The organism is Thermolongibacillus altinsuensis (assembly GCF_004341205.1).
Lineage (GTDB): Bacteria > Bacillota > Bacilli > Bacillales > Anoxybacillaceae > Thermolongibacillus > Thermolongibacillus altinsuensis.
In genome coordinates this window covers 173,015-230,685 of the sequence record NZ_SLUL01000002.1, presented here as the reverse complement: position 1 = coordinate 230,685, position 57,671 = coordinate 173,015, and the positions used below count along the sequence as shown (strand labels likewise).

At 43.3% G+C, this 57,671-nt stretch carries 54 protein-coding genes (2 of these 54 running past the window's edge); 12 read left to right on the top strand and 42 right to left on the bottom strand.

Going from position 1 to position 57,671, the window contains the following annotated elements; genetic code table 11:
- On the bottom strand, window positions 1-177 hold the 5' end (the start) of the coding sequence (locus EDD69_RS02750) for an S-layer homology domain-containing protein (RefSeq protein ID WP_132947418.1). It extends 2,859 nt beyond the left edge of the window; 177 of the gene's 3,036 nt are visible here — the first part of the coding sequence; its start codon is at window positions 175-177; its stop codon lies off the left edge, out of view.
- 371 nt (window positions 178-548) lie between these two features.
- Between EDD69_RS02750 and EDD69_RS02745 the strand changes: the two genes are divergently transcribed.
- On the top strand, window positions 549-1,523 hold the full coding sequence (locus EDD69_RS02745; RefSeq protein WP_132947417.1) for a C40 family peptidase: 975 nt from the start codon (window positions 549-551) through the stop codon (window positions 1,521-1,523).
- A gap of 22 nt (window positions 1,524-1,545) precedes the next feature.
- On the opposite strand, the gene EDD69_RS02740 is transcribed toward EDD69_RS02745, so the two are convergent.
- Both EDD69_RS02740 and EDD69_RS02735 read right to left on the bottom strand, forming a co-directional pair.
- Window positions 1,546-3,213 (bottom strand): S-layer homology domain-containing protein, encoded by a 1,668-nt coding sequence (locus EDD69_RS02740; RefSeq protein ID WP_132947416.1) that lies wholly within the window; start codon window positions 3,211-3,213, stop codon window positions 1,546-1,548.
- Window positions 3,214-3,336: 123 nt separating this feature from the next.
- The gene (locus tag EDD69_RS02735; protein WP_132947415.1) at window positions 3,337-6,777 is read right to left on the bottom strand and encodes a S8 family serine peptidase; all 3,441 of its coding nucleotides are present in this window, start codon (window positions 6,775-6,777) and stop codon (window positions 3,337-3,339) included.
- 246 nt (window positions 6,778-7,023) lie between these two features.
- On the opposite strand from EDD69_RS02735, the gene secA2 reads away from it, so the two are divergent.
- Together secA2 and EDD69_RS02725 are read left to right on the top strand one after the other, a co-directional pair.
- Window positions 7,024-9,363 carry an accessory Sec system translocase SecA2 gene (secA2, locus tag EDD69_RS02730; RefSeq protein ID WP_132947414.1) on the top strand — a complete coding sequence of 780 codons (2,340 nt, stop codon included), beginning with the start codon at window positions 7,024-7,026 and terminating at the stop codon, window positions 9,361-9,363.
- Between the two features lie 18 nt (window positions 9,364-9,381).
- Window positions 9,382-10,260, top strand: a complete 879-nt coding sequence (locus EDD69_RS02725) for an accessory Sec system S-layer assembly protein (RefSeq protein ID WP_132947413.1) — start codon at window positions 9,382-9,384, stop codon at window positions 10,258-10,260.
- Window positions 10,261-10,583: 323 nt separating this feature from the next.
- Here the strand turns inward: EDD69_RS02725 and EDD69_RS02720 are convergent, their stop codons facing one another.
- From EDD69_RS02720 to EDD69_RS02710, 3 genes are all read right to left on the bottom strand, one after another.
- Window positions 10,584-11,921: a UDP-glucose dehydrogenase family protein gene (locus EDD69_RS02720; RefSeq protein ID WP_132947412.1), complete on the bottom strand. Its 1,338-nt coding sequence runs from the start codon at window positions 11,919-11,921 to the stop codon at window positions 10,584-10,586.
- 14 nt (window positions 11,922-11,935) lie between these two features.
- A complete protein-coding gene (galU, locus tag EDD69_RS02715; protein WP_132947411.1) occupies window positions 11,936-12,820 on the bottom strand; it encodes a UTP--glucose-1-phosphate uridylyltransferase GalU in 885 nt (294 codons plus the stop codon).
- A 111-nt stretch (window positions 12,821-12,931) separates the two neighbouring features.
- Window positions 12,932-13,393, bottom strand: a complete 462-nt coding sequence (locus tag EDD69_RS02710; protein WP_132947410.1) for a hypothetical protein — start codon at window positions 13,391-13,393, stop codon at window positions 12,932-12,934.
- 205 nt (window positions 13,394-13,598) lie between these two features.
- On the opposite strand from EDD69_RS02710, the gene EDD69_RS02705 reads away from it, so the two are divergent.
- Entirely contained in the window at window positions 13,599-14,009 is a 411-nt protein-coding gene (locus tag EDD69_RS02705; RefSeq protein WP_132947409.1) for a helix-turn-helix domain-containing protein, read from the top strand.
- A 376-nt stretch (window positions 14,010-14,385) separates the two neighbouring features.
- On the top strand, window positions 14,386-14,802 hold the full coding sequence (locus EDD69_RS02700) for a YwpF-like family protein (RefSeq protein ID WP_132947408.1): 417 nt from the start codon (window positions 14,386-14,388) through the stop codon (window positions 14,800-14,802).
- Window positions 14,803-14,806: 4 nt separating this feature from the next.
- On the opposite strand, the gene EDD69_RS02695 is transcribed toward EDD69_RS02700, so the two are convergent.
- From EDD69_RS02695 to EDD69_RS02645, 11 genes are all read right to left on the bottom strand, one after another.
- Window positions 14,807-15,334, bottom strand: coding sequence for a class D sortase (locus EDD69_RS02695; RefSeq protein ID WP_132947475.1), 528 nt, complete (start codon window positions 15,332-15,334; stop codon window positions 14,807-14,809).
- 15 nt (window positions 15,335-15,349) lie between these two features.
- Window positions 15,350-16,297 carry a processed acidic surface protein gene (locus EDD69_RS02690; RefSeq protein WP_132947407.1) on the bottom strand — a complete coding sequence of 316 codons (948 nt, stop codon included), beginning with the start codon at window positions 16,295-16,297 and terminating at the stop codon, window positions 15,350-15,352.
- A 106-nt stretch (window positions 16,298-16,403) separates the two neighbouring features.
- The gene (locus EDD69_RS02685) at window positions 16,404-17,750 is read right to left on the bottom strand and encodes an aspartate kinase (protein ID WP_132947406.1); all 1,347 of its coding nucleotides are present in this window, start codon (window positions 17,748-17,750) and stop codon (window positions 16,404-16,406) included.
- Window positions 17,751-17,801: 51 nt separating this feature from the next.
- On the bottom strand, window positions 17,802-18,230 hold the full coding sequence (locus EDD69_RS02680) for a DUF1284 domain-containing protein (RefSeq protein WP_132947405.1): 429 nt from the start codon (window positions 18,228-18,230) through the stop codon (window positions 17,802-17,804).
- Between the two features lie 95 nt (window positions 18,231-18,325).
- Window positions 18,326-18,796: a competence protein ComK gene (locus EDD69_RS02675; RefSeq protein ID WP_243643022.1), complete on the bottom strand. Its 471-nt coding sequence runs from the start codon at window positions 18,794-18,796 to the stop codon at window positions 18,326-18,328.
- A 102-nt stretch (window positions 18,797-18,898) separates the two neighbouring features.
- The gene (locus tag EDD69_RS02670) at window positions 18,899-21,007 is read right to left on the bottom strand and encodes a methyl-accepting chemotaxis protein (protein WP_132947404.1); all 2,109 of its coding nucleotides are present in this window, start codon (window positions 21,005-21,007) and stop codon (window positions 18,899-18,901) included.
- Between the two features lie 110 nt (window positions 21,008-21,117).
- A complete protein-coding gene (gene csaB, locus EDD69_RS02665) occupies window positions 21,118-22,194 on the bottom strand; it encodes a polysaccharide pyruvyl transferase CsaB (protein ID WP_132947473.1) in 1,077 nt (358 codons plus the stop codon).
- Window positions 22,194-24,065: a DUF5693 family protein gene (locus tag EDD69_RS02660; protein WP_243643021.1), complete on the bottom strand. Its 1,872-nt coding sequence runs from the start codon at window positions 24,063-24,065 to the stop codon at window positions 22,194-22,196. Before EDD69_RS02660 ends, csaB begins: the two co-directional genes overlap by 1 nt.
- Window positions 24,066-24,082: 17 nt before the next feature.
- Complete coding sequence (locus tag EDD69_RS02655; protein ID WP_132947402.1) at window positions 24,083-25,624, bottom strand: putative polysaccharide biosynthesis protein; 1,542 nt, start codon at window positions 25,622-25,624, stop codon at window positions 24,083-24,085.
- Window positions 25,621-26,358 carry a WecB/TagA/CpsF family glycosyltransferase gene (locus EDD69_RS02650; protein WP_132947401.1) on the bottom strand — a complete coding sequence of 246 codons (738 nt, stop codon included), beginning with the start codon at window positions 26,356-26,358 and terminating at the stop codon, window positions 25,621-25,623. The genes EDD69_RS02655 and EDD69_RS02650 overlap by 4 nt, the downstream gene beginning before the upstream one ends.
- 187 nt (window positions 26,359-26,545) lie before the next feature.
- Entirely contained in the window at window positions 26,546-27,505 is a 960-nt protein-coding gene (locus EDD69_RS02645; protein ID WP_165871707.1) for a polysaccharide deacetylase family protein, read from the bottom strand.
- Between the two features lie 188 nt (window positions 27,506-27,693).
- Here EDD69_RS02645 and EDD69_RS02640 point away from each other — a divergent pair, with 188 nt between their 5' ends.
- Entirely contained in the window at window positions 27,694-28,263 is a 570-nt protein-coding gene (locus tag EDD69_RS02640; protein ID WP_132947399.1) for a hypothetical protein, read from the top strand.
- Between the two features lie 155 nt (window positions 28,264-28,418).
- Here EDD69_RS02640 and EDD69_RS02635 read toward each other — a convergent pair whose 3' ends face one another.
- Together EDD69_RS02635 and EDD69_RS15645 are read right to left on the bottom strand one after the other, a co-directional pair.
- A complete protein-coding gene (locus tag EDD69_RS02635; RefSeq protein WP_132947398.1) occupies window positions 28,419-29,294 on the bottom strand; it encodes an ROK family protein in 876 nt (291 codons plus the stop codon).
- A gap of 197 nt (window positions 29,295-29,491) precedes the next feature.
- Window positions 29,492-29,620, bottom strand: coding sequence for a hypothetical protein (locus EDD69_RS15645; protein ID WP_279388125.1), 129 nt, complete (start codon window positions 29,618-29,620; stop codon window positions 29,492-29,494).
- 82 nt (window positions 29,621-29,702) lie between these two features.
- Between EDD69_RS15645 and EDD69_RS02630 the strand changes: the two genes are divergently transcribed.
- The 3 genes from EDD69_RS02630 to EDD69_RS02620 all read left to right on the top strand — a co-directional run bounded on the left by EDD69_RS02630 (window position 29,703) and on the right by EDD69_RS02620 (window position 31,834).
- Window positions 29,703-29,945, top strand: coding sequence for a hypothetical protein (locus EDD69_RS02630; RefSeq protein WP_132947397.1), 243 nt, complete (start codon window positions 29,703-29,705; stop codon window positions 29,943-29,945).
- A gap of 125 nt (window positions 29,946-30,070) precedes the next feature.
- Window positions 30,071-30,811 carry a plasmid pRiA4b ORF-3 family protein gene (locus EDD69_RS02625; RefSeq protein ID WP_243643019.1) on the top strand — a complete coding sequence of 247 codons (741 nt, stop codon included), beginning with the start codon at window positions 30,071-30,073 and terminating at the stop codon, window positions 30,809-30,811.
- A gap of 39 nt (window positions 30,812-30,850) precedes the next feature.
- Complete coding sequence (locus tag EDD69_RS02620) at window positions 30,851-31,834, top strand: Gfo/Idh/MocA family protein (protein WP_132947396.1); 984 nt, start codon at window positions 30,851-30,853, stop codon at window positions 31,832-31,834.
- Window positions 31,835-31,883: 49 nt separating this feature from the next.
- On the opposite strand, the gene EDD69_RS02615 is transcribed toward EDD69_RS02620, so the two are convergent.
- The 19 genes from EDD69_RS02615 to EDD69_RS02530 all read right to left on the bottom strand — a co-directional run bounded on the left by EDD69_RS02615 (window position 31,884) and on the right by EDD69_RS02530 (window position 48,885).
- On the bottom strand, window positions 31,884-32,324 hold the full coding sequence (locus tag EDD69_RS02615) for a VanZ family protein (RefSeq protein ID WP_132947395.1): 441 nt from the start codon (window positions 32,322-32,324) through the stop codon (window positions 31,884-31,886).
- A 164-nt stretch (window positions 32,325-32,488) separates the two neighbouring features.
- Window positions 32,489-33,103, bottom strand: coding sequence for a sterol desaturase family protein (locus EDD69_RS02610; protein WP_132947394.1), 615 nt, complete (start codon window positions 33,101-33,103; stop codon window positions 32,489-32,491).
- Between the two features lie 347 nt (window positions 33,104-33,450).
- Window positions 33,451-33,927: a macro domain-containing protein gene (locus EDD69_RS02605; protein WP_132947393.1), complete on the bottom strand. Its 477-nt coding sequence runs from the start codon at window positions 33,925-33,927 to the stop codon at window positions 33,451-33,453.
- A 13-nt stretch (window positions 33,928-33,940) separates the two neighbouring features.
- Complete coding sequence (locus EDD69_RS15490) at window positions 33,941-34,210, bottom strand: hypothetical protein (protein WP_243643018.1); 270 nt, start codon at window positions 34,208-34,210, stop codon at window positions 33,941-33,943.
- 11 nt (window positions 34,211-34,221) lie between these two features.
- Entirely contained in the window at window positions 34,222-34,422 is a 201-nt protein-coding gene (locus tag EDD69_RS15485; RefSeq protein ID WP_243643017.1) for an Rpn family recombination-promoting nuclease/putative transposase, read from the bottom strand.
- Window positions 34,423-34,508: 86 nt separating this feature from the next.
- Entirely contained in the window at window positions 34,509-35,450 is a 942-nt protein-coding gene (rbsB, locus tag EDD69_RS02595; protein ID WP_132947392.1) for a ribose ABC transporter substrate-binding protein RbsB, read from the bottom strand.
- Window positions 35,451-35,480: 30 nt separating this feature from the next.
- On the bottom strand, window positions 35,481-36,449 hold the full coding sequence (gene rbsC, locus EDD69_RS02590) for a ribose ABC transporter permease (protein WP_132947391.1): 969 nt from the start codon (window positions 36,447-36,449) through the stop codon (window positions 35,481-35,483).
- Window positions 36,449-37,924, bottom strand: coding sequence for a sugar ABC transporter ATP-binding protein (locus EDD69_RS02585; RefSeq protein WP_132947471.1), 1,476 nt, complete (start codon window positions 37,922-37,924; stop codon window positions 36,449-36,451). The genes rbsC and EDD69_RS02585 overlap by 1 nt, the downstream gene beginning before the upstream one ends.
- Window positions 37,925-37,980: 56 nt before the next feature.
- On the bottom strand, window positions 37,981-38,379 hold the full coding sequence (gene rbsD, locus EDD69_RS02580; RefSeq protein ID WP_132947390.1) for a D-ribose pyranase: 399 nt from the start codon (window positions 38,377-38,379) through the stop codon (window positions 37,981-37,983).
- Window positions 38,376-39,272: a ribokinase gene (gene rbsK / locus EDD69_RS02575; RefSeq protein ID WP_132947389.1), complete on the bottom strand. Its 897-nt coding sequence runs from the start codon at window positions 39,270-39,272 to the stop codon at window positions 38,376-38,378. Before rbsK ends, rbsD begins: the two co-directional genes overlap by 4 nt.
- A complete protein-coding gene (locus EDD69_RS02570) occupies window positions 39,269-40,258 on the bottom strand; it encodes a LacI family DNA-binding transcriptional regulator (protein WP_132947388.1) in 990 nt (329 codons plus the stop codon). Before EDD69_RS02570 ends, rbsK begins: the two co-directional genes overlap by 4 nt.
- 164 nt (window positions 40,259-40,422) lie before the next feature.
- On the bottom strand, window positions 40,423-41,028 hold the full coding sequence (locus EDD69_RS02565) for a 4Fe-4S single cluster domain-containing protein (RefSeq protein ID WP_132947387.1): 606 nt from the start codon (window positions 41,026-41,028) through the stop codon (window positions 40,423-40,425).
- On the bottom strand, window positions 41,028-41,753 hold the full coding sequence (locus EDD69_RS02560; protein ID WP_132947386.1) for a ComEA family DNA-binding protein: 726 nt from the start codon (window positions 41,751-41,753) through the stop codon (window positions 41,028-41,030). The genes EDD69_RS02565 and EDD69_RS02560 overlap by 1 nt, the downstream gene beginning before the upstream one ends.
- Before the next feature lie 33 nt (window positions 41,754-41,786).
- Entirely contained in the window at window positions 41,787-42,515 is a 729-nt protein-coding gene (locus EDD69_RS02555) for a hypothetical protein (RefSeq protein ID WP_132947385.1), read from the bottom strand.
- Between the two features lie 4 nt (window positions 42,516-42,519).
- Window positions 42,520-42,750: a DUF2997 domain-containing protein gene (locus EDD69_RS02550; RefSeq protein WP_132947384.1), complete on the bottom strand. Its 231-nt coding sequence runs from the start codon at window positions 42,748-42,750 to the stop codon at window positions 42,520-42,522.
- A 19-nt stretch (window positions 42,751-42,769) separates the two neighbouring features.
- A complete protein-coding gene (locus tag EDD69_RS02545; RefSeq protein WP_132947383.1) occupies window positions 42,770-44,437 on the bottom strand; it encodes an AAA family ATPase in 1,668 nt (555 codons plus the stop codon).
- A 509-nt stretch (window positions 44,438-44,946) separates the two neighbouring features.
- Entirely contained in the window at window positions 44,947-46,695 is a 1,749-nt protein-coding gene (locus tag EDD69_RS02540; protein ID WP_132947470.1) for a phospho-sugar mutase, read from the bottom strand.
- Between the two features lie 25 nt (window positions 46,696-46,720).
- Complete coding sequence (manA, locus tag EDD69_RS02535) at window positions 46,721-47,668, bottom strand: mannose-6-phosphate isomerase, class I (protein ID WP_132947382.1); 948 nt, start codon at window positions 47,666-47,668, stop codon at window positions 46,721-46,723.
- A gap of 275 nt (window positions 47,669-47,943) precedes the next feature.
- Complete coding sequence (locus EDD69_RS02530; RefSeq protein WP_132947381.1) at window positions 47,944-48,885, bottom strand: MTP-1 family protein; 942 nt, start codon at window positions 48,883-48,885, stop codon at window positions 47,944-47,946.
- Between the two features lie 330 nt (window positions 48,886-49,215).
- On the opposite strand from EDD69_RS02530, the gene EDD69_RS15190 reads away from it, so the two are divergent.
- Window positions 49,216-49,359, top strand: a complete 144-nt coding sequence (locus EDD69_RS15190; protein ID WP_165871706.1) for a hypothetical protein — start codon at window positions 49,216-49,218, stop codon at window positions 49,357-49,359.
- A gap of 196 nt (window positions 49,360-49,555) precedes the next feature.
- Here EDD69_RS15190 and EDD69_RS02520 read toward each other — a convergent pair whose 3' ends face one another.
- The 3 genes from EDD69_RS02520 to EDD69_RS02510 form a co-directional block, all read right to left on the bottom strand.
- The gene (locus tag EDD69_RS02520) at window positions 49,556-50,566 is read right to left on the bottom strand and encodes a zinc-dependent alcohol dehydrogenase family protein (RefSeq protein WP_132947380.1); all 1,011 of its coding nucleotides are present in this window, start codon (window positions 50,564-50,566) and stop codon (window positions 49,556-49,558) included.
- A 45-nt stretch (window positions 50,567-50,611) separates the two neighbouring features.
- Window positions 50,612-53,119 (bottom strand): beta-mannosidase, encoded by a 2,508-nt coding sequence (locus EDD69_RS02515; RefSeq protein WP_132947379.1) that lies wholly within the window; start codon window positions 53,117-53,119, stop codon window positions 50,612-50,614.
- Window positions 53,120-53,246: 127 nt separating this feature from the next.
- Window positions 53,247-54,320 carry a BtaManbiosPhlase gene (locus tag EDD69_RS02510; RefSeq protein WP_132947378.1) on the bottom strand — a complete coding sequence of 358 codons (1,074 nt, stop codon included), beginning with the start codon at window positions 54,318-54,320 and terminating at the stop codon, window positions 53,247-53,249.
- A gap of 414 nt (window positions 54,321-54,734) precedes the next feature.
- On the opposite strand from EDD69_RS02510, the gene EDD69_RS02505 reads away from it, so the two are divergent.
- Both EDD69_RS02505 and EDD69_RS02500 read left to right on the top strand, forming a co-directional pair.
- Window positions 54,735-55,754: a substrate-binding domain-containing protein gene (locus EDD69_RS02505; protein WP_132947377.1), complete on the top strand. Its 1,020-nt coding sequence runs from the start codon at window positions 54,735-54,737 to the stop codon at window positions 55,752-55,754.
- Between the two features lie 225 nt (window positions 55,755-55,979).
- Window positions 55,980-56,846 (top strand): CvfB family protein, encoded by an 867-nt coding sequence (locus EDD69_RS02500; protein WP_132947376.1) that lies wholly within the window; start codon window positions 55,980-55,982, stop codon window positions 56,844-56,846.
- A 28-nt stretch (window positions 56,847-56,874) separates the two neighbouring features.
- Here EDD69_RS02500 and EDD69_RS02495 read toward each other — a convergent pair whose 3' ends face one another.
- Window positions 56,875-57,671, bottom strand: partial view of a DMT family transporter gene (locus tag EDD69_RS02495; RefSeq protein WP_132947375.1) — the 3' portion only. Its footprint extends 124 nt past the window's final position; the window shows 797 of its 921 coding nt (coding positions 125-921); its start codon lies off the right edge, out of view; the stop codon is at window positions 56,875-56,877.

Below are 57,671 nucleotides of genomic sequence, written 5' to 3'. Positions count from 1 at the left end.
TGGATAACCTTTGATGTAACCTTTTTCAACAAGTGTGTTGATGTCATCAGCATGAACGTTGTCTGCTGGCACGTCTTTGAAAGACGCTGCTGCTACTGGTGCAACCGCTGAGGCAACAACTGCCGCAGAGACTGTACCAGCTAAAAATTTGCGATAAGACTTCGGTTGGTAAGCCATCGACTATTTTCCTCCCTTGATTTAATTCTATTTAACTAAACTAAATTTAAGAGAGTATGTAATCTATCAATCTCTTAAACTTAGCGGGTGAACGACTACAAGGAACATTATAATTTTTTCCAAAGATAAAGTCAACCATTTTTAGAATGGTTTATCTCCATTGGTCTTTACGACCTATTTAGATGTAGTCTTCCACCTATCCCTCATTTTACTTAATTCCCCACTAATTTCAATATCCAATTGCATAATTTTTGTCAAAACTTTTGTTACATAACTGTAAAGTTATTTTTCTACATTCTATGGTACACTTTAAACCATATAGCAATCAATTGAATAATTTGAAAATTGCATAAAAAGTGAGGGAACCGTCTATGAAACGAATGTTGCTTATCACTTCCTTTCTTCTTTCTCTCCCCACCTTTGCCTTTGCGTCGGAACAAAATTACAACAAATTGTTACCGCTTACAAAAAAGTACATCGGCGTGCCGTATCAGTTTGGCGGCAGTTCGGAGAAAGGTTTTGATTGCTCTGGATTTACGCGTTATGTGATGAAAGAGCTCGATGTGGAGTTGGCGCGGTCGACAGCCGGGCAGTACAAACAAGGAAAAACGGTGAAAAAGAGCGAGCTGCGCGTGGGGGATCTCGTTTTCTTTGAAACATATAAAAAAGGCCCCTCGCATACGGGCATTTACATCGGCAACGATCGCTTTATCCACGCCGATTCATCCAAAGGGGTTTTGATCTCAAACTTGAACGATCCATATTACTGGGGACCGCGATACATAGGAGCCAGACGCGTATTGGCATATGAAAAGAAGCTTGGCGAGTTTCACGATGTGTCTGATCAATTTTGGGCAGAGAAAGAAATCGAAGCACTAGCAAAAGAAGAAAGAATGCTAGGCTATGAAAAAAGTTATTTCAAGCCGGATGAAGCGATGACGCGCGCAGAAGCAGCGGGAATGTTAGCGGAATATTTAAACTTAAAAATGAACGATCGGAAGCAGACGTTTAAAGACGTCCCAAGCGATCATTGGGCGGTCGGAGCGATCAATGCGCTTGTCAAAGAAGGAATCATTTCCGCTAATGATGATGCGTATCGACCAGATGAAGCATTGACGCGTGAAGAAGTAGCCGTTTTATTCACACGCGCTTTCCAACTTAAGCGCGGCGAAAGGGAAATCACCTTCACCGATATCGATCCGCAATATTGGGCGTATGATTTCATTCACCGATTGGCGGATGCGGGGATTGCTGAAGGAGATGAAAACGGCCATTTCCGTCCGAAAGAAACAGTGACGCGTGCACAGTTTGCCGTCTTCTTCTATCGAGCGATGAACGTAAAATAGCCACGAGGGACAACCCTCGTGGCTATTGTTTTTTCTCCACCGTCCGTTTTAAAAATAAAGCAAATTGGCCGCGTGTGACGATGTCGTTTGGATGGAACGGATCGTTGATCGTGATGCCGTTATGGGCGAGGATGTTGATGGCCCCATACGCCCAAAAGGATGGCGAAACGTCGACAAATGAGCGATTCGTCGTCGGCTGTTCGTAGACATTTGCATACGCGCGGGTCAGAATCGCTGCCATCTGCGCGCGCGTGATATATTCGTTCGGACGCAGTTTTCCGTCATATCCCGCCAGCAATCCATGCGCTTCGGCGATAGCCATTTCCTTATACCACGGATCGCTCGGTTTCACATCCGTTGCTTTCATCTGATAGCCGTTTGGAAGCGTGAGTCCCAATTCGCGAATCAGCATAAGTGCCGCATGACGGCGGAGCAGTTTGTCGTTTGGACGAAACGTCCCATCTGGGTATCCGGCAACAATGCCGCGTTCATATAAAAATTGTGCCGCCTTCTGCAATTCCGCATCGGTGATGTCAGGGAAAAGCGGACGCTGCCCTTCTTCATCCGCGTTGTTTTCTTCATCCGTATTGTCAGGTAAAGGCGGAGGAGTGCTGACGCTCGCTGCAATGTTGCGATAGTCGATTTTTAATGTCGTTGAACCGCGGTTAAAGCCTTTTGACATCGGCTGGACCGCGCGGAATAATACACTTTCAACAAAATCTTTGCGAAACAGCCAAGAAACGCTGCTACTTAATTTAGAAGGGTCGTACCATTTTTCGTTCAAGCCGATCGAAAAGGTATCGACATAAACGGATGCATAGCGGCCCGCTCCGTCTTGCGCGTTCAAATAGGCGCTTGCTTGCGGGCTGTAGAAATAAAAACGCAAATTATAATAAGAAGCGTTCAATGGATTCAGCGCGTAGTTTGTCAACAAAAGCGAAAGCGGCTTTTTCTCGGCGTATTCGCTTCCAAGCCGCTTGCCCCAATAGGCTTGCAAGGCTGGCAATTCAAACGGCGTCGGCAATTCAACATTCATTTGCATATGCCCTTTTAACGCATTCGGCGAACCGAACAGCTGGACGTAATCTTCCGCCAAAATTTCTGGCATGTACCATTCATACGCCCCGCTTCCGTCCGCATGAACCGATGGATAGCGAAACAATTCGCGCGCGCTCGCGTATTGTGAACGAAGCCAATCGGTTGGGCGCAACTGTTCCTTATTTAATAAGTAGTAATACGTAAAATGATGTCCGTATTCATGCGACAGCGTCGTTGCCATCGCTGCTGGGGTCGTAAAATCATTTCCGCCATATAAATGAATGTAGCGATTAGGCAAAAGCGACAGCTTTGTGCCGACTTGATATTGAACAAAATATTGACCGAGCACATTCTCCCCCGCGGGATAGTCCGGGAAAATCACAACGCGGTCAAGAAGAGAGAGCTCAGCCCCGTGTTTGTTTTTCAGCAGCTCTGCCTCCAGCGCCTTCAGTTGTTCCGTGCGCCATTTGATGCTGTAGCTTTCAAATGTCACCCCGCTCGTTCCCGTGTAGCGCGCAATGAGCGGATAATAATCTTCGTAGTTCGCTTGCGCTTGAGCTTTATTCGTTAAGTCGACGACGTGCGCATCGACCATCTTTCCTCCAACCAAAGCAAACAAAAAGAAAAAAAGAATCGAAACAACCTTTCGCAACAAAGCCCCCTCCTTGCTGTTTTCCTAGTTTCATAGTAGCATAGCGAAACGGAAAAACAAGCAGGAGTGGATGAAAAAAAGCTGCCCCAGCATGCGAAACGCATGTGGAGCAGCTTTTTTCATTTATTTCACTGAAATAGAGAGCGTGTATGGCTGTGTGCTCGGGCGGGCAAAGGCATCTTCGACCACGACATAATATTTTCCTTTTTTCAATGTAAGCGTGCCGATTTCCGCATCCCCTTCGCCGTAGTAATCAAACGATTGGACGATCTCTCCTTTTTGATTGTAAATCGTCACGACTCCGTCCATCGTACCCGGTCCATCCAGTTTCACCGTCACTTTTGCATCTTTTGCGACCGTGAACGCATAGTAGTCTTTGTCGCCATAGTCCACTCCGACGTTCATATAGCCTGTCGCCTTATACACACTTCCTTCTTTTTTGAAGCTTAATGGTTTAGACGGCACGTTGTTTTTCACAACGGATTTCGCATCTTCATCTTTCTTGTTCAACGTATGAAGCGCAAATTGATACGACTGGAGCGATATGCCTTCGGACATCAAACCTTCTGTAACGAAGAAATAACCGATATCCTTTTTCGCCTTAAACGAGCCGTTTACATCGTATAACGGATTCCATCCGGTTGGGAAGAACGTAATCGCTTTGCCTGCTTCATCTTTGTCGATCACCATGTTTCCGTTTGTATCTTCCACGACCGTGACGATCGGAATGAGTATGCCGCGCAATTCGTCTGGCAACGTTGAATCAAGCTTGCTTGGGCGAGCGGAGAAGGCAAAAATTTCGTCTGCTTGGCGATGTTTATAATAGTAAATGTCGACATCATTCGGTAGAACGAAGTTGCCTGTTTTCGCTTTGTTTAGCTCGACAACGGTCGCTTGAACTGGCTCGTTATTCTTTTCATTCGCATCTTTTGGCGCATTCATTAATTTTTTCGATGTCAATGTGTACGGATCCGCTACTGGCTGATAGCGCTCATCCGCCATTTCAAGATAATATACTTTTTCTTTTTCCAACACGAGCGTTAAGGATGGTTGTTTCTTCCCTGTAAAGTAATCATAACTATAGTAATAAGCAACTGGGTAGAGATCATCTTTTTTCTCATCGTACTCATAAATCGTCGCCCACGGCATCATGTCGCTTGGTGTATTAAATGTAAATTGATAAATCGCCGTTTCATCAACGGAGAATGTATAAAAATCGCGGTCGCCGCTAAATTGAATCAAACCTGATTTTTCTTCCCCGATGTTGTACGAAAGCGCCTTTTCTTTAATTTGGCTCACTTCTTCTTTGTCAAAATAGCGCCATTCTCCTTCTTCGATAATGATCGCGCTTGGTCTTTTCGCTTGTTGTTCTACTTTTGCCTCTTCAGTCATCGTCGGCATTTCTTCCATTGGCTTTTCGCGCATTGGGTAGCCGTCTTCATCTTCTGTAACCGTGACTGCTTCCGCCGTTAAACGGTACGGAATCGCGGATGCTGGAAGTTCTTTTTCGTCTTGGCTGCCTAGTGAATCAAATAAATACACATAGTAATACCAAAAATCTTCGATCGGTTCGCTTGATGCTTCAATGATGTATTCCATTCCCGGCATCGCTTCAAACGTGAGCGTTTCGCCTTGGCCGCTGCCGTTTCCGTTAGAAACAAACATCGGATAAGGTTTGTATTTTTGCTCTTCCGCTGCGCGGTAAAACTCTTCAGCAAAGTACACCCCTAACGACGAGTTCACACCCGGAACGGCGGAAAGGTTCAACTTCACGGTCGTCGGTTCGGTTACCGTCAATGTAAAGTAGTCTTTATCCGCTTCTTTTGCGTCTTGTTCAGGCAGGAATGTCAATCCATCCATATCAAACGGAAGCTGCTCAATCACAAGCGGATTTTCTTTCGTTACGCCATCGTCAGCAAGTTCAGCAAATTTTTGCAATGTGAGCGTGTACGATGACTTTCCTTGCAGGCTGTAGTTGCCGTTGGCATCGGCCGCTCCGATCACAAGCGTACCGTTCTCTTTGGCGGTAAATAGTTTTCCTTCTACTTCGCCTGCGCGCGAATCATTGACATTGATCGGTTTATCCGATTTTTTCTTTCCTTCCGGATAGAAGCGCAGCACCAATTTATAATCGTAATCTTTCGCTCCTTCGAGAACGGCTTGCACGCTTTCACCTGCTTGCAATTCAACCTTCACCCAATGGATTTCCTCAGGTGCCGTGAAACGGCCTGTTTTTGTAAATGGCTCATCGGCAAGGTTCACTGGGAGCGCTTTTCCGAGAATCGTTTCGTCGTTCCAATTTTCTTTTTTCGGCAATTTTTTAATGTCATACTGCAACGCCGCCACTGGATTGACAAGACCGTTGCCATATTTTAAGTCATATCCTTTTTCGCCTAAATCAGTTGCGGTGCGCTCTAAAATCGCTTCGACTTCATACGGTTTTAAGTTCGGATATTTCGATAAAATGAGCGAAGCAACTCCAGCGACAATTGGCGACGCCATTGATGTTCCGCTTAATTCAGCGAAGGTTGATCCTTTCGCATAATCGTATAGCGGGCTGTACACGTCAACGCCTGGAGCGACAAGGTCAACCGATGGACCGTAGTTGGAAAACTCGGCTAAATGATTTTGGCTGTCGGTCGCTCCGACGCTGATGACTCCTTCGTACGAAGCAGGGATGGAGTACATGTCCGTTGCGTCATTTCCAGCCGCGGCGACAACCGTAACGCCAGCGTCAATCGCTTTTTTCACGGCTTCTTCTAAAATCGGCGAGTTGAAATAGCCGCCGAGGCTCATGTTGATGACTTTTGCTCCTTTTTCAATCGCATACAAAATGCCTTGGGCGATCACGTAATCGCTAGCGCCATAACCGCCGCTAAAGACGTCAATTGGCAAAATTTTTACATTAGGGTTGATGCCGTGCGCACCGACACCGTTATTGGCGCTCGCACCGATAATTCCCGCCACATGCGTGCCGTGATATTCTTTTATCCCTGGGTCTGCTGGGTTTGCGGCGTTGTATGAAGGTAATACTTTTGCTTTTAAATCCGGATGTTTCATATCTACGCCTGTGTCGATCACCGCAACGGTGACGCTATGCTTTCCTGCCAGCTGAAGTGCTTTGTCAATTTGCAAGAGCGCTAGCGGGTACATTTTGTCTTTTTTCGGATCGTTTGTTCCGAGCTTCTTGTATGTAAAACTTGGGGTCACGCTCGTTACTGCTTTGAGTTTGGCATAGTTGCGCGCTACTTCTTGCAACGTTTTTCCCTTTTGCACCGTCACGACATCATAGCCAAGCTGCGGAAACGATTTTTTCACGTTCGCACCAAGGCTGCGATGCACGCTTGCAGGAATTTTTTCCTTGTACTTGATGATCAGCGTATCTTCGCTAATTTGGCTTTGCGCATCCTCTAACTGCTTGTACGCAAGCGGCGCTTTGACGACATTGTACGGCTGCTTTTTCCACTGTTCCAGCGGCGGCAACGTTGTCGCTTGAGCCAGACTTGGCACAACAAGCGCCGATGCCAGTCCAAAAGAAAGTGCGGCTTTTTGCCATTTTTTCATAAAAAAGTTCCCCCAATCTTTTTTTCTCATTCTCTTTTTAACTATTTCGCCAAAAAAGAGAATGTACCTACTAAAACGTAAAAAAATAAAAAAAGTTTCATAAACTGAAAAATTTTTCTAATTTATTTACATTATAATCCATTTGATAAGAAAGTAAAGAAATATTTTCTGTCAAGATGAAACAAAACAGGAACAATGTTATACTGTATAGGAGACTATTCGACAAGCTCGGAGGAGACTAGAAATATGTTGTCTTACATAAAAAAGCTAATCAATAGCGACGAACGAAGATTAAAAAACTACTATAAAATCGTCGCTCGCATTAATGAGTTAGAAAAAGAGTTTGAAAAGCTATCAGACGATGAATTACGTGCAAAAACGGCTTATTTTAAAAAGCAGCTCGAAGACGGAAAAACGGTATTCGACATTCAAGCAGAGGCGTTTGCGACGGTGCGCGAAGCGTCGAAACGCGTGCTTGGCATGCGCCATTTTGACGTGCAGCTCATCGGCGGACTTGTCCTTGCCGAAGGAAACATTGCGGAAATGGCAACGGGCGAAGGAAAAACGCTTGTCGCTTCGCTGCCAAGCTACTTGCGGGCGCTTGAAGGGAAAGGCGTTCACGTCATTACGGTGAACGAATATTTAGCGAAACGCGACCGCGAGTTAATCGGTCAAATTCATGAGTTTTTAGGCTTAACGGTCGGTCTTAACCTGCCGCAAATGTCGCCTGAGGAGAAAAAAGCAGCGTACGCGGCCGATATTACATACGGAGTCGGCAATGAATTCGGCTTCGACTATTTGCGCGATCATATGGTGTATGATGTGAACGACCGCGTGCAACGCCCATTCCATTTTGCGATTATCGATGAAGTTGACAGCGTCTTAATCGACGAGGCGAAAACGCCGCTCATCATCGCTGGCAAAACCGGGGTAAGTTCGGAATTAAGCTATTTGTGCGCCCGCATCGTGAAAAATTTCGTCCGTGATGAAGATTATCAGTATGATGAAGAAACGAAAACGGTCAACTTGACGGAACAAGGAATTGAAAAAATTGAAAAAGGGTTCGGCATCGACAATTTGTACGATCTCGAACACCAAACGCTCTACCATTACGTCATTCAAGCGTTACGCGCCCACGTCATGTTTACGCGCGACGTCGACTACATCGTGAAAGATGGAAAAGTGCTGCTGATCGATATGTTTACAGGACGGCCGATGGAAGGTCGCAGCTTGAGCAACGGCTTGCATCAAGCGATCGAAGCGAAGGAAGGATTAGAGCTAACAGAGGAAAATAAAATTCAAGCATCGATTACGATTCAAAACTATTTCCGCCTCTATCCGATTTTATCGGGCATGACCGGCACAGCGAAAACGGAAGAAAAAGAGTTTCAAACGCTATACGGCATGGATGTCATCCAAATTCCGACAAACCGCCCGGTCATCCGCCAAGACTTTCCAGATCGCGTCTTTGCGACCATCGATGCGAAATATAAAGCCGTCGCGAAAGAAGCTAAGCGCGTCCATGCGACAGGACAGCCGATCCTCATCGGTACAACATCCATTTTACAGTCAGAAAAAGTGGCGAAATATTTAGATGCGGAAGGATTGCCATATCAGCTGTTAAACGCGAAAAGCATCGAACAAGAAGCCCAGCTTATTGCGCTTGCGGGGCAAAAAGGACAAATTACGATTGCGACAAACATGGCGGGACGCGGCACTGACATTATGCTCGGCGAAGGAGTGGCAGAGCTTGGCGGATTGTACGTTCTTGGCACCGAGCGGCATGAAAGCCGCCGCATCGACAACCAGCTCAAAGGCCGGGCAGGACGGCAAGGCGACCCGGGCCGTTCGCAATTTTTCATTTCGCTTGAAGATGACATGTTCCGCCGCTTTGCGAAAGAAGAGTTAGAAAAGCTGAAAAAATCGCTCCGAACGAATGAAGAAGGCGAAGTGTTAAACAAAAACATTCACGAATTCGTCGATCGCATCCAGCGGATTTGCGAAGGAAGCAACTTCTCGATCCGTGAATATAACTTAAAGCTGGATGACGTGCTTAACGAACAGCGCCGCACGATTTATACGCTGCGAAATCGCGTGTTAGAAACAGACAAACCGCTTGAGCTTGTGCTTGCAATGCTTCCGTCATTTATGAAGCGCGAAGTGGCGCTCGTTTGCTCGGAGGAACTTCTTCCTGAAGAATGGGACATCGCTCGTCTTGTGGAAACCGTTCAGGCGGTAACGAATGAAACGATTGAACTGACGAACGGAATGACGGAAAAAGAAGAAATCGAAGCGGTCATCATGGAAGCGATTGAACGTTACATTGAGCGGGCGAAAGAATTACACGAAAATGAAACCGTGCAATGGTCACTTAAACGCGCCCTTCTTTCGCTTATCGATTATCATTGGACCAAACATTTAGAAGCGATGGAGCTGTTAAAAGAAGGAATTGGTTTGCGCTATTACGGACAAGAAGACCCGATGCGCCAATACGCCAAAGAAGGACTAGAGCTATTTACGGTCATGTATCACAAGTTAGAAAAAGATGCTTGCCGTCAGCTTGCTTCTTTGTTAGCACAACTTTAATGGAAGGGGTAACGATTGATGTTTCCATTTTTTAAAAGAAAAAAACAAGGCGAGGACAGTACCGTCCACGCCTCCGAATTGCTCAATGAACAAAGCGAACAAAACGAACAAAGCGAAAGCGAAGTCAAAACGGAATTATCGCTTCATCCGCTTATGCAAGTGAGCGTCGAACAAAAATATTATTATCAATTTTTAAACAATGAACTTCCACCGTTAAAGCCGAACCAAATTTCGCTCTCAGGCATTGAGCTAAAGAAAGAGAACGACCGCTATGTCGTCACGGCATTCGTCCGTAACAGCTTAGAAAAAGCGATTCGCTTTGAAGAAACAACGTTGCTTCTCATCGGTCCGAACGGGGAAATGCTTGGCAGAAAAACGTTCGATTTGAGCGAGCTTGGCGAGCTTCCGCCGCGAAGCAGCCGTCCGTGGCGCTTCGTTTTTAACGAAAGCGATATGATCGCACGAGAAGTGCCGACAACCGGCTGGAAATTAGCGTTTGAACTGCGCAAACCACATTCCCTAGATTTAGAAGAAAGTTGGGAAAAAAGTCTTGCGGAAGCGGATAAAGAAAAGCTCGAACAGCTTGTTCGCACACTGAAGCCGCCAAAGCCAGGCGAAATCAACTTTATGGGCTTGCAGGCGGCGCTTAATGCGGAAGGAAATTTAGTGGTGACGATGCTTATTCGCAACGGCAGCAACAAAAACATTCAAATTGAACAATTGCCGCTCGTCGTCGAAGATGCAAGCAAGGAAGTCGTTGCCCGCGGCGGCTTTACCCTGAACTTAGAAGTGAAAGCAAACACAAGCAAACCGTGGACGTTTATTTTCCCGAAATCGCTTCTTTTGAAAGAAAACATCGATTTAAGTCAATGGCGCGCTTATCCGCCGCAACAATGAGAAAAACCGAAAACGGTCCTTGGCAAATGCCAAGGAAGCATCCGCCGAAAGTAGTAGCTTTCGACGAAGAAATGTTTTCATTTCGACGGAGAAAGCGGAACGGAGGAGGATGCTAGTTTGAGGTTAGACATCGGGGACACTCTATTTCATCTATTTCAGAAAGAAAAAAGAGAAAGGGCTGATTCCAACGAATCAGCCCTTTCTCCTGCCTCTGGCCACCAACCGCTCTCTATCATTAACAGAAGGAAATAGTATTACAGTTATATTTTAACATCACTTTGTATGATTCACAAACATATTTTTAATGTTTTGGTATAAATTTTTCATTGACAAAATGAATAATGATTGTTCAAAATTTGTCCGACCGCTCTCCGCCCGATCGATACGTACTGCAAGCCGTGCTTTTCCGCCTCATCAAGCGCATAACAATTTCGTCCGTCAAAAATAAGCGGGGTCGCCATTTGTTGGGCAAAAACAGACAACGGAAGTTCAACGATTTGCTTCCACTCGGTCACGATAAAAGCCAGATCCGCTCCAGCGAGCGCTTCTTCTGGAGAGGAAGCGTAATCGATGCGGTCTCCAAGCAGCGCTTTCGCCTTCTCTGTCGCAACAGGATCATAAGCGGTCACGCGAACCCCATCCGCTAACAGCCGTTCGATGATGGCGAGCGATGGGGCTTCGCGCATATCGTCCGTGTTCGGTTTAAACGCCAGACCGAGCACCGCCGCTTTTTTCCCGTACAAACTGCCGCATACTTGCTTCGCTTTTTCATACAAAATCACTCGTTGGCGGTTGTTCACTTTAATGACTGACTGGAGCAATTCAAACGGATGATCGACATTTCCTGACAATTGGACGAGCGCTTTTGTATCTTTCGGAAAACAAGAGCCGCCATAACCGATTCCCGCCCGCAAAAAGTGCGGACCGATGCGATGGTCTTGGCCGATGCCGTAGGCGACATCGTCAATGTTGGCGCCGACTTTCTCGCAGATGTTCGCAATCTCATTAATGAAGCTAATTTTGGTCGCTAAAAAGGCGTTAGCGGCATATTTGATCATCTCCGCGCTGCGCAAATCGGTCTTGATAATCGGAATGCCAAACGGTTCGTTAATTTTGGCGATGACATTCGCCGCTTCTTCATTTTCTGCCCCAATGACGATGCGATCGCCATGAAACGTATCATAAATAGCCGATCCTTCACGCAAAAATTCAGGATTTGAAACGATATCGACGCGAACATATGGCGGTTTTTCCATCTCTATAATGTGTTTAATCCGTTCATTCGTTCCAACCGGTACCGTGCTTTTGGTAACGACAATGACATCGTTCGCAATCGAACGGGCAATTTCGCGGGCGGCATCTTCCACATACTGCAAATCAGCCGATCCATCTTCGCGCTCTGGCGTACCGACCGCAATGTAAATGACGTTCGCATTCGCGTACGCTTCTTTCGGATTCGCTGTAAAATGAAGGCGTTTGGCATCCATATTTTCTTTCATTAACTCTTCTAACCCGGGTTCATAAATCGGGGAAATGCCTTGTGACATTTTCGCTATTTTTTCTTTGTCCTTATCGACGCATGTGACGTGGTGTCCAATATGGGCTAAACATACGCCCGTCACAAGTCCGACATATCCTGTTCCAGCGATTGCAATGTTCATCGCCTGATCTCCCTTCAATCTTCTCGTTCCCTAGCAAGTAATGACTGCAAATAGGTTAACAAATCGGGACGCAAATCTTCGCGCTGCAGCGCAAACTCAAGCGTCGCTTGGAGAAACCCGAACATATTGCCGACATCATACCGTTTTCCAACAAAATAATACGCCATGATTTGTTCCGTCTTTGCCAACTTTCGCAGCGCATCGGTCAGCTGAATTTCTCCGCCCGCCCCCGGCGGCAAGTCAGCAAGAACATCAAAAATATTCGGCGTTAAAATATAGCGCCCCATAATCGCATAGTTCGACGGCGCCTCAGCGACAGACGGTTTTTCGATCAGATCGCGAATGCGAAACACATCGCCCGAAACGGCTTCATCCATCGGTTCCACGATGCCGTACTTCGATACCTCTTCATCCGCTACTTGCTGTACGCCAATAATCGGGCAACGGTATTCATGAAACCGATCAATGAGCTGCCGCAAACAAGGTTCATCGGCCTGAACGATGTCATCGCCAAGCATGACCGCAAACGGCTCATCACCAATAAAACTGCGCGCACAGTAAATCGCATCCCCTAATCCTTTCGGCTCTTTTTGACGGATGTAATGAATGTTTGCCATGCTTGAAATCGCTTGAATTTCCGCAAGCCGCTCCCATTCCCCTCTTCGCGCGAGCGTTTCTTCTAACTCATACGATTTATCAAAATGATCTTCAATCGCCCGTTTGCCGCGGCCGCTAATAATCAAAATATCTTCAATGCCTGAAGCAACGGCTTCTTCCACAATATATTGAATCGTCGGTTTATCAACGATCGGCAGCATTTCTTTCGGCTGCGCTTTCGTGGCTGGCAAAAAACGAGTTCCTAATCCTGCAGCGGGGATAATCGCTTTCCTCACGTTCATCTTTTGCACCTCTCCTTATGTTTACCATCATAACATAATTTATTGGACACCTATATAAAAGAGTACTTTCGATTTCGCAAAAATAAAAAAGCAAGCACAAGCGGCTTGCTTCTACAATAAAAAATAGGAAATTTGCTTGCCTGAACGGATGTAAAACGAGCGAAGAATGTGTTGGACGGATCGTTCTTCAGCGGCGGTTAAGTGATCGGCAGAGATGCGAAGATATTTTTGGTCGAGGTCACTCCAACGATGAAGAAAAATATCGATGGTGTTTGTCGATAGATGCAAAAATACGGCAACCATCGTTCGCTGATCCATCGTTTTAAATAACAAGATCAGCTCTTCATGTTCATAACATGTAATGGTGCGATATTCACTGCAGTCTTTTTCGGTTCGCCTTGTCGGCTCAGGAGAGATAAATTGAAGGGAGTCACAAAAACGGACGGGCATAATCGTACGCCACGATTTAAAAAACGGATTCGATCTTTCTTTAATTAAGATTTGGTATGTGTTCTCACACTTTTTCCCCCTTTCCTTTGCATGAACGATGAAATCGAAAAAATAAATATCCAAATTCATCCCCCATTTCATGAATAATCACTTGTATATTTTTACATTTAATACCTTTTTCAGCAACTTTTTTCGACAAATGGAAATGACATTTTTGTTCTTTATTTGAACATTTTAGGTGATTGTGTCGAATATGAACAAAAACTCACGCTTCCATATCTTATATATATTATGTTTAAAGTAACAAATAAGATGGTGGAAGATAACCATGAAACAATTAGGAGATCGGTTAAAGTGGCTGCGAAAGGAGCGAAATTGGACGCAAGAGCAATTAGCGCAAAAATTAAACGTATCACGCTCACAAATCAGCAAATGGGAAAACGGCGATCAACTTCCTGATATTAAATCCATTGAAGAGATCAGCAACTTGTTTAACGTCAGCATCGATTTTTTGCTTGGCAGGAACCATGTAACAAAAGAAATATTGCATGAGATCCAACGCACATATGGAACCGATGACATCGACGAAGAACTGCTTGAAGTGATCCGTTATTTAAAACAAAATCCAAAGCTTGCTAGAAGCTTATATGTATTGCAATCGTTGCCGGCGAAAAAACGCAAACGAATCGAAACGATTGTCATCACCACGATTCAAGAACTATTGCGCGCGTTTGAATAATTTTTTTCTAAAAAATAAAAAAGAACCAACCGAACACATCGGTTGGCAAACGTGAGGGAGCAGAAGGACCACTTTTTATTGAGGAATCTTGTTGGAAGGAAAAATTTAGGGGAATCAAATGTCTTGCAACGATGCACAATTCAACAATTCTACATGTTTCCCACCTCCTTGTTCCCATCATAACGAAAAAAGAAAACGTCGTAAAATCGACATTTTTCAATTTTCACGCTCATTTCTTCCACTTTTTGTTCATTTTTACCCCATTTTTGATGAGAATAAGGTGGAAAATTGAAAATTCATACTTCAATCTTTTTTGTGAAGCGGATAAGCTATGGTATAATTGTGGATAAGATCAATGTGAGCCGAGGTGAATCCTTTGAAAACGTTTAAACTCGTCGGGCTGGCGCTCATCAACCAAGAAAAAAAACGAGAAGACATTCCACTAATCGATGGCTTAATTATCAACAAAGAAGATGGAAAAAATCGCTGGTTAGTCGAAGCGTACATCGACCGCTCCTATCTCGATCGATTTTCAACTTTTCAGAAAAACGGGCAAGAAATTCAGCTACAAGTCGTTATTTCCAACAAAAGCAACGACCCTGCCCGCATGATCGCGACCGTTCGCTCGATTACCGTCATGGATGAGCGAATTAGCGTGCTGATCGATGCGTTGCTTCTTCGCAATCGAACGAACCTTGCCGAAATCATCCTTGAAGATTTGGTTGAACGCGGATTCCAGGGCGAAACGTTATTAAAAGAGTTTAAACATCAACTCCAAGCAATAAGAGGCTGATTCATCAGCCTCTTATTAATTCTGCCACAAGCACGTAACGCTTCGGCGCGTTGCCGATAAAATGAAACGGATAGCATGTCGTCACGGTTAACGTCGCACGCGGCTTTGGCACGATGACCGTTCGATCATCCGCATCGACAATACGCACGTTGCGCACTTGATACGTAAACGTGTCTGTAGCTGTCGCAACGATCAGCACATCATCGACACCTACTTTTCCCAACTGTTGAAAAACCGTATCACGATGCCCTGATAAAACGACGTTGTTTCGCTCACCGGGAAGGGCGCTCCGCACATCATGCCCAACCCCTTTTTTTAGCTGTTCTTCCTCCGTCCCATGAAAAATGGGAAGGGCGAGATTCAACTTCGGAATCAGAAGCGTCCCGATCGGTTCACCGATCGCAGCCGTTCGCTTCGGCTTTGGCAACTGGTCATGCTGATCAAGCGGAACCGCGGCTGAATATCCTTGCCACCATGCCGACGCATTCGTGATGAAAAGAAGAGCGCCAGCCGCGATGAAGAAAACCGCCATGAACCGTCTCCGCACTTACATTCCCCTCGCCATTCGCATTCGATATAAAACAATGCCGAGCATGACAAACAACAAGCCAATGAGCGCCCCCATTCCGTAGGAGGAAGCCGTGTTGGGCATGCGCGCATAAAGCATTCCTTTCTCCATATCCAACGCCATTTTCCCCACGTGTGCCAACTGTTCGCTCGCATCAAACACGATGCTCGATGTCATCACTTCATTTGGTACATACAAATCAGCAACCAGTTCCTGTTTTTGATCATATAATTCAATCGCGAGATCTTGCCCTCCTAACGTTGAGAGAGCTTTTAGCTGCTCGTAGGAAATCGGCGTACTCCCTTGATCGTTGACGAGGTAAAAACGCGCATTCACGTCATAAATGGTTAAAAAATCGTTCCAAAGGGACCATAGCTGCTTCTTGTCTTCTTCTGTTAATGCTGTTACATCATTGCGTAACAGAAACGATTCTAAGCGAGCATCGATGCGTTCAAGCTGTTCCATGATGTCCGTTTGCTGAAAAGACGCTGCCCGATCAAACAACTTACGAATCTCCGTTTCCGTCATACCGACCGTAGACAATAAATCGCTCATCGCCTGCATCGTTTCATAACGATCCAGATAAAAAGATAAAGCAAAATCTAAATCCTCGATAAAGGTATAGTCTTGAACCGTCTCTCCAAACTGTCCAAGCAACGCTTCCACTTCTTCCCGATCCATCTTGTAACGTTGAAACACCGACTCAAGCCGTTCGGGAGTAATCGGGGTGCCAAGCTGTTTTTGCAGCGCTTCCAGCGACGAAAAATCGCTCACCTGTTTTCCCCATTTCGCTAAATGACGCTGCAAATCTTCCATCGTCCAACCAATTTCCGTTAAATAGTGGCGCAACCTCTCATCTGAAATCTCCGCCTGCACAGGATTAGTTCCAAGCATATACACCAACGCCGCCAATAATAACACTCTCATCTTTTATTTCCTCCATCATACATAAGTGGATGCAATGGTTATTTTCTGATTAAATTCCAATTTTTATACAAAAAAAGCGGACTTTCTTATTCGAAAGCCCACTTTTTTAAAAGTATACTTCATATAACGCCCGAACGGCCCGTTCGACCGCATCCGCTTTGACACCAAACATCATGCTGACTTCGGAAGATCCTTGGTTGATCATTTCGATGTTGATATTGGCGCGCGCAAACGCAGCCGTTGCTTTTGCCGCAATTCCGACGCTTCGTTCCATTCCTTCGCCAACGACCATGATCAGCGCTAAATCGCGTTCAATGGAAACCTCATCGACTTGCAGCTCTTTTTCGATGCGTTCTAATACGCGGCGCTCGACATCGCCTGCGAGCTGCTCTTCGCGCAAAATGACGGACATGTTGTCAATTCCTGACGGCGTATGTTCATAGGAAATGCCTTCATCTTCTAAAATTTGCAAGAGGCGGCGGCCGAAGCCAATCTCGCGGTTCATCAAATATTTGCTGATGTTGATGCTGCAAAAGCCTGTATCGCTCGCGATGCCCGCCACTGGCTGATGGCGATGATCGCGCGTCGCAACAATAAACGTGCCCGGTGCGTCTGGATTGTTCGTATTTTTGACGCAAACCGGAATTCCCAGCTTATAGACAGGCTGCAACGCTTCGTCATGGAAAACAGAAAAACCTGCATACGACAGCTCGCGCATTTCGCGATACGTCAGTTCTCGCAACTGGCACGGATTTTCTACAATCGAAGGATTGACACAATAAATGGAATCGACATCCGTAAAGTTTTCATATAAGGTTGCGTGCACTCCCGCGGCGATAATCGAACCGGTAATGTCGGAGCCGCCGCGCGGGAACGTCACGACATGACCAGAAAGCGAATAGCCAAAAAAGCCTGGAATGACTAAAATTCCGCTTCGTTCTTTTAATTTGGCAATCTGCTCATACGATTGCGGCAAAATTTGCGCATTTCCCGGCTCATCCGTAACGAAAATTCCCGCGTCTTTCGGATTGACATAATGCGCTTCATGCCCGAGATGACGCAAATAATGAGCCATCAATTTCGCGTTGTTATCCTCGCCGCTTGCTTTCAGCGCATCCATCAACCGCTCTGGCTGATCAGCATATGTATCAATGATTTGCTGAAGGTTTGAGGAGATCACGTCTAAAATATCACGCGGCAATCCAAGGTCGGTGACGATTTCATCATAACGAGCGACGACTTGCGCTAACACCCCTTCATACACATCTTCTTCAATCACTTTTTTCGCCAGCAAAATAAGTAAATCTGTCATTTTCGTATCTTCTTTAAATCGCTTTCCCGGTGCGGAAACGACAACAAATTTCCGCTCTGGATCAGCTGTAACGATGTTTGCGACTTTGCGAAACTGTTCTGCATTCGCGACCGAACTTCCCCCGAATTTTGCTACTTTCATCCTCGATAACCCTTTCTTTTAATCTATGATTTTTTCTATAATAGCACAATTTTACGAATCATTGTCAGAAAAATTTTTTAACTTGGCGATTCCTTCTTTGCAAACGCCGTAAGAAAGCCATGAGCATCCTTGACAGAGGATGTCTAAGTCTTGCGGTTGAACGCTTTTGACCGTCCGCTCGATCAGCTCTGATTTCATGTAAATGCCGTTTTCCTTAAGCCCTAAATGCTGAAGGACACGGCGATCCATTGAAAGGACATGATCGTTCGATTCTTCATCTGCTTCACACGTTTCTTTTCCGTGATGCGGGCACGCGAAGCAAGCATCATCGAGCGCGGCGATGACACGAATCGGAAAATCTTTGCGCGCATCGCGAATATCGGCGACAATCTCCTTCATTTTCGCGACGAACGCTTCGCTATACCCCATGCCGCGAAAGCCGTGAACACACAACAAATGATGACCGCGCAACGTACGCATAAAGGTCCTTCTTTCCTATGAAATTTACAAAAAAGCATTTGCTTTTACGCAAATGCTTTTTCGCAATATTATACATAATTTTTAATTATTATGCATCATGTTAATCGTTGTTCTAAAATAAGAAAAAGCATCGCCGTTTTGTACATTTTTGATTCGATCGTTCCTTTTTGAACATCGACAATAATTTCTTTTTTGTTTTTTAAAATGACTTTTGCTTTCTTTTTCTGAAAAGATTGCACTTGATGGATATGGGATTGTGCAAACCAGATGCAGCTTTCGTTATCTGGAGAGCATGTCGGGAAGAAATATAAACGGAGCGCTTCACAAACCGAGACAGGCACCATTTGCCGAATGCCAAGAATGTGCTTTGCCGCTTCCACTTTCCCCTCGTATGTACTCCCATAATAACGGCAACTATGTTGGATAATTTCTTTAGGCGATTTCTCGACAAAGTACGTGTTATACAGCTCATAGACCGTTGTGCAAAGCTTTCCAACCTCATTATACTTCGGAACTAATGCAGCTGTTTCGCCAATCACCACATATTCATCGAGTCGTTCCACCACCCCAGCCCCCTCCTTTCAACCGAATCGATGTTTTTATTATACTAAAAATTCTAACAATTAACAATATTGATCAAAAAAAGATCTCGAACCATGTCGAGATCTTTAAACTGTGAATCGCTTTCCTTTTTCAGCCAAATGTTGCGCTTGATCGTTGAGCGATTGCACACTTGCCGCAATTTCCTGAACAGCCGAAAGCAATTGTTCATGCGCCGCCGCAGCCGTTTGCGTCTGTCGCTCCGCCTCTTCCGCAATCGCTTCCGTTTCTTTCATCGTCGTTGCCAGTTCATCAAACGCCGTCGTCATCACGGCGATTTTTGCCGCTACCTCATTCATTTGCATCGTCACATCGTTCGTAGCATGACGAATGCGGGCAAACGTTTCGTCCGTGTCATTCGCAAGCGCCACTCCTTTTTCCGCTTCATGCAGCACGCGTTCCATCGCCGTCACCGATTGCGCCGTATCCGTTTGCACCTCTTGAAGCAACTCGCGAATTTGTTGCGCCGAAACCGATGATTGTTCCGCCAGCTTGCGCACCTCATCGGCAACAACCGCAAATCCCCTGCCATGCTCTCCCGCTCGCGCCGCTTCAATGGCCGCATTTAACGCAAGCAAGTTGGTTTGCTCCGCAATGGCCGTAATCATTTTTGCCATCTGCTCAATATCATTCGAGCGCTGATGAAGCGCTTGAATCCATTTGCTTGACTGAACGACAAGTTCATTCATTGTCTTCATTTGTTGAATCATCTCTTCCATCGACGTTGCCCCTTTTGTCGCCTCATCCGTCATTACCTCGGCCGCATCGGTTACTTGCTGCGCCCGCGTTAAAATGTAGTTCGTATCCGCCGCAAGCGAGCGAACCGCTTCCGCATTTTGTTTCGCTCCATCCCGCTGTTTGCTTGCTCCCGCTGCCACCTCTTCCATCGTCGCCGCCATTTGTTCCATCGCCTGTGTAGCTTCTTCGGTAATGGATGTCAATTCATCAGCGGAAGCCGATACATCACCGATCAGCTTTTGATTGGCGGAAATGATGGATCCAAAAGAAGCAATCAACGTATTGAACGATTTCGCAATATGGGCAAATTCATCGTTGGAGGTGATACTCATTTGCACCGTTAAATTTCCATTCGCGGCTTCGTTCGTCACTCGTTCGGTTTCAACGATTTGTTCGCGCACCGATACATAAAAAGCGACGAATAAATAAATGACAAGGGCGGACACCAAACTAATCCCGGTGATCATCAACCATTTTTCCGCTAAAATGGACGCATGCGTTTGGCTGATGCGTTCATTCAATAGATCTCTCGAAAATGCGGCTAGCTTATGCAGCTGCTCGTGTGCGCCGTTCGTTTTTTCGTACAGCTGTTTCGGTGTGATCACGATCGTCCCTGCCTGCAAAAACTCGCGCTGAAGCGTACTTGCGATTCCCATCATGTCCGTTGTCGCAATATCTTGATATTGTTGAATTTTGTCGCGCAGCGATTTTTGCTCAAGAAAAAGAGGAGCCGTTGCGCGGCTGAGCGCCTGAATGGACGTATCGAGCGCATTCGTCCAATACGTTAACTGCGCGCGTTGAATGTCATACAGTTGTTTGCTTTGCGTCAAATCAGACGCAAACGCTTGTGTCTCCCCAATCGTTTCGGTCACATTCGGAATTCGTTCAACCACAAGCTGCGCTAAATAATGGTTATCGATGTCGTCATCGAGCGCCAAATTGGAACGATCGGCCAGCGTCGTCAACATTTTTGATACATTGTAAATGATTTCATGATGCCGTCTAATCGTTTCACTTACGGTAAACGTTGACCACTCTTTCTCGATTTCTTGCCAATCATCAAGAACACTTTTCCACTGTTTGTCAATACCAAAATATTCTTTATATTCAGCATGGATGCGCTCCACGTTTTTGAACGATTGTTGAACCATTTTTTGCGCTTCTTCAACATTCCCTTTCACGGAAGAGTCACCTGCTAAATATACGATCGTGTATTCTCGATGCTTTTGCAATCCATACATTAAATCCAGCAAACCATCCGTATACGCTAAACCGTTTTTTTCTTTTTCAACAAAATTTTCTTTTTCGGAAAGCATGCGTACATAAAACAGGCCGATCGTCGCTAAAGCCACGATAAAAATACTTAACAATAAAACGAACTTTTTGCTGAAAGGAAGCCGGTCTAACAGCTTCTTCCCCCATCGAAAAAACCCCTTCAAACCGAACACGCTCCTTACGAAAACAAGATGTATGTATTGTTTTCTATTTTATCAGATTATTTTGCAAAATTATAGAAAAAAAATAAGATTTAGGCCGCCAGACCTAAATCTTATTTTTTAAAAAGAGCAATCGCTTCAGCAGCTGTTTCACGCGCGGTCTCCTTTAGCGGACGGACCGCATCCATCAGCTGCGCTTGATACTGTTCATGTTGTTCGACGCGCTTTCTTACCTCATCGAAAAGGGCAAGCCCATCCCACTTTTCATCTTCCACATGTGCAAACACAAGCTGCTGCGCTTGCTTCGCAAACGCATCAATTTTTGGATCATACGAAAGGGCAATAAACGGCGTGTTCGTAATGCTTGCAAAAATGAGCGAGTGAAGACGCATGCCGACCAGAACCGTTGCTTGAGCGATGATCGCAATTTTTTCTTCAATCGATGCATCATAAGGGGCAATCCATGCTTTCTTCTCCATCATCGCGGCCACTTGTTTCGACGTTTCCTCGTCATGTTTTCCATGCATCGGCACAAACACGACTTCGTAGCCTTCTTCCACGCAGCGATCAAGCGCAAGCGCAATTTTTCTTTTAAAGTCGTGTTCACAAGGCCATTCGCGCACGGAAACGGCAACGACCGGCTTTTGAAACGACTGGCTCGACCACCACTCGCTTTGCAAAGAAGTAACGGAAAGGCCCATCACCGGATCCGGAACCACTTTAATCGTTTTGTCAACGTTCAGCGACTCCAACAATTGCTTAGACTCCTCATCGCGCACCGTGATGAGATCCACTTTATTCATCGTGTTTTTCACAAGCCATTTATTTTGGATTTGTTCAACCGGCCCGATTCCTTGCGCATACACCATCACAGGCTTTCCTAATCGCTTCGCCAACTGCATGACCCCTGTATAATACGGGATGCTGCGCCAGCCTGTTTTATCTTGAAGCAAACTCCCTCCGCCGCTAATGAGCCCGTCGCTTTCGCGAAGCGCACGAATGATTTCTTTTAGGCTCCAACGGTTGACGGCCTCAACGCCGTACGCTTTCTTTGTAAACGTTGGGTCGTTCGATAGAACCACAATGTCAATATCCGGTTGTTGTTGACGCAACGCTTGAATGATCGAATATAAAATCGCTTCATCTCCAACGTTATGAAAGCCGTAATATCCTGATATGACGAGACGCATCACGCCATCCCTCTTTTCTTTAAGAAGATGCGATACATGCCGATCATGATGCTGCCAATGATGGCGCCTAATATTAAGCTATACAACGTACGGATGAACGAAACGTACAACGGAATATGAAGATGCGTGAATGTGTTGACAATCGACAACCAGCCAATGACCCCAATCACCAATAAGAAGGAAGCCTTTTTCATGTTTTCTTTTAGCAAATATAAAGCGAATACGTAAACCGGAAATCCAAGTAAAAACTCTTTCGTTCGCGGACGGACGTATAACCATTCTTCAAGCTTTTGTCTAAAGGCTAACTCCAATGGCGACGCTGCCCCGACGTTTCCGGTTCTGCTAATGTAGTATAAAAAGACGGCTCCTCCGACCGCAAAGACGAGAAGATGCCAATATTTCACCGGCTCCCGCAATTGCTTTTTCGCAAAAGCGAGCGGATTTTTTGAAATATACGGCCACAGCACATAGGCTGCCACAAAGAGAATCGGGACGACATAAACAAGCTTGACCCCGCGAAATCCTTCCCCGATGTAAGCCAAATACTCGTTGCCATATAGAAGCGAGACAATCCACCAAATGCCGACAAACGAAATTCCGATGCTGCGCATGTACGTCCATACAATATCTTTCGTCCGGCGAATAGGAGAAGAAGGAATGGCCGCATAAACAGGCGTTAACACTCCAACCCCCAGCGCCAGCAATTGCTCAAATAGCGAAATGGAAGTGAACATGGAAAGCACACCGAGCACGAAGCTGCCGGCAAACGCCGCATAAGCAACCAAACGCGGCAATAATTGCGCCGTTGCGAGAAAGAGGAACAACGAAGCGCCGAGCACGACCATCGCTTTTGTCGCCAATGATTGGTGAATCGGTGCAAATGGGTGCGATGCTCCTGCCTCATAATGCGAAGGCATCTGTTTCACGATATTTTCGATCACGTTCACAGCCATATTGATTCTTTTATCTGGAGCCTTCGATGAATCCATTCGCAAGAAAATGGCGCGAATGTTGCGTTCCTTTACGGCCCGTATCGCTACGTCCACCGCTTCAGCAGGATCTCTTCTTTCCAGATTGAGACTATGCAAGCGAACGACTTGCGCATCCATCGCCTTCGCTACGGTTACAAATCCTTTCATATTCGTAAACTCAATGGACAATAGCGCATACCCTGCCTCTTTCCAACGCTCGCCCCACTTTTGCAATTCGTTTGGAAAGCCAGCGATCTCTTCCCCTGTCGGCAATAGCTTATTAACACGTTCTCCTTTTAACGACGTAATTTGTTCAAGCACAAACTCATTCGTTTCCGTCATATAACGAGCATCCGGAAGGCGCAAAACAACTTGAAACCCTTGATCCGTTAAACGATCAATCACTTGTTCGTTGTAACCTAATGGAATATCGTTTAACTTTCTTGGATTTCCTTCTACAAAATAGTACGTTCGTTTTCCGATTTTCATCGTGCTTAGCTGCTCGCCAAAAACTTGTTCGAGCGCTTGGCGCACAGGAAAGCTCGTGTCATGAATATAAATGAACAATCCTTCACTCGGAAGATCCGGCATCGAAAACGATTCGTCGGCAATGATTAAACTTTTTAAAAGTTCATCCCTTTCGAACGTAAATACCACGCCCGCTTTTTCTAACGAATGCAATGTTTCTGCCTCAATGCTGATCGAAGTAAGCCCGGCTTTTTTCAATCGAGCGAGAAGCTCGTCTTCTTCCGCAGATGATTGCACTGCCTCTTGAATTTGGTCATAAGGCATCATGATTTCATACGAACGATTCTTCCACTCGGCTTCATGGCGGGAATAAATCGCTGACGCCGTCCATACGAGCGTGATGGCGATTGCAAGCCAAATCCACTTTTTCATCTTTGGCCATCCTTTCCTCATAATTTTTTACGAACCATCGACCGGAACTTGTCCATGTTGACAGCGCCGAGCCATAACGCTAAGCCAACATATACGCCTGCACCGATCAACGTTGCTGCTGCTACATACATCAATGAAGCGAAACGCCCCCATTGTTGAGCGTGCACGAAGGCAAGCGGACATGCGATGACAAGGGCCATCACTGTCGCGCAAAAGGCAAGAGTCGCTACGGATCGCATGCGCAAAGAAAAGAATACGCTTTTTCGAATCGAGTAAGTGTTTAATATGAATAAGAGCGCATAAACAAGCAGCGTCGAAATCGCCGCTCCCATAATGCCGTATAAAGAAACAAGTAAAACGTTCATCGCAAACTTCACAGCGCATCCCACTAAAATAAACGCGGCTGCCTTTTTGGACTCATTCATTCCTTGCAAAATGCCGGTGCTTAATAGCGCAAGCGAGGTGAATCCAGAGCTAAACAACACAATCGCCATCACGACGCTTCCTTCCGCATTTGTAAACAACGCAATATTGATCGGCACCGTGAGCGCCGCCGCGCCGAAAGCAATCGGCCAAGAAATAAAATGATTCCATTCATACGACTGTTCAATCACTTCGCGCGCGCTCTGTTCATCGTGATTCGCTAAATGTTTGCTTAAAAGCGGAATCAGCGGCAGCACGATCGACGATGAAAAGACCGTAGCAATTTGAACGAGCGATGTTCCTCGGCTGTACAACCCGAACAAATAGTTGACATTTTCCCCATCGCCCCACTTCAATGCAAGCGGCACGGAGACGGAATCGACTAAGTTAAAAAGAGCCATGGATAACGCGCCGATCGCAATCGGAATGGAAATGGACAAAATGGTTTTGCCCGTCTCCCAAAACGTTTGAAGGCGGTAGTCGGTTTTGCTCTTCTCCTTTTTGACAAAGCGAACGTATAAAAAGCGTAAATAAACAAGAGAAGCCAACGCGCCGAGCGGCGAGCCGAGCATCACTCCACCTGCAATGAGATCATCCGCATAGTGATGGCCGACCATATAATAAGCGATCGCTAAAATCAAGACGACGCGCACAAACTGTTCAATGACTTGTGAAACGGCAGTCGGGCGCATATCCTCATATCCTTGGAAAAAGCCGCGATAGACAGCCATATAAGGAGAAATGAGCAACGTCGTCGACACGATCATGATCGACAAGCGCGTTTGCTCTCCCCCTAACCATTCAGCAATGGGACGAGCGGCGCCAAATAAAACCACGAAGCTTAAAAAGCCAAACGATAACGCCAGCAAGCTAGCCGTTCGGAAAATGCGCTCAATTTCTTCCGCATTGTTTTGCGCTCTCGCTTCCGAAATCAGTTTGGAAATGGCGATGGGAATCCCCGCCACAGACAAAATGAGCGCGACCATGTAGAGAGGATAAACAAGGCTAAAAATGCCTAGCACCGCATCCCCGGCGATATTTTGCAACGGAATGCGAAAAATGCTTCCTAACACTTTCGACACAAACGTTGCAATCGTTAAAATAAATGTCCCTTTAATAAATGTTTGGTTTTTCATTTTCCTTTCGCAACCTTCTCTCTCCATACCTTCAACACGAATTTTGGCAGCGCCATCATTCTTTTTGCTCTCGATGGCTGCTGCAGCAAGCGGTAAAGCCACTCTAAATGAAGACGAATCCATGCTTCCGGCGCTCGCTTCAACGCTCCGGCTAAAACGTCAAAGCTTCCTCCTACTCCCATGAACACGCCTTTTTGCACATGCGGCATATGCTCAGCAATCCATTTTTCCTGCCGCCCCATTCCTAATGCGACAAAAATGAAATCCGGCTGTTTTTCTTTAATTTCGTCGATAATCGTCGAATCTTCCCATTGAAAATAACCGTTGCGCGCTCCGACAAGATCGACATTCGGATATTGCTTGCGAATGCGGCGAACCGCTTCTTGCAACACTTCTTCCTTCGCCCCGAGCAAATACACTTTATATGCGTGTTGATTCGAGAGCTCGAGGAAACGAATCATCATATCGTATCCTGCTACCCGTTCAGGCAGTGGTTTTTTTAACCATTGAGCCGCTTTGACGATGCCGATTCCATCCGCCGTCACGTAATCGGCATGTCGAATGATCTCCATATATTCTTTTTCTTGATTCGCTTTCATCACAATCTCAGGATTTGCTGTCACAATAAAACACTTTTCTTCTTTTTTCACGTGCTCGTGAACGATTTCGACCATTTCGTTCATCGTTGCACAAACAAAAGGAACTCCTAATATTTCGACACGATCTTCTAACATGCTGAACGCTCCTTTTTTTGAGACTCACAACCTTAATCATATCATAGGAAAAAAGGGCAATAAATAAGAAAAACCGAAAACGGCCCTTGGCGAGTGACAAATTTCGGTGCATTTCGACAGAAAAGCGAAACGAAGATGCTAGTTTGAGGCTGGACATCGAGGACGCTTAAAAAAGATGTCCTCCTCTTTATACGCCCTTTCTGAATGAGTAAAAAATGGAATGGCGCATCCGTTCCAGCCGTTTATACTTTTCAATTTTTCGAATCAGTTTGTCGCCTGTATCCGTATTGTCAACATTGATTCTCTTCAATAAAAAAGGACCGTCTCCGATCGCATTGGCCCCCGGTTTCGTCGTTAACGAAAGTTGAAATCCCGCTTTTTTCACGAGCTGTTCCGAATGTTTGCTAAAGCTGCCAAACGGATAACAAAAAGAAATCACCTTGTTTCCGAGCTTTTGCTCAATGACCGCTTTCGAACGAAGCAAATCGTTTAAAACTCTTCGTTCATACTGTTCTTTTGTTTCCATTTTTCCGTTCATCCATATGGGAGCTGCGATCAATCCTTTTTTCGTTACACCCTTTCGATGCATCGCAAACGTATGGCTTTGAAAGTCAATGAAGCCTGAACGATACATCGCTTTGACCTCCGCCCATGTTAATCGCGGAAGGGGGTGATCGTTTTTTCGCTTGTCTAAAATATCGCCAACCACTAAATAAATGGTTGCTTTCATTTTTAGCGAGGCTAAAATCGGGAAAGCATATTGATAGTTACTGTAGTATCCATCATCGATCGTAATTAATACCGGCTTTTTTGGAAGACGTTTTTTTCCTTTCATAAACCCGATTAAATCACGTTCTGTAATCGTTTCATACCCGTTTTCCTTTAATGCTTTCATCTGTTCATAAAAGCGATACGGATGAACGACTGTCGATGCTTTGACATTTTTTGAAAAATGATGATACATCAAAACCGGAACAAACGCTGAGTTGTCCAATCCCGATATCGTTTCATATGCCAAAGGACGAAATAAGCGATGAAGGGAATGATCGTTTATCTGCTCGGCATAAACAGGCACATGCTCGATTCTCCAAAACAGAAACAGAAAGAAAGGGACAATAATGAGACAAACTCCTCTCATTTTTATCATCCCAATCCCTCCGAGTAAATAGCTTAATTTATTTCTTTCTCTCATTCAATTGATTTTTCCAAAAAAGAAGAGGATATCCAAAAGGACATCCTCTCGTCTTATGATTGTAAAGATTTTGTTTGCTATTTCTTCTTTTTTGAATGACTGCTAAACTAAAAAGAGGAAATTCGTAAAGAAAGGATTGCTTGATGATGGGATTTACAAAAGAAGAAGTGAATAAAGTCGTCATGGCACTGATTCAGCAATTAACGAAAGATTGGACAAAGACGAAAGTCCATTCGGAAGTGCTTGAAATTTTGATGAAAATGCGCATGGAGACAAAAACGGAAGAGGAATATATCGAACTGTTGCTCACCAACGTTGCTTTTGCGACAGAATCAAGCTTCGCCTTGCAAAAAATATTTGAACTCATTTTAACGAACAAACAATTTCCGCCTGCGGAAGCGGTGCAAGCATGGCTCACAGACGCGCATCAAAAAATTGATGCGCAGCTTCCGAACATTCGCGAAGCATACCGGAAGCATTTCGGAGGCGATGAAGACAAGCAAGCATTTAAACAAAAACTGCAACTCAGCTACTGTCCGGTGCTGTTAAGCAATCGCATCAAAACCGATTTCATTTTCGCCTTCATTCACGAACAAAACCAACCGATGATGACAGATTTCTTTGACGCTGATCCGAAAGCCGTCCTTGAAGCGCTTCATCATATTAGCGGCTTCTATGCCAGCATGATTTTAGAAGGAATTGAGTTGGTTTAACTCAAGCTACGCGAAAGAATTTCACAAAGCGTATGAACAAGAAACGCAGTGCCTTGTTGAAAAAAGCAATAGAAAAACGATAAAGGGAGCGCACGCTGCTCCCTTTTCATTTTTGTCCCTTTGATCACTTGTTGAGTCAGCCTCTATTTTATATTTTACTGTTCCATCGCTCGTTTCGCTAAAGCAAGGGCACCGCAAATTCCCGCATTGTCTCCCAATCCAGGAGAAACGATATATTCATCGATGCGATGTAAAATCGCTTCGTGCTGCACGTACCCATTGAGTAAATGGACTACCTTTTGACGGACAAGCGGCAAAAGTTGAGGCTGTTTCATCACACCGCCCCCTAAAATCACCTTTCGAGGCGACAAAATTAAAATATAATTCGCAACCGCTTGAGCTAAATAAAAAGCTTCTAACTCCCAAACCTCCGGACGATCCGCCAGCTCTGCCCCCTTTTTCCCCCAGCGTTTTTCAATGGCAGGACCTGATGCCAACCCTTCTAAACAATCTTGATGAAAAGGGCAGCTTCCGGCAAACGGATCATCTGGATGGCGGCGAATCAAAATATGCCCCATTTCCGGATGAGATAACCCATGCAACAGTTCGCCTTCAATAACAGCCCCAACACCGATTCCTGTTCCGACTGTCATATAAATGCAACCAGTTTCTCCTTTTGCTGCTCCCCACAATAATTCTCCTAAAGCCGCAGCATTTACATCGGTATCAAATCCAATCGGGACATTAAAATGTTTTTTGATTTCTTCAACAAAAGGAAAGTTGGACCAATTCAGCTTCGGCGTACTTGTGATATAACCATACGTTGGACTTGTTCGATCCAAATCGACCGGGCCGAACGAACCGATCCCAATTGCTTTTAACTTGTGCGATTTAAAAAATTGAACCACTTCTTCCATTGTTTCGCTTGGATTTTTTGTCGCGAAAGTCACTCGCTCATACACTTCACCGTTCTCTCCGCCCACAGCACATACAAACTTCGTACCGCCTGCTTCAATTGCACCTAAATACAATGAAATCACCCCATTTCCACGATCGGTTTTTAGGCAATACTTTTTTACCGTAAAGCATCCGAATTGATGAGGAACAATCAAATGATCTTACGAAGCGTTCTCCGTACAAAACTCCCCTTCGCCAGAAAGAACGCTCACTAACAGAAAATATTTCGTGTGCTCAAATGTAAATTCCTCTTCTATATGGTCGATTTCTTCTAAATCATCGCTAATGGCCGATTGTCTACTTGTTTGCCAGCTTCAATAATAATTCCATCGGCATTACGAATATCTCCGGCTGTTAACTCATTCTCCCCCTCGGTGTATTTTTTTGTAAACCCTCTCATCTATGTAGATTCAAGTTGAGTTTCCGACATATCTCATCATGAATAGAAGACCGCTTTTCTGCCATAGGCGGCAAGAAAAATCTTGCCGCCCCGGCATGCTAGAAGCATGCCGATTCCGAACGTAAAACGCATGACAGACAAATTCATTTGTCTGATGGCGTTTTCGTTCGGGGAAGTGGCAGAAAAGCTTGTTTATGTCGGAAAATTAAGCTTATCATATATATCTAACTTTATAGTAACGCATAAAGATTCGGATCATCATACAAATCTTGTACCGGAATATGTGGCAAAAAGTATGTTAATGACTACTTTCCTCACCAATTAATATTAAAGAGAAACGATTATACACTCCTGCTTGTAGCCTACCAAAACCACCCCTCCGATCATGGAAAAAACTAGTGATTCCATGTATAATAAAGCTAAACCTCAAATCTATTGGAGGAGTTCACGTTGAAAACGGACGAGTTGTTAACCCATATCGTAGAAGCCATTCAGCAATCAAACGCCTACAAACAGTTGCCGGCAGAGTACAAACAGCCATTGGACGAAATCGTCAACAAAGACTACTTAGCTAGCATCATTGCTGAAAAAAAGAAAACCAAACGCGGACAAAAGAAGAAAACGTTATATCAATTTAAAATTGCCTTAAAAGACATTCGCCCGCCGATTTGGCGCCGCGTCGTTGTTCCAAGCCATATCACCTTTGCCCAATTTCACAAAGTCATTCAAGCCGCCATGGGCTGGATGGATTACCATTTGTATGAGTTCGAAGTCGACAATATTTTGATCGATGTCCCAGATGAGGAGTATGAACTTCCTTATGGCAGATGGCAAGAAAGATATCATGCCCGCAAAGTAAAACTGGAACAACTTTTGACAGAAGAAGGACAAACATTCACGTATACGTACGACTTTGGCGATCATTGGGTTCACGCCATTACCCTAGAAAAAATCGAGGAAACAACAGAACCTTTCCCTCATCCGATTTGCTTAAAAGGAAAACGAGCCTGCCCGCCTGAAGATATCGGCGGTGTACATGGATACATGCGGATGATTGAAACGCTAGAAAGAAACGATCCAAACGATGAGGAGCGAAATGAATTGATCGAATGGTACGGCGGAGAGTTTGATCCTGAATACTTTGACCTTGAGGAAACAAACGAGATATTGAAATCGATCACATTCCGTTAATCGAAAACAACTCATTTCGACTGAAAAGGAGAGAGCACCATGATTCGATTCGCCACAATCGGAACGAACTGGATTACCGAGGAGTTTATTAAAGCAGCGAAAGAAGTACCTGGCTTTGCCTTAAGAGCCGTCTATTCGCGAACCGAAGAAAAAGCGAAAGAATTTGCGGCGAAAGTCGGCGCTCCGCTCACCTTTACAAGTTTAGAAGAGATGGCCAAATGCGAGGAAATTGATGCGGTTTACATCGCCAGCCCGAACTCTTTACATGCTGAACAGGCCATTTTGCTTATGAATCACGGCAAGCACGTCTTATGCGAAAAGCCGATGGCTTCCAATACAAAAGAAGTGCAAGCGATGATCGAAGCAGCCCGAAAAAACAATGTCGTCTTAATGGAAGCGATGAAAACGACGCTGTTGCCAAACTTCCAAGCGATTCGCAAACATCTGCATAAAATCGGAAAAATCCGGCGTTATTTCGCAAGCTATTGCCAATATTCATCGCGCTATGATGCATACAAGCAAGGCATCGTCTTAAATGCCTTCAACCCTACTTTTTCAAGCGGTTCCTTAATGGACCTTGGCGTTTACTGCTTGTATCCGATGGTCGTTTTATTCGGAAAACCAAAATCTCTTAAAGCCAATAGCGTCTTGTTGGAATCGGGCGTCGACGGCGAAGGAAGCATCGTTCTTGACTATGGCGAAATGGATGCGGTCATCATGTACTCAAAAATCACAAATTCATACATCCCTTCAGAAATTCAAGGAGAAGAGGGAAGCATCATCATTGATGCGATTCATACGCCGCAAAAAGTTGAAATCCGCTATCGCGACGGTCGAACGGAAGACATTACCGAAGCGCAAACCCATCATCCAATGTATTACGAAGCAAAAGAATTCATCGAACTCATTCAAAACGGAAAACGAGAGTCAGCCATCAATTCGCATGCTCATTCGCTCACAACGATCGAAATCATCGAACAAGCACGGAAACAGACGGGGATTCTCTTTCCAGCCGATCGATAAAAGGGATGATTCAACATTGCCTTTAAGCGATGTTGAGTCATCCCTTGTTTCATGTTATTCGTTTTGCCCGCTCACGCATCCAAACAAAGAGAAGCACTAAAAACGCCCCCGCCGCATCAATGACAACGTCCGAAAAAAGGGCAGTTCGCCCTGGCTGAAACGACTGATGCCATTCATCGAAAATAGCGCATGCGAGCGCAAACAGCCATGCTCCTACCCACTCAAACCGATGAGGATGAATCGCCTTCCATGCGAAAAACGCAAGCGTTCCAAACACAGAAAGATGAGCGGATTTCCGCACGATATAATTCCATGAGAAAAAACCGTCGCTCACCGGACGGCTCGTTTCAATTCCGAAATAGTGAAAAATCGCTTTGATGACGTTTGCTGTTTGTTCTCCCGTAAACAATGGGGACTCCGTGAAGTAATAAATCAGTCCGCACCATAAAAAAACAAGCCCCCACCAAATTCGTTTGTTTGTCGAGTTCATACGCTTTTTCCTTTCTTGATCGCTCAATATGTGACAAACATCTGATTTATAACCTTTATCTTACCATAAAAACGCCTCTCTCTGAATGTTCAACAAGAGGCTTTCTGTGCCATCTCCATGCCGCCCACCACAATGTCCTCAATCACTGATGCTTAGCTTTTCTATTATTCCATATTTTTTAATAGGTTCCTTGCATTCTCGCTTCGTGGAACATCTTTTTCATCTTTAAACGTTCCCATCAAATAGTCCATGGAAGGATTGGACACTCCGAACCAATAGCCTTCGTTTTTGAAATGGTGCCAAATATGCACCTTTTTCATCCATTTTCCCCACCTTGTAATCGGTTTAATAGGCCGATGGGCAACGAAATGCGTCCATTCATAGTATAATAAACCGCTGCTTAATCCTGCATACATGGCGAATGCAAAAGAAAGATCGCCAAAAACGAAGAAGACAATAGCACTGATCATAATCATTTGCGGCAGGCTATACCAAATGGGCAAAAACAACAACTTCAAATCGTCCGGATCAACGTGATGATCATAGTGCAAACGTTTTAACAAACGTAGAAAAAAAGGATGTTTCGGCGGTTTCATATGGAAGATAAAACGATGAGTCAAATATTCGTTAATAAGAAAAAGTGCTACTCCGAACAACCAAAAAATAAGCGTCTTCCCGTCTTTCGCATATGCGACCGCCATCGCAGTCGCAAGAACAAGCGAAATCATCAGCACGATAATGTCTTTAAACCCGAAAAACTCGAGTAAATACTTTTTCATTCCCTTCACCTCTTAAATAAAATGTTCATTAAAAAATTTTTCTTTATTAACTTAACATCAAATATTCTGGCTTTGCTTTCGAAAGCGATAAAGATCACTGATACAGTTTGGGAAGTTCTGATTGAAGGAAAATGTCTCACCGTTGAACATCAAAACAACATTGATTGGAGGGTTCTATGCAGAAAAAAGCAGGAAATGAAGAAAATTGAAGACATATGATTTCATTCTACTAAAAAATATCCATCGTTCTCCTAACTGATCACCTCCTTTACCCAATAATATCACGAATATTCAGATAATTGAACATAAAAAATTTAAGTGGACACCCGATGTCCACTTCATCGATGTTAAAAACTTTGTATAAACTCTTGGTCGATATCAACCACGATAAATTCAATGTCTTTCACCGGTTCCAGAACTTCTTTGAAAATGGCAGCGACTTTTGCTTTATCCAATTTTCCTACCCCTGTTCCTAAAGCCGGAAGCGCAACCTTTTGAATTCCATGCTCTTGACAGTAAGCGACTAAATTTTGCAAACATGTTTTGACAATGTCATACGATGTCGTCCCCGCCGGTTCTTTCATCGTCACCAAATGAATGATGCCTTCATAAGGAAGGGTTCCCGCATGGGTGACATACAGGTCGCCTGGCATCGGATTTTGTTCCTTACAAACCTTGATCGCTTCTGTTTCAATTTCTTTGCCGCCGGCTCTTCGAATCGCAGCCGCTACACCTCCCCCCATCGGACCGATTCCGTTTGCGGCGTTACAAATGTATGAAACATCTTGAAGTTTGGTAATGTCTCCATTCACGATCTTGATCACAACCATCACTCCCTTACTCTTCCAACAGTTTTTGAACTTCTTCTGTCAGTCCTACAATGTCCATGATCTTCATCCCTTTTGCTGCCATATTGCAAAGGATTTTCTTTCGCTCTTCCTCCCGACCTTTCTTCAATCCTTCTTCTAGCCCTGCTCGCCGCTCACTGCGAAGGTTGGAAAGTTGATCTCGCAAAAACTTAAGACGCATTTCGTAAGCTGATTTATTTTTGCCATTAACATCATGAGCCAAAGTAATTCCGCTGGTTAATTTGCCTTCATCTTCCATCTTTATTTCTTTCATTTTACCATAAATTGTGATAAATCAATCGCATGAAATTCAATATGCGGGCTCCAAATAAAATGTTCATGGTCTTCGCGTAAATGAAACACGGCGTGGAAGCGATCGGTTTCCTGAGAGAATAACGGATAATGAAGGATGGTAATCATGATCGTTGGAGGAATTTCAGAATAATCTTGTCCAGAGAAAATCAAGGTCAAAAACAAAATTTTCTAACAAAAAGAAGAGAGAGGGAATCCCACTCCCCTCTCTCTTCTTTCTTTGACAAATAGTTCTCGTGTATCGATCAGTTCCCTTTCACTAACTCTAGTGGCACAGGGATAAATGAATCCACTTTTTCGCCATTTAATACTTTTAACGCTGTTTCCACAGCCATTTCACCGATCATTTCAGGTTTTTGGGCTACTGTCGCCGCCATTTTCCCCTCTTTTACCGCTTTTACCGCATCCTCTGTAGCATCGAATCCTACAACAATCACATCTTTCATGCCGCGAGCTTCAAGAGCTTCTAAGGCGCCTAACGCCATTTCGTCGTTATGTGCGAACACAGCCTGAATATCGCTTTGGCTTTGCAAAATGTTTTCCATGACCGATAACCCTTTGGCACGGTCAAAATCAGCTGCTTGTTTTGCAACGACTTTTAGATTGCTTGCCTTGTCAATCACTTGATGGAATCCTTCACCGCGCTCACGTGCCGCAGATGAGCCAGGAATTCCTTCTAATTCAACGATATTTCCGCCATCCTTTAATTTTTCAATTAAGAATTCACCTGCCATTTTACCGCCGGCTACGTTATCAGAAGCAATATGAGCAACGACTTTGCCGCCATCTGCACTGCGGTCCACTGTGATGACTGGAATATTTGCCTGATTAGCAGATTCAATGGCTGCTGTGATTGCGCTCGAATCCGTTGGGTTCACTAAAATCAGATCAACACCCTGCTGAATTAAATCTTCAATATCGCTAATTTGTTTTGCAGAATCGTTTTGTGCGTCGACTACGGTTAATTCTACATTTGCTTCCTTCGCTGCTTTTTCAGCTCCTTCTTTCAACGTTACGAAAAACGGGTTGTTTAACGTTGAAATCGATAAGCCAATTTTCATATCTCCTTCTTTCTTTTTCGCTTGGTCGCCACTCGTTGTCTTTGTACCTCCCTCAAGCGAACAGCCCACTAGCAACACGCTAAGCCCCAACATGAGAACCATCAATATACTTCCTAATTTCTTCATTGCTCCCCCACTCCTTTAAAATTTTATCTATCAAACTTCTTTGCGGCGATCTAAAATAACCGCAAGAAGAATGACAATCCCTTTAATGACTTGTTGATAAAACGAAGATACATTCAATAAATTCAAACCATTGTTCAACACACCGATAATTAGCGCGCCAACAAATGTACCGAAAATCCAGCCGCGACCGCCTGATAAGCTTGTTCCCCCAAGCACAACTGCGGCGATCGCATCTAGCTCATAAGCGGTTCCCGCTGTCGGTTGCGCTGAGTTTAAACGTGAAGTTAAAATAAGTCCTGCTAGCGCTGACAATCCACCAGTTAACGAATAAATCCAAATTTTTAATCGGTCGACGCGAATGCCTGATAAACGACTCGCTTCTTCATTGCCACCAATCGCATAAGTATGACGACCAAATGTCGTTTTCTTTAAAACAAAGTACAAAACAGCGTAAATCACAACCATGAAAACGACTGGAACCGGGATGCCAAGAAAATAACCGCGGCCTATCATTTGAAACAAAATGTCATCAGAGAAACCAGTAATCGGCCGACCTTCCGTATATACTAACGTCGCTCCACGAAAAATCGTCATCGTTGCTAACGTTGCAATAAACGGAGCCACACGTCCTTTTGTAATAATCACCCCATTAAGTGCTCCCATCACCAATCCGGCCATAATTCCAATAATGATGGCTGAAAATCCTCCCATGCCGCTGGCCATCAGACCCGCTGCAATCGCACTTGAGAGCGCTAACACAGAACCGACTGATAAATCAATACCGCCGGTTAAAATGACAAATGTCATCCCAAACGCAATAAGAGCATTAATGGATACTTGCCGCAAAATGTTTAACCAGTTGTCCACTGTAAAAAAGCTATCGCTTAAAAAGGCCAACACGATACAAAGCAACATCAATCCAATGAGCGGACCAAGTTTTTTCACATCAAAACTCAAAGCTGCACTTGCATTCTTTTCTTGAATACTCGGATGTTGCATTACGCTTCCCCTCCCGTCGCCGCACGCATAATCGTTTCTTGATCAACATTTTTGTTATCTAAGATCGCCGTTACCTTTCCTTCATGAACAACCATAATGCGATCGCTCATTCCTAATATTTCAGGAAGCTCCGATGAGACCATAATGATCGCCACGCCTTGTGCCGTTAGTTCATTCATAATCTCGTAAATTTCCTTTTTTGCCCCGACGTCAACGCCGCGCGTCGGTTCATCTAAAATGAGAATACTCGGTTCCATCGCCAGCCATTTTCCAAATACAACTTTTTGTTGGTTCCCTCCGCTTAATGCCTTTACTTCTAATTCCGGTGAAGCGGTTTTAATTTTTAAGCGAGCGATAAGGGATTGAACGAGATCGTTTTCTTTTTTCGCTTGAATGACACCGACCTTTGCTAATTGCTCCGCTTTTGGCAACGTTAAATTCTCACGGACGCTCATATGCAGAACAAGTCCTTTGCCTTTTCGGTCCTCGGTAATGAAAGCAATACCGTGCTCGATTGCTTGGCGCGGAGACTTAATTTTGACCGGCTTATTATGAATATAAATCGTTCCTTCATCTACTTTTCGCACTCCAAAAATGGCTTCCATAATTTCCGTGCGTCCTGCTCCCATTAGCCCCGCAACACCAAGAATTTCACCGGCGCGAACTGAGAAGGAAACATGATGGAAAACTCCTTTTTGCGTCAATCCTTCCACTCTCAGCCGTTCTTCACCAATTCGTTTTTCCCGCTTCGGAAAGCGCTCACCAATTTGTCTCCCAACCATCATATGAACAATTTCATCAAAGTTCGTTTCTGGTATCTTTTTCGTTCCGATAAACTGACCATCTCGCAACACCGAAATCCGATCGCAAATCGTAAAAATCTCTTCCATTCGATGCGAGATATACACAATCGCGACTCCTTGCTGTTTAAGCGAGCGAATCACATCAAACAACGTGCGAATCTCCCGGTCGGTTAATGCTGCTGTCGGTTCATCCATAATGAGACACTTGGCGTTTGTTGATAAGGCTCTTGCAATCTCGACAATTTGCTGTTTTCCTACTGACAAATTGCCCGCGATCTCATTTGGCGAAATCTCAATGCCGAGCCGTTGCAAATATAATTTCGCTTGCTCTTCCATTTCTTTTTTGCGAACAATTCCTGTCCGGCCGATCGTCTGCTCACGTCCTAAAAATATGTTTTCGGCAACCGTTAATGTCGGAATGATATTCAACTCTTGATGAATAACAGAAATTCCGTCTCGCTCCGCTTCTTTTGGATGGCGATAATGCACTTCTTTTCCGTTGACCATGACCGTCCCGGCATCACGCTCATAAATTCCCGTTAATATTTTCATCAGTGTTGATTTCCCCGCACCATTTTCGCCCATCAACGCATGCACTTCACCAGGACGTACTTCAAAATCGACTCCATCTAACACGACGTTTTGATGGAAGGCCTTTTTAATTCCTTTCATTTCAATAAACGGCTTGGTCACATTCCTCTCCCCTTTTCATCAAAGGTCCGATGTGTTCAAGAAAAGTTGACGCCTGAGTGAAGAATGATGTTGACATATGGTGTCGCCTCTCCTGTACGAATGACAGCTTTCGCTGACTTTGTCATCTCTTTAAATTGGTCATGGGAAACAAATTGCTTGGTTGTTTGTTCAAATCGTTTCTGAATCTCCTCATACATCTTCGCGTTGTTTGTTTTAATCTCTTCCGCAAGCGTGATCGCTTCAATCTCCAATTCCTCTACAATGGCATCTAACACAGGCAAAAATGGCGGAAATCCTTTGACAAGCGATAAATCAATACGAATAACATCGTCTGGAATCGGCAATCCACAATCCGCAATCACAATGGTATCTGTATGGCCAAGAGAAGCTAAAACAGTGTTCAATTCTTTATTCAAAATTCCGCGCTTTTTCATTGTGATCCCCCTTCCTTTATTTCAAGAAATTGTCGAACTTCCGCCTCTGTAGGCATTCCTGTTTGTGCACCGAGCTTTGTCACAGATAGCGCAGCTGCAGCATTTCCAAAATAACACGCATCTTCCAATTCCATTCCTTTACTTAATGCCACCGCAAGCGCACCGTTGAAGGTATCTCCGGCTCCTGTCGTATCCACCACTGAAACGCTGAAGCTTGGAATCCGCATCGGCTTCCCGTTTTTCACCATCGTCACACCGCGTGCGCCTTCTGTGACGACTAGCTTGTGAGCAAACTTCTGCGCATCCTCTCCTGCTAAAATGATGTCACGCTCATGTTCGTTCGGCGTCAGAATGTCAACTTGCTCTAACAATGATTTCGGCAGCGGCTGCGCCGGCGCCGGATTTAAAATGACGAGAACTCCATGTTTTTTGGCTAAGGAAACGGCCTTTTCAACAACTAGAAGCGGTATTTCTAGCTGTAAAAGACAAACATCGCTCTTTGCAATCACGTCTTCGCATTGCTCTACATCTTCTGGACATAAAGCATGATTCGCTCCCGGAACGACAATGATTCGATTGTCTCCTTCTGAAATCGTAATCGAGGCAACCCCTGTTTCTATATGTGTAACCGGTTTCACATGATCGACAAAAATACCTTCTCGTTTAAGAGAGTTCATTAGCTCCTTTCCGAACGCATCGGTACCTACCGCACCAATCATGTGGACCTCCGCTCCTAAACGAGCGGCTGCCACCGCTTGATTCGCTCCTTTTCCACCGGGGATCAGGTGAAATTTTTCACCCAAAATGGTTTCACCTTGAGATGGAACACGGCTTGCGATCGTGACAAGGTCCATATTGATACTTCCGATGACCGTAATTACTGGCTTTTTCATTTCTTCTCCCCCTTACTCGTCGATTGCCGTTGAACAAGCTTGACCGGCAATACGTGATGAATTTGTTCAAGCGGCTGCCCTTCAATTTTTTTCACTAACAGCCGCGCCGCAATCGCGCCCATTTCATAAATTGGCTGTGAAATCGTCGATAATTCCGGCGTTGTCATTTCTGTAAGCGGAATGCCGTCATATCCGATAATCGCCACATCTTCCGGCACGCGAAGCCCAAGTTGTTGCACCGCTTTTAGCGCGCCAACAGCCATTACATCATTCCCGGCAAAAATTCCGTCAATCTCATGCTCTTTTAAAGCTTGTAATACAGCTTCTTTCGTTTGATTTAGCTGATAGTTTCCGAGAATGACGAGATCTTCGTCCCAGAGGCCTAACTCCTGCATTTCATCGCGGTAACCTTTAAACCGTTCCACCGCGTTCACAACATGCAAAGGTCCTTGAATATGGGCAATTCGCCGGCAGCCAATTTCATATAAGTGCCGCGTCGCTAACCGCGCCCCGCCATAATTATCGGCGATCACCGACGGAAACGAATGATTCAGCGGACGGTCCAGCACAACAACCGGCACATCCAGCTCGGATACTTCCGCAAGCTCTAACTGATTGGTCGTCAAAATAATACCATCGACATATTTTTGTTTTAATACTTCAATATATTCTTTTTCCTTTTCAATTTTCTCATCGGAATTGCACAAAATCACCGTATAATCATAAATATTGGTCACATCTTCTACCGCGCGGACGAGCTCTGGAAAAAACGGGTTTGAAATATCTGGAACAATCAACCCAATCGTCTTCGATGTTTTTTTAAAAAGCGTCCGCGCGACCTCATTTGGTTTATAATTCAATTGTTCAATCGCCTGCCTCACGCGCTTTTCCGTTTCTTCATTGACATAACCATTTTGATTCAATACGCGTGAAACCGTTGCGACTGATACCCCTGCTAACTTAGCAACATCGCGAATCGTTGCCATCTCTATTCTCCACCCTATCTTATGTAACCGGTTACATAAAGTATAGACGAGAATGGAAAAAAAATCAATAGATTTTACGTGAAATCGCGATCAAGTGAACAAAATAAAAAAATCTCCTCCCACTAGAAGTGCAGCGAGAGGAGATATTGCAACAAGTAACAACTCTAATCAAATTCATACAAATCTTTAAACAAATCGTTCATGTGATCGGTAGTCGCTAATCCATTCACAAATACGCGACCATCTGAATGAATACGAATTTCTAATCGATTCGGGACATTTTTTAATGTTTTTTCTAGATGCTTATAACGACTAGTGAGAAAGTGATATCGCTGATTTAGTGAGCCAACCCAAGGCCGGCTAGTATCCAATAGATCCTTGCGAAAAGGACCGTCTATTAGTAAATCCGTCACTTGCAACAACTCCATCCAATCTTCTCGCGCCTCTTTTAAAATATCTTCTAAAACATATCCTGTGAAAGTGACGACGGAAAGTCCATTTTTCTTTAACTTTTTCGCTAAATTCGCTAGCTCTTTTGCTTGAGCAAAAGGCTCCCCGCCTAAAAAAGTGACTCCTTCAACCTTCGGCCCAGATAAAATTCGTTCTGCTAATTCATCCACTTCGATCTCATATCCTCCTGATTCAGACCACGTAAAAGGCACTGCGCATCCCGGACAACGAATAGGGCACCCTTGCACTTGAATACAAGCTCTCGCTCCAGGTCCTTCGACTTCTGTGTAAGGAATGAAGCGATGAATCCGTAACGCCATCAAAAATCCACCAACCGACCAGACATTTCTTTTTGGAAAGATTGGATCGGTTTAATGATTACATGAGGTCGAATTTTCTCAACGATATGCGGTTTAAGCCCTAGAGCTTGGGAAAATTCTTCTACAGAAGCAAATCCCCCATTTTTTTGACGAAGATCCACTGCCTTTTTAGCCAAAACGATTCCAACTCCAGGAAGCTTGGCAATCATCTCTTCTGAATCATTGTTAATATCGACAACAAATGAATGTTCTTCTTGAATACCATGTGTGCGAGATACCGTAGATTCTAACAGCATATCTTTCTTATTGTCATTCATCGCATTTTTTATATCCGATGATTTTTTTACTCCTTCTTTCTGTAATCTTACACCATACTCAGATTCTATTTTATGCAAAAGCTGAACCTCTTCGACCTTCTCGATCGTTTTCATTGCTTCTAGTCGATAGAGAAACTCTTTTCGAATTTTAAAAGCATGAAAAATAGAGGAAATGCCTCCTAATAACGTTAATGACACACCAATGTCTAACATTTTGCCTTCAAAAATCATCGAAAACATAAATGGAATGGAATAAATCAGTCCCCAAACGCCCCACTTTCGATTTCTCACCTTATAACCAATATAAAAAAACGCTAACCAGTTAAAAAATAACGTAAACGTCAGCAAGATCCACCATGAATTTAAAATTTCCCACAGACGGCCTTTCTTCATTTTGACCTGAGACATCTTTTACTCCCCCTGCCACAAACAAAATTGCAGTTATTGTTGAATGTTTAACGTAATTACAATGGAGTTGTCCTCGAGTACTTCTTCATTTTCAATGGTAAATGCCTTCTCCTTTATTTTCTTTTTCAACTTCTCATAAACTTGCGATTGTACATATTTTTTATACTCGTCATCAAGATCCGAAAGATAGTAATAAATCTCCTGCAAACGAGGAGCATTGGCGATCTCTACATGAAAAGGAGCATCCCCTTCTTGACGAAAAGTTAATTGAGCATTTTGAATCGTACACACAATGTCGCCGTTATTCATTTGAACGGTATTCACACCAAAATCCTGCAGCGTGCGAACGAGAAGGGAGCGATCCCGAAAGTTTGTCGGAAATACTCTCGGCTCTTCTATTTGTTCAACCGCGCTCTCTCGTTCTCTATGAAATATTTTTTGCTTCAACTTTCTTTCTAAATCGTCCATAAACTGTGCAGCGATATCTTGAGAATTCTGCTTAGAAAAAATCGCATGCCACTTTCCTTGGCGAAACTCCCAAAAGAAATAATCTTTTTTATTCAGATGATGCGTCTTAATCAGGCCTCCGTACTTCTCCGCATCATATCCCGCTTGAATCAACGCATCAACCAAATCCGATTCATTGACAAACACGGTAGGAATCGCTCTTTCCATCGATTCCACCCATTTTTCAAATTGATTTTTTCCCATTACAATTCGCAAAGCTAAAACGATGGGAATCATCGTTAATGATACCGACATTCCTTTATCTCTCCTCCCAGGAATATAGCGTCATCGGCTGATGGATTTCCTGATCAATCTCTAACTGTTCCGTTTCATAATATTCTGCTGTATACTCCGAATCAATTGTTTCCGCTTCCAATAATTCTTCTAAAATCGAAATATAATCAGTGCATTTCTTTCCTTTAACCCCTAAAACATCCGCTTTAATTTGACCATCCGGGAATATTTGAATACGAATTTTTTTCGAAGACATGCTTCATCCCCCGATTCCGTTAAAAATCAACCGCTCTTCCGCCTCTTGCAAACTTAATATCCATTTCATCGCTGGAAGGAGATATCTCGTATTTAGATGATTGTTTTTGGTAATCCATTCGATCTTCATTTGGGGTCGCTGCGACCGCTCGAACATTTGCCCACTCTCGAATTCTCCGAATTTGTTCTGCTTGTGTGACGGATAATGGAACGGTATTTTTGATCGCTCGTTCTAAATCTTCCAAACGAAGACTGCGTTCTTCAGAAAACGCGTCAAATAAAGCAGAAATCACAATTTGCTCAATCTCTGCCCCGACATATCCTTCTGTCAAATTCGCTAAATGTTCCAGCACCGCGTCTGTGATTTGAAAATCCCCTATTACCTCTGGATCTTTCAGCCGTTTTCGCAAATGTAAAAGGAAAATTTCTTTTCTCTCCTTTTTTGTTGGCAAATCAACAAAAAAGATTTCATCAAATCTACCTTTGCGCATGAGTTCCGCTGGCAAAGAATCAATATTGTTGGCGGTAGCTACGACAAAAACAGGCTTCGTCTTCTCCTGCATCCACGTCAAAAATGTACCGAAAATTCGGCTAGACGTACCGCTATCTCCGCTCGAAGAAAGACCGCTAAATCCTTTTTCAATTTCATCAATCCATAAAATCGCTGGGGAAATAGCTTCAACCGTTTTAATTGCTTTTCGCATATTTTCTTCACTGCTTCCAACAATTCCGCTAAAAATTTTCCCTAAATCTAGACGAAGAAGCGGGAGTTTCCACATGGCACTAATCGCTTTTGCAATTAAACTTTTTCCACAACCAGGAACACCGGTAATCAATACTCCTTTTGGCGCCGGAAGACCATATCTTTTGGCTGAATCTAACCAAGATTTATTGCGCTTCTTTAGCCACCTTTTTAAGTTCTCCAGCCCTCCTACATCTTCAATATTCAAATCGCTCTTAATAAATTCCAATATCTCGGATTTCTTAATAATCTGCCTTTTTTCTTCGAGAATCACTTCAACATCATTTCGATCTAATCGTCCATCTTGAACCATGGCGCGGGCAAACGCATTTTCCGCTTCATGGAGAGTCAAGCCTAAAGCAGCTTTCGCTAAACGCTCCTCATCCTCTGGAGAAAGATCAATCATAATCCGTCCGCTATTTCGATTGGCAATCACCATCTCTTTTAAAACATTTTTGATTTCTTGAAACGTAGGAAGGTCAAAATCAATAATCGTTACATCTTTTTGCAACTCGTTTGGTATAGCAAGAATTGGACTCACGAATATGACATTCTTCGGATTTCTGCTTCGTTTTAACAAAGGTAAAAGATCTCGAATCTTGCGAATGACTTGATGGTCTGGACGGCTATGCTGAGCACCAAAAAAGATATGGAAATCTTTCATGACAAATACAGCGGGCTCATCAAAGTTTTCAATAAATTGAAGCGCATTCATCGGAACTTTCGTTTCTTCCGTTCCTTTTTTCCCCCATTCAGCCATCCCTTTTGTAATGCTCCAAGTAAACAGTTTTCTTGGCGTCTTAATTAACGCTTCATCTTTGACAACCGATTCAATAACAGATAGCGCACGTTCCTCTTCCCATGTAGATATGTACAAATAAGGAAAACGAGCCTTCAATAAATTCGAAAGCAGTGTTTTGAATTCTGAAATAGTGGATGTCGCCATAGAACTCCTTCTCCCCCTACAATCCCAACGATAAAAACATTCTTGATCTATTAGAAAATTAAAAAACAGCTGCAGAAATAATAAAAAAACAACATAGCTCCGGAGATATAAAATTCCAATCATTGTTCTTATTAACGATATTTTACATAATATCCAAAACAAAATTTGTCGAATCATGTCTAAAAATCAAAAAAATCGCTTCTGGGGTATATCTTTATTCCCTGCTTGGCAATGATGTCAGCATATAAACCGATCATACCGTGATACAACGACGAATTAGGGTGATGATTGATATTCACAATACAATAACTCCCTAGTATTATGACAGGCATAATAAAGCTCAATAAATGTCTTTTTTACTTTCGAGGAATACATATACCACTGGTGATTAGTTCCCCTTAAGGAGATTAATCTAAACAAAAAACTAGCCACCTCACGAATGAATGAGGTGGCTAATCTTTTTGCGATCGCTTCTTTAGCATAGACAGTCCGAAAACGAAACAGCGCAATTAATGATATTGATAAACAATGTTGTTCACTAACTCCATTACCGTATTTTCCAACTGTGTAAGGAATGTTTCGCTTTCTTCTAATGATGTTCCTTTCACGCCAAAGTAAAATTTCGCTTTTGGCTCTGTTCCTGATGGACGCAAGCAGAACCATGCGCCATTCGCAAGATGATACTTCAACACGTTTGAGCGCGGCAAGTTAATCGTTGACTCTTCCCCTGTCGCGACAATGGTGCGTTTACCGATCAAATAGTCTTCAATCGCGACAACTTTCACGCCGGCAACCTCTTTAGGCGGCTCTTTGCGGAATGTCGCTAGAATGTTTGCGATTTGCTCGGCACCGTCTTTTCCTTTTAACGTCAACGAACGCAATGATTCTTTGTAGTAACCGTATTTCTCAAAAATCTCTAATAACCCTTCATACAACGTTTTTCCTTTGGACTTATAATATGCCGCAACTTCTGCCGCAAAAATGGCTGATTGCACCGCATCTTTATCGCGGACAAAGTCGCCGATTAAATAACCGTAGCTTTCTTCATAACCAAATTGGAACGTGTATTGTTTCGTTTGTTCAAATTCATTGATCTTTTCGCCGATAAACTTAAATCCGGTTAACGTATCAATCGTCGGCAAACCGTAATGTTCCGCAATCGCGCGGCCGATTTCGGATGTCACGATCGTTTTCAAAACGACGCCGTTTTTCGGCAAAATGCCTTTTGCTTGTTTTTGCGACAACAAATATTCTAGCATCAATGCGCCCATTTGATTGCCGGTCAACACGACATATTCGCCATCTGCATTTTTCACCGCTACCCCAAGACGATCCGCATCAGGATCGGTTGCCATTAAAATGTCGGCATCAATTTCTTTGCCGTATCGAATGGCCAACTCAAATGCGGCGTGCTCTTCCGGATTTGGCGACGCCACCGTTGAAAAGTTTGGATCCGGCTGTTCTTGTTCTTTTACGACAGTCACATTCTCAAACCCAAATGCTTGTAAACCCTTACGAACGAGCTTATTTGCTGTTCCGTGCAACGGAGAAAAAACGATTTTTAGCTCTTTCGCCATTTTCGCAACAAGCTCTCGATTTAATTGGATTGTTTTTAATTGTTCAATATACGCCTCATCAATCTCTTCGCCGATATACGTCAATAACCCTTTTTCAAGCAGCTCTTGTTCTTCTGCTACTTCCACTGCCAACTCATCCTCAACCGCATTGACATATTGAATCAGCGTATCTGCCATCGCAGGCGGGATTTGTCCGCCGTCTTGCCCATATACTTTAAACCCGTTATACTCTGGCGGATTATGGCTCGCAGTAATGACCACACCGGCAAATGCTCCTAAATGACGAACCGCAAACGACAACTCCGGCGTTGGACGAAGTTCTTTAAATAAATACACCTTAATGCCATGCTTACCTACTGTTTTTGCCGCTTCTAACGCAAACTCAGGCGACTTATGACGGGAATCGTAGGCAATCACGACACCGCGCGCTTTTGCTTCTTCGCCTTGTTCGACAATGTAACGAGCCAGCCCTTCAGATGCTTTCCGGATTGTATAAATGTTCATTCGGTTCGTTCCAGGGCCAATCTCCCCGCGCATTCCGCCTGTACCAAACTCTAAATTTTTATAAAAGCTATCTTCAAGCGCTTTTTCATTATTTTGCATCGCGAGTAATTGTTGTTTTAACTCTGCATCTAACTGTGGATACGAAAGCCATTTTTCTACTGTTGCTTTCCATGTCATCATTCGATCCCCTCCTGTTGGCTTATTATGGATGTGACACAATCATTTGCGCAGTTCCTTTAACTTGAAACGTTCCAAGTTGATAAGGAAGAATCAAATGGTCTCCCTTACGAATCTTCCATTCTCCTTCTTCCGTTATAATCGTTCCTTCTCCGTCAATCACGCTCACAAGCATAAACGGTTGATCTTGTTCTAATTCAAGATGCTCATGTACATCCCATTTATAAACGGTGAAATACTCGCTTTCAACAAATGTCGTAATCGTCGCCCCCGCTGTTTTTACAACGGTTGGCTCGACTTGCGTCTGCACATGCGGTACAGTTGTAACGTCAATCGCTTTGTCTAAATGCAATTCGCGTAAATTGCCGTTTTTATCGCGACGATCGTAGTCATAGACTCGATATGTTGTGTCAGAACTTTGTTGTGTCTCTAAGATTAACAATCCGGAACATAACGCATGAATCGTACCGCTTGGGACATAAAAGAAGTCTCCCGGTTTCACTTTCACGCGACGCAACAGCTTGTCCCACTGACCTTTTTCAATCATTTCAACCAGTTCTTCTTTTGTACGAGCGTTATGCCCCAGAATAATTTCCGCGCCTTCTTCGCAATCAATCACATACCAACATTCCGTCTTTCCTAATTCACCATTTTCATATGTACGAGCATATTCATCATCTGGATGCACTTGAACCGATAAATCATCATTCGCATCTAAAATCTTCGTTAATAACGGAAAACGGTCGCTGTCATAGTGACCGAATAGTTCACGATGCTCATCCCACAACTGTCCTAACGTCATTCCTTCAAATTTTCCAGAACGAACAACACTTTGCCCGTTTGGATGAGCGGAAATCGCCCAACACTCACCGGTTTGTTCGGAAGGAATGTCATATCCATACAAATCCCGCAATTTCGTTCCGCCCCAGATTCGTTCTTGAAAAACAGGGCGTAAAAAAATTGGCTGTTTCATCGTTTCCTTCCCCCCCAGTGGATCCTAATTATATTTTTCTATATTATTACTTATTTTTCTATATTACTTATATTATACCAATTATAATTATATATCGCCTTCCACAATCGCCCCGCAAGAAAATACAACATTACCAAAAAACCTTCTATATACAATCAAATTGAGTTTCCGAAATATCTCATCATGAATAAAAGACCGCTTTTCTGTCATAGGCGGCAAGGTTTTTCTTGCCGCCTCGGCATGCTAGAAGCATGCCGATCCCGAACGATAATTCACTATTTTTCGTATTTGATAAATGGGTCAACAATTGTAATTTTTTGTGCCTCTGCGTCACTAACGCCTGCATATAAATCAGCAGTTCCGTCTCCTTTACGAATCAAACCGCCGCTAAAGACAACATCGGCAAGATCCGGACGCTTAGAAGCACCTTTTAAGAAATGAGATCTTGTCGCAATCAGCTCGATATCTGAAAATTCTCCTGTATCAGGGTTCAAGACAAATACCATCGGATAATAATGGCGATTTCCCTCTTCATCAAAACAAGCAATATGTCCGAGAATGCCAATGAGCCCATTAGAAAGTAAATGCGGTTCGTTCGCTCCGCCCCATTCCTCATCAATAAATTGTCCTTCTAAAAGCGGAGCCTCTTGAATGGCCTGAAGATTGAAATGATCGAGTGACGGAATTCGTGTAAAACCGATTTTACCGCGTCCCCCTTTTTCACCTTGCGGCCTTGTAATCACACCGATCGAGCCATCTTGAAGCTCAATCAGTCTTAAATCTTTCATGCCTTCTGGGCCTTTTGCAAATTCTTTTAAATCAGCAATATTCTTCCCTCGGTAAAAAACGGTTCTCCACCACGGAGTTCCTTCAACTGTTGGGTGAGGAAACGTTTGTACTCCTCCAAAAATTAATTCGCCGCCGATTTTCGTGAAAAAAGGATCTTGTAATTGAAATACCGGCGCCCCTTGCTTTGGTATCCATGCTCCATTGCGATTCACAAAAAAGTATACTTCTGAATGTTCGCTATCTCGAGGTTCCACCCGGCCAGCAATCACAAGTTCTCCCTCATCTTCAAACGGCGCTGAAATATTATAAACGTCTCGATCTCCTACTCCCTTGAAAATCAATTTTTGTGGATTAAAAGGTTGCGGAGCGTTTTGAAATTCTTTTAGCAGCGTTGCGCATGTTTTAACATCCGTTTTCTTTAGCTGCATAAAATGATCCTCCTAAATTCCTACCATCAATGCTTCGTATGATAATATGATGCGTTCTATAATATTCAGATATCTCTTCGATGCGCCTCTCTAATAAACTCTTCGAATTCAGCCATCGTTCCATAATCTTTATCGATAGAGTAATAATTAAATTACAAATTAGATTACAAAATTAATTTTTACATTACAAAATTATTTAGTCAACTATATTCTACACTGTATTTATGAATTTTTGTCATTTTTTGCTTCTATATAGATTCAAGTTGAGTTTCCGACATATCTCATCATGAATAGAAGACCGCTTTTCTGCCATAGGCGGCAAGATTTTTCTTGCCGCCCCGGCATGCTAGAAGCATGCCGATTCCGAACGTAAAACGCATGACAGACAAATTCATTTGTCTGATGGCGTTTTCGTTCGGAGAAGTGGCAGAAAAGCTTGTTTATGTCGGAAAATTAAGCTTATCATATATATGAGGTTTAAGAATCATATTCTCCAAATGATCAATCAACTACTGTTACCATGGTTAAAGTTTTAATGTAACGTTACAAATCATCACAGTAATCTTTCAGTAATATTATTAATCTGACTATGTTGATTTTTATAAACAAAATAAAAAGGGATGTCCCAAAAGTAATGGCCCCTCCTCGAGTTTGTGTCATAAATATATTTTTATTCAAACCTCAATATCCCTTTTGTTACTTTCATTTCTCTATATTTCGGCATAATATCCGGAATTTCTTGCAAATTAAAGTAATGACTAATCAAAGGTTGTATTCTCACTTTTCCTTTTTCAATCAAAGAAATGGCCATTGGATGGGTGTTAGGATTGATAAACGAGCCGCGAATCGTCAGTTCTTTAGAAAACACTTCATAAGGTGATACTTGAATCTTGTCATGCGGAGAAGACACACCAAAGAACAAAATTTGCCCGCCTTTCTTAGCTAACGCAACCGCTTGCTCCATTGTCTCTTGACGGCCAACACATTCAATTACAATATCAACGCCGCCTGCAATCGTTTGTTTCAGATCTTTCTTAAGCGGGTTAATCACGAAGTCAGCTTGAAAATCAAGCAATGTCTGATGTTTGCTTTCATCTGGTTCACTTACTAGAACCGGAGATGCCCCATACATCTTAACCATCTGAAGCATGATTTGACCAATAAATCCTCCGCCAATAATACAAACGGAGGCACCTGGCCATATTTTTATTTGCTCAATCCCATGGATAACGCAACCTAACGGCTCTACCATTGCGCCTTCTTCATAAGATAAAGAATCAGGCAATACATAGCAGTTTTCAGCCGGAACTGTAACATATTCAGCCATTCCGCCATCACGAGTGACCCCAATTGCCTCAAGATTGTCACATAAGTGTTGACGACCTTGCCGGCAATACTCACAAGTTCTGCAATAAATGTTAGGATCAATCGTCACACGGTCTCCCAACTTTAAAGTTTGAACTCCATCTCCAATTGAAACTACCTCACCTGATAATTCATGCCCCAATACAATAGGAGTTACCACATCTGTTGAACCTGGATGCCCATGAAAAATGTGTTGGTCTGTTCCACAAATGCCGCACGCTTTCACTTTCACTAAAACTTCTCCAGAAGCTGGAGTTGGGATTTCTCTTTCTTGTATTTCCATTTTCCCTTTTCTTAAAAAAACCGCTGCTTTCATCACTTTCCACCTCATGCTTTTCATCTTGGAGAAAAAGCCATCAGATCAAGCGCCGCCATTGATGGCCGATACGCTTAAACCGTCGAAAGAAATGGCTTTGCCGTCTAAATGTCTAATTTTGATGATCTTTCGCTCCGAAGGAAGCAAGTCAAAGAAATTATCAGAAAAAATAATTTTTTCCGCAGGAAGTTCCAGTTTGACAAAGCGGGCAAAACAATCCGTACGAATTTCCACTTCCTGTTTTTCTGGCATCACTTTTACTTGCAACTTGGCTTTCGGCAGCTGAAGATCCTTGTGATTTCTCAAATAATAATAGTTTTCTTCTACTTTTTTATTCAACGATTTTAAACGGACAACAACTTGTTCAGCAGGTTGCCCTCGTAAAATCTCAGCTTCTGTTAATGAAGCAATATGAATCGAAGCATTCCCCTTCACATTGATAAAAAATTCTTTGGAATACACTAACTCACCATTAAAATGAAACACTTCGAACACCAGTACATCTTCATGATCTTCTAATCGGTCATTCACAACCCATAGATGTAAATCATCACCAGGGTCATGTTCAAGCGTATATAAAAGAGGAGCATTAAATTTTTTACTATAATAATATGAAGCTTTTGGCAATAAGTAATAATCAATCATCGACCAGCTCGTACCAGGCCAGCAATCATTCAATTGCCAGATTAAAGCTCCGCTTGTTTCCGGTTTATTACGGCGATAATGTTCCATTCCATACTTTAACCCTTCAGCCTGCGTGAGCATTGAATAATTCATGTATTCCTCAATATTTTTCGGAATGCCGGTATATCCTTCCATCAACAAAATTCCTTTTATATGATGATAATCTTTATTGCGATAGGCCAATTCATCGCTGCCCCAATAAAAAGTTCCCTCAGGAAGATTTTTTTCCAGCGTATAACGATTGGCAGATGCATGGATGCCAAACTCGCTGCAAAACCGTGTGCGATCCTTTTTATAATTTCTAAACGAAACCCCTTCAATACTGAGGTTCTGCCCTAAATTCTGACCGAATTTTCGAGGTTCCACATTCCCGTGCCAAACTTGCCAATTATGACGGTCACCTTCCTCTTCCGAGTTGTGATCATTTCCGCCATATGGTGAACTCGGCCAGTAAACCCTTGAAGGATCTAGCTCTTCTAATAATTCAGGAATTAACTCATGATATATTTTCTCCCCATAAAAAGGAGTATGAATGTTTCCAGCAGCATACTCCACTTCATACAACCAATCGTTTTCATTATTTCCACACCATAACGCGATGGAAGGATGATTCCGCAGCCGTTTAATAACCGAAATCACTTCTTTACGGACGTTTTCCATATAATTGCGGTTGTAATCTGGATATAACGCACAGGAAAACATAAAGTCCTGCCAAACTAAAATTCCTTGGCGATTGCATTCTTGATAGAAAATGTCTTTTTCATAAATTCCTCCGCCCCATACGCGCAGCATATTCATATTCGCTTCTTTCGCAAGTTGAATAAGATGACGGTAGCGTGATTCTGGCGCGGATCCTAAAAAGCTGTCAACCGGAATCCAGTTCGCCCCTTTTGCAAACATCTCTACACCATTTAAAACAAAGGTGAACCGCGGATTCCCTTCGCAATCTCTTGTCATTAGTTCAATCGTACGAATTCCAACTTCTGCTTGATAAGTATCAAGAATTTCACCTTCACATTTTAAAACGACACATAACTGATAAAGATTTGGTTCTCCTAAATCATGTGTCCACCAAAGGTTTGGATTGTCGACGTTCAAAGTGATCGTCGCTCGATCTTGATCAATATTTACGGTTTCGAAAAATTGTTGTTCTTGATCTTTTAGCGCAACTTCTGCATATAAATTTTTTCCCTTAATAAAGTTTTTTGTGCAAATATCGATTTGAACAAGAGCCCGACAATCTTGAATGTCAAGCGTTCTTGTGTAAACGCTTTCGATCTTGGCAATTTTTCTTTTTTCTAAACGCACATCTTTCCAAATGCCTACAGTTAGAATTTGCGGTCCCCAGTCCCAACCAAAGTGATATTGAGCCTTACGCGCCCATATGCGGTCTTTTCCAAATCCAGCCCAATAATTCTTCTCTTTGTCCTTCAACTGATAGGAAACCGGATTAAATTTTACAGCCAAGACATTTCTTCCGTCCACTATTTCTCTAGTCACATCAAAAGTATGAGGAATGAACATATTTTCAGTAGACCCTAACTCCACTCCATTTAAATAAACAGTCGCAAAGGTATCCAATCCCTCAAAAATCAACTCTAGACGTTCATCTTTATCTAGGTTGTTTTTTTCAAATTTAAATTCCGTTCGATACCACCAAACCTTTTCTTCCACCCATTTCGATTTCAAATCGTTATGGCCAAAAAAGGGATCATCAATCAAATTCTTTTCCAGTAAAATCGAATGTACGTCTCCTGGCACCTTTGCTGACATCCAAAAATGATCAATATAGTTTGGATCTGCGATCGTTAAATCACTTACCTGCCCTACATCAAAATATTGTATTTTCCAATTTTTATTGATTAACAAGATTCACTCCCCCCGCATTGTAAAGAACAAGAACCTTATGTCGTTATATTTCATAGACGGTCTCTTAAAAGAAATTTTTTATCGACGCTTAGATAAGCCAGAAGTAATCATTTACAATCGGAATACGTTATTGGCAATACTTTAATTTTGACATGATTTCCTGCAAACTCAGTTCGGCGCCGGCAATGGATTCATCAGCTGCGCCATAGTAGATTCTAACGATATCCCCTTCTACAACTAAACCACAAGTAAAGACTACATGACCGAAGAATCCATTTTTTTCATAATCTGCCTCAGGTTCTAAAATAGGCTCTTCCGTTTTGGCCAGAATTTTAGTCGGATCATTGAGATCAAGAAGAACAGCTCCTAAACAATAGCGATCATTTTTATCAGCAGCATGATAAATTTCTAACCAGCCTTTATCTGTCTTAAATGGAACGGCCCCTCCGCCAATACGACCGTTTTCCCAACCTTCTTCACGAAGGCCTAACAAGTGTCGATGATTTCCCCAATAAAGAAGATTATCCGACTCTGCAATCCAAATTTCCGGCCTGCCAATTCCTTTTGGCACTGGGCGATGCAACGCATAGTATTTTCCATTAATTTTTTCAGGGAAAATAGCCACGTCTTTATTTTCCGGATGAAAAATCAATCCGTGGCGTTCATAAGTCACGAAATCTTTTGTCGATGCAAGCCCTACGCCAATTCCTTCGGGCGACACCGCACTATATTGAATATAATAAGTATCATCGATCTGAGTAACGCGCGGATCCTCAACACCCCATGCCTCACGTTCCGTTTCCGGATAAATGAAAGGTTTCTCATCAATGGTAAAGTTGCAGCCATCTTTACTGCGAGCAATACGAATATAAGATAAGGACGTGAGATAAGCGACTCTGCGATCAGGGTCGTTGTAAAAAATGACACGCGGATCGGAAAAATCAAATCTCGAGTCATCTTTACGCAATTCAACCACTTTCAGTTTTCCTTCTCCGCTTGAAAAATCAATCACAGACGTTTTGACGATATTCGGATCTTCACTAATGGGACGTTCAGCAACACGAAGCAATAATAAAATCTCACCATTGTATTGGGCGACGCCCGCGTTAAAAACCCCAATCACTTCATGATCATGATGAAACGGCTTCACATCGCTCGGGGTGATTAATGGATTTTCCGGAAAACGATTGACTTTCAAAATAAATCCCCTCCAAACTTATAGTTCCTTCTAGAGTAATGAAACAAGGATCAAGCCAACTACATCACCAGAAGAAATTACGACTTTATCACTTTTTTGAAAACGCTTTAAAAAGGAATTTGCTATTGTAACGTTACATATCAGCATGTAACTAAAAATCAATTTTAATTTGTAATCTTGAAATAAATTATTCCATTTTTAGTTTTTATAGTCAATAAATTTTTTATAAATTACATTACAACGTTTAAACTTTCTAAATTGCTATATAAAAACCTTGCGTTAACAATAAAATATATGTAAAAATATATGTATATTACAAATGTAATGTTAATTATTTAAACTTTGTAAAGTTACATCACTTGTTTTAATTGATGAAGCATATTCATTCAATCATGCTTAAAGTAGGTGTGTTAAATTATGAAAAAGAAAGTAACAATGCAAGATATCGCTGATCGATTAAATATATCAAAAAACTCTGTGTCTCAAGCCTTAAGAGGAAAAGATGGCGTAAGCGAAAAAACTCGGGAATTGATTAAACGTGTTGCGGAAGAAATGGGATATGAATACCCAAAATCGCGAAAACAACGAAAAGAAAAGAAGAAAGGAAACATTGGATTAATTGCCTCCGACCTAACGTTTTCTTTTAAAAACTTTTTTGGAGAAATATACTTGAGCATCGAGAAGGAAGTTCTTAAACGAGGAATGAATTTACACATTCAATCGATTAATCAGGAACAAAAAGAACAACTGATTTTGCCTTCATTTATCGAAAATAAGATGGTAGACGGAATCTTAATTCTTTCCCACATCAGTACGGAATACATTAATAAAGTGATTTCAACTGGCATTCCAACCATCCTCGTTGATCACCATCATCCTAATATTCAGGCAGATGCCGTATTAACCAATAATCGCTTTGGCGCCTATCTTGCCGTTCAGCATTTAATTGAGCTCAATCATCGTGATATCGCCTTTGTCGGCAATATCGACTATTCGCCGAGCTATGAAGAACGATATGAAGGATATTTACTTGCATTGAAAGACTACGGAATTGAACCAAACGAAGATTTTATTTTTAAAAATGCGGAAGAAAAAGAGGAAGTTATATTCCAATATATTCAACAATTAAAAAAGAAGCCAACCGCATGGTTTTGCGTCAATGACGGATTAGGATTTTTAGTCAACTCCATCTTAAGGCAACAAGGTATTCACGTTCCAGAACAAGCGTCCGTATGCAGCTATGATAATGGTCAACTATCACGAATGTCTACACCAAAAACAACAACTGTCGATATTGATTTAGAACTGTATGGGAAAAAAGCAGTCGAACTTCTTTTCTGGAGAATGGAGAACAAAAACGAACCGTTCCAAGAAATCCTTCTCTCCTCGAAACTGATTAAGAGAGAATCTACCGCATTAGCACCAAAGCAATCATGAACGTTCGCAGCGAAAAATGACATTCGAGGGGCTGGCCCAAACAGTTGGGATTCAGCTCCTTTTTCATTCCATTGGAAAAAGACATTCAGAGAAATCAAAAGCTTGACAGACCCATTCTCTGATGAAGGCAGAAATCCATCATCCACAAGCATTCATTTGGTGATTTCGCTTCATTATAGTAAAATAGACGATATTGAAAAATGAATGAAAAAGGAAGATATGAAGATGAAACCATTGGTTCCTGGAGAAATGGCGACCGTAACGGTCAAAACGGAGAAGCCGTTTAGCTATCTTTTAACAAACGGAAAAGAAGAAGCGCTGTTGCATAAGAAGGAAACGGATCACCCTCTGGCGATTGGTGAGTCTGTCACCGTGTTTCTCTATCATGACCACGAAGGGCGATTATGCGCCACAACCAAAACGCCAAAAATTACAAACCACACATACGACTGGGTAGAAGTGGTCGAAGTCGTGCCGAAGCTTGGCGTGTTTGTCCATATCGGCATTTCCAAAGATATATTAGTGTCCGCTGATGATTTGCCGCCGCTTCCATCCCTATGGCCAAAACGCGGAGATCAACTATACTGCTCACTAAAGACCGATAAACGCGGTCGTCTGTTGGCTAAACTCGCAACAGACGAGGACATCCAAGAGATTGCGGTCAAAGCGCCGACATCCGCATTTAATCAAAACATTCGCGGTCGCATCTACCGATTGATTAAAGCCGGTTCTTTTCTCATTTCGGATGTCGGCTATCTCGGCTTCATTCATGAATCGGAACGGCGAAGAGAACCGCGTCTTGGCGAAGAGGTCGAGGGTCGGATTATTGCGGTAAAAGAAGACGGAACGGTCAATGTATCCTTATTGCCGCGCAAACACGAAAGCATTGAAGAGGATGCACAAATGATTTATCGCTACATGGAAAGCCGCGGCGGAGCAATGCCTTACAGCGACAAAAGCGATCCGGAAGACATTCAATTGCGCTTTCACATCAGCAAAGCCGCATTCAAACGAGCACTAGGCCGATTGATGAAAGAAAAGAAAGTGTATCAAGAAAACGGCTGGACGTATATCGTCAAAGAAGAACAATAAAAAACGGAGCTCCGACAAGCTCCGTTTTTTAACACTTTTTCCCCATCACTTTCGAACGATGCATAAGCGCCCCGATGTCATCCAACACACCGCTCCCCAAGACAACGCCGATCACAATCAAAATAAAACCCATCATTTGTGTAAGGGAAATCGATTCTCCTAGAAATACATAAGCCCCCAGCAAAGAAAACAAAGGATTTAAATTAATGAAAATCGCTGATTCCACGGCACCAATATGTTGAATCGCTTTGTTGTAAAACATATGACCCAGCGCTGTGGCAAATACAGCGGAAGCGAGGAAGATCATCCATAAGGATGGCGTACCGTGTGCCAAGCTGGATAAGCCGTTCGGTTCCATCCACAAACTAATAAAAAATAAAAGCAACGCTCCAAACAACAACATCCAACCTGTCATCACACGCGCATCGATCGTTGCTTTTTTAATCATAATGAAACTGATTGCTTGAGATAATACGGCCAGAAATACATAAACATCGCCAATGGACACATGGTGAATGCCGCTTTTGCCGTTTAACACAACAAACACTACACCGATAAACCCAAGGAAAATCCCGACAAACCGAAACACCGTAAACCGATTGCCTAAAAAGATGACCGCTAACACCGATGTCACGAGCGGAATAAGCCCTAAAATCAACCCAGCATTCGACGCTGTCGTTTTTGTTAATCCAAGCGCAAGAAAAAGGTGATGGGCAACGACACTAAACAAAGCGGCTATGCCAATATACGTAGCTTCCTTCCACGTTAATTTCCGCAACTCGCCCATGAATAATAAAATCAGAATCACAACAATCCCTGCCGTAA

What these genes read in the sequence shown, in the direction of transcription:
- EDD69_RS02690 (WP_132947407.1), bottom strand. Translation starts at nt 16,297, where the DNA reads ATGAGAGTGTTATTATTGGCGGCGTTGGTGTATATGCTTGGAACTAAT.
- EDD69_RS02620 (WP_132947396.1), top strand. Translation starts at nt 30,851, where the DNA reads ATGATTCGATTCGCCACAATCGGAACGAACTGGATTACCGAGGAGTTT.
- EDD69_RS02570 (WP_132947388.1), bottom strand. Translation starts at nt 40,258, where the DNA reads ATGGCAACGATTCGCGATGTTGCTAAGTTAGCAGGGGTATCAGTCGCA.
- EDD69_RS15490 (WP_243643018.1), bottom strand. Translation starts at nt 34,210, where the DNA reads ATGGAAGATGAAGGCAAATTAACCAGCGGAATTACTTTGGCTCATGAT.
- EDD69_RS02500 (WP_132947376.1), top strand. Translation starts at nt 55,980, where the DNA reads ATGAAACCATTGGTTCCTGGAGAAATGGCGACCGTAACGGTCAAAACG.
- EDD69_RS02735 (WP_132947415.1), bottom strand. Translation starts at nt 6,777, where the DNA reads ATGAAAAAATGGCAAAAAGCCGCACTTTCTTTTGGACTGGCATCGGCG.
- secA2 (WP_132947414.1), top strand. Translation starts at nt 7,024, where the DNA reads ATGTTGTCTTACATAAAAAAGCTAATCAATAGCGACGAACGAAGATTA.
- EDD69_RS02745 (WP_132947417.1), top strand. Translation starts at nt 549, where the DNA reads ATGAAACGAATGTTGCTTATCACTTCCTTTCTTCTTTCTCTCCCCACC.
- EDD69_RS02555 (WP_132947385.1), bottom strand. Translation starts at nt 42,515, where the DNA reads ATGTCGGTATCATTAACGATGATTCCCATCGTTTTAGCTTTGCGAATT.
- EDD69_RS02695 (WP_132947475.1), bottom strand. Translation starts at nt 15,334, where the DNA reads ATGGCGGTTTTCTTCATCGCGGCTGGCGCTCTTCTTTTCATCACGAAT.
- csaB (WP_132947473.1), bottom strand. Translation starts at nt 22,194, where the DNA reads ATGCGTCTCGTCATATCAGGATATTACGGCTTTCATAACGTTGGAGAT.
- galU (WP_132947411.1), bottom strand. Translation starts at nt 12,820, where the DNA reads ATGAACGTGAGGAAAGCGATTATCCCCGCTGCAGGATTAGGAACTCGT.
- EDD69_RS02705 (WP_132947409.1), top strand. Translation starts at nt 13,599, where the DNA reads ATGAAACAATTAGGAGATCGGTTAAAGTGGCTGCGAAAGGAGCGAAAT.
- EDD69_RS02640 (WP_132947399.1), top strand. Translation starts at nt 27,694, where the DNA reads ATGATGGGATTTACAAAAGAAGAAGTGAATAAAGTCGTCATGGCACTG.
- rbsD (WP_132947390.1), bottom strand. Translation starts at nt 38,379, where the DNA reads ATGAAAAAGCGCGGAATTTTGAATAAAGAATTGAACACTGTTTTAGCT.
- EDD69_RS02645 (WP_165871707.1), bottom strand. Translation starts at nt 27,505, where the DNA reads ATGATAAAAATGAGAGGAGTTTGTCTCATTATTGTCCCTTTCTTTCTG.
- EDD69_RS02505 (WP_132947377.1), top strand. Translation starts at nt 54,735, where the DNA reads ATGAAAAAGAAAGTAACAATGCAAGATATCGCTGATCGATTAAATATA.
- EDD69_RS15645 (WP_279388125.1), bottom strand. Translation starts at nt 29,620, where the DNA reads ATGAGAGGGTTTACAAAAAAATACACCGAGGGGGAGAATGAGTTAACA.
- EDD69_RS02610 (WP_132947394.1), bottom strand. Translation starts at nt 33,103, where the DNA reads ATGAAAAAGTATTTACTCGAGTTTTTCGGGTTTAAAGACATTATCGTG.
- EDD69_RS02650 (WP_132947401.1), bottom strand. Translation starts at nt 26,358, where the DNA reads ATGTTAGAAGATCGTGTCGAAATATTAGGAGTTCCTTTTGTTTGTGCA.
- rbsC (WP_132947391.1), bottom strand. Translation starts at nt 36,449, where the DNA reads ATGCAACATCCGAGTATTCAAGAAAAGAATGCAAGTGCAGCTTTGAGT.
- EDD69_RS02520 (WP_132947380.1), bottom strand. Translation starts at nt 50,566, where the DNA reads ATGAAAGCAGCGGTTTTTTTAAGAAAAGGGAAAATGGAAATACAAGAA.
- EDD69_RS02655 (WP_132947402.1), bottom strand. Translation starts at nt 25,624, where the DNA reads ATGAAAAACCAAACATTTATTAAAGGGACATTTATTTTAACGATTGCA.
- EDD69_RS02680 (WP_132947405.1), bottom strand. Translation starts at nt 18,230, where the DNA reads ATGCGTACGTTGCGCGGTCATCATTTGTTGTGTGTTCACGGCTTTCGC.
- manA (WP_132947382.1), bottom strand. Translation starts at nt 47,668, where the DNA reads ATGAAACAGCCAATTTTTTTACGCCCTGTTTTTCAAGAACGAATCTGG.
- EDD69_RS02560 (WP_132947386.1), bottom strand. Translation starts at nt 41,753, where the DNA reads ATGTCTCAGGTCAAAATGAAGAAAGGCCGTCTGTGGGAAATTTTAAAT.
- rbsK (WP_132947389.1), bottom strand. Translation starts at nt 39,272, where the DNA reads ATGAAAAAGCCAGTAATTACGGTCATCGGAAGTATCAATATGGACCTT.
- EDD69_RS02685 (WP_132947406.1), bottom strand. Translation starts at nt 17,750, where the DNA reads ATGAAAGTAGCAAAATTCGGGGGAAGTTCGGTCGCGAATGCAGAACAG.
- EDD69_RS02540 (WP_132947470.1), bottom strand. Translation starts at nt 46,695, where the DNA reads ATGACATGGAAAGCAACAGTAGAAAAATGGCTTTCGTATCCACAGTTA.
- EDD69_RS02530 (WP_132947381.1), bottom strand. Translation starts at nt 48,885, where the DNA reads ATGCAGCTAAAGAAAACGGATGTTAAAACATGCGCAACGCTGCTAAAA.
- EDD69_RS02565 (WP_132947387.1), bottom strand. Translation starts at nt 41,028, where the DNA reads ATGGCGTTACGGATTCATCGCTTCATTCCTTACACAGAAGTCGAAGGA.
- EDD69_RS02660 (WP_243643021.1), bottom strand. Translation starts at nt 24,065, where the DNA reads ATGAAAAAGTGGATTTGGCTTGCAATCGCCATCACGCTCGTATGGACG.
- EDD69_RS02720 (WP_132947412.1), bottom strand. Translation starts at nt 11,921, where the DNA reads ATGAACATTGCAATCGCTGGAACAGGATATGTCGGACTTGTGACGGGC.
- EDD69_RS02545 (WP_132947383.1), bottom strand. Translation starts at nt 44,437, where the DNA reads ATGGCGACATCCACTATTTCAGAATTCAAAACACTGCTTTCGAATTTA.
- EDD69_RS02585 (WP_132947471.1), bottom strand. Translation starts at nt 37,924, where the DNA reads ATGAAAGGAATTAAAAAGGCCTTCCATCAAAACGTCGTGTTAGATGGA.
- EDD69_RS02615 (WP_132947395.1), bottom strand. Translation starts at nt 32,324, where the DNA reads ATGAACTCGACAAACAAACGAATTTGGTGGGGGCTTGTTTTTTTATGG.
- rbsB (WP_132947392.1), bottom strand. Translation starts at nt 35,450, where the DNA reads ATGAAGAAATTAGGAAGTATATTGATGGTTCTCATGTTGGGGCTTAGC.
- EDD69_RS02550 (WP_132947384.1), bottom strand. Translation starts at nt 42,750, where the DNA reads ATGTCTTCGAAAAAAATTCGTATTCAAATATTCCCGGATGGTCAAATT.
- EDD69_RS02725 (WP_132947413.1), top strand. Translation starts at nt 9,382, where the DNA reads ATGTTTCCATTTTTTAAAAGAAAAAAACAAGGCGAGGACAGTACCGTC.